The following is a 56,591-nucleotide window of genomic DNA, read 5'->3' as shown; positions in this document are numbered from 1 at the left end:
AGGTGTGAGTCAGAGCGTCGGCGGCATGTCGTGGATCGTGCCGGGCTTGCTCAACGCGGCAGCGGGGATTATTGCCGGAGCGGTGGTATTGGCGGGTGTGACAGCGGTGGGCAAAATCTGGCGCGCAGTCAAAGGTTGAGTTCTGGACACTGTCCATAGGCAACGCAGATCAAATAATGAAATGGCTACCCCCGCCGCCCCCTGTGATCGCCCACTAAGCTTTCGCAGGGGGCTCATCGGAGACCGTTGCCATGAACAAAGTAGCTATTGCCGCCATCGATCTGGGAAAACACTCTTTCCATCTACACGCGCAAGATGATCGTGGTCATGAGTTACCGCAAAAAGTTTACTCGTGCGGCGCTCATGCAGCACCTGATGAATCTCGAACCCTGCACCGTTGTGATGGAAGCCTGCGGCGGAGCCCACTTCATGGCGCAGGAGGTCGCGAAGCTGGGACATACGCCCAAGCTCATTGCCCCGCATCTCGTACGCCCTTACGTGAAAAGCAACAAAAACGACTTCGCTGATGCCGAGCGATCTGCGAGGCGGCGACTCGTCCAACAATGCGCTTTGTACACCCCAAAACCCAGGCTCAGCAGCTGCTGGCCATGCTCAACTCGACACGCGATTCGTTCATCAAAGAGCGCACCGCGACCGTCAATCGGATTCACGCAGCGCTTTTGGAGGTCGGCGTCAGTCTGGCCACAGGCTTCAAGCCCATCAAAGAACTGCCCGCTCGGCTTGAAGCGAGTTCAATTCCTGTGCCCATCAAAAAACTTCTGACGAGGTTGCAGGAGCACTTCACCTATCTGGATGGGCAGATCAAGACGCTGGACAAGGAAGTGGAATGCCAGGCCGCCGAAGATGATCTGGCGGCTCGTTTGATGACCATGCCCTGCGTAGGCCCGATCACCTCCAGCGTCCTGGCTGCCGAATTGGGCGATGGCAAGCAGTTCAAATGCGGCCGAGGCTATTCGGCCTCAATCGGGCTGATACCCAAACAGCATTCTACGGGCGGCAAGACCGTCCTGCTGGGCATCAGCAAGCGAGGTGATCGCAACCAGCGGCGCCTGCTTGTCCAATGTGCCCGTGTTTACCTGATGCAACTGGACCGACAGAAAGGCTGGCTGGCGGACTGGGTCCGGCAGCTATTGGCCCACCATCACTCCAACCATGTGGTCTGCGCGCTGGCCAACAAGCTGGCAAGGATCGCCTGGGCGATTGCTGGCCCACCACACTGAATTTGATGCAGGGCCAACCGCGATGAACGCCTGACCCTGCTGTCACCCGAGCACCACCCACCTGGTTTTGCGATGCTGGATAACAGATGACGTGAACGGCTAACCGGCCTGACGACAACCCTGAGCTCCCACACGGCTGAAAGGCCGTTCGAATAATTAGGATCGTTAGGCATCGATTCTCATCGAGGCGCGGGGTTGCCACCCCACACAGACGCCGGATAGATGAAAGCAAGCCAAACACGCATCAAAAACAGTATTGCAGAAAAGGGGGTAACCATAGATGTGGGAGCGAGCCTGCTCGCGATAGCGGTGTAACAGGCAACATCAATGTTGAATGTTATGGCCTCATCGCGAGCAGTCGAGCGTCGACCGGCTGCTCCCACAGGTTTTTGTTGCTGATGAAGTCACTCGGCAATCTGCAACTTGCGCGCTTCGGTGTACACGTAACGCACTTTTTCGTACTCGAACGGCGAGTTCAGCTGGCCGTAGCGGAAGTTGGTCTGATAGCGCTTGTCGATGCTGCGCAGGACCCAGATTTCCGGGTGGTTTGCGCTGACTTTCGAGACGTTCAGGTAGTTGATTGCCGACTCCGCCGTATAGTCGACCGCAAGTCCTGCGGTATCCCGCAGGTTCGAGGGGCCGAGGATTGGCAGTACGAAGTAAGCGCCGCCCGGAACCCCGTAGAAGCCCAGCGTCTGGCCGAAGTCTTCGACCTGGCGCGGCAGGCCCATGGCGGTGGCCGGGTCCCACAGTCCGCCGATGCCGAGGGTCGTGTTGAGCAGCAGTCGTCCGGTGATGTCCAGCGAACGCTGACCCTTGAACTGCAGCAGGCTGTTCACCAGATTGGGCACGTCACCCAGGTTGTTGAAGAAGTTGCTGACGCCCGTGCGCAGGAAGCTTGGGGTGATGTAGCGATAACCGTCGACCACCGGCAGGAACACCCATTGGTCGAAGCGGTAGTTGAAGTGATAGACCCGACGGTTCCACGACTCCAGCGGATCATAGACATTCAGCGCATTCAGGGTCGAGCGTTCGAATTCACGCTGGTCCAGCCCCGGGTTGAACTTGAGTTTGGTCATGGGCTCGGTGAAGCCGTCCTGATCAACCACGGTTGTGGAGTTGGCCTTGCTGTTGTCGGCATGGGCATAGCCGACTGCGCCAAGCAGTGCAGCGAGCAGAAGGAGGTGTTTAGCCACGGAAGAACTCCAGCATGGCGTCGGCGTTGACGCGGTAGTTGAGGTTGCCGCAATGGCCGCCGTGAGGGTAAACCGTCAGGCGATCGCCGAAGGTTTTACGCAAGAAGCCGAGGTCGCCCGGGCCGAGGATCACATCGTCGGCATTGTGCATCACGGCGATTTTCGGGCTGTCGTGCAGGTAATCCTTGAGCGCGTAGAGGCTGACCTGGTCAATCAACTGCAAGATGCTGCCGCCGTCGGTCCGGGCGCGCCACATCGGGATCACCTGCTCGGTGAGGTAGCAGTCGAAATCACATTGCAGTGCACGCTTGAGGAATGGCGTGAGGCTGGTGCCTTCGGTGATCGGAAACTTGGGCGGGATGATCAGGCCGCGTCGGTTGATCAGGTCCGAGGTGAAGGTGATGTCGGCAGCGGAAAAGCGGAACGAGGTGCCGATCAGCATGGCCATCTGTTCGTTGCTCAGGTGCTGTTTCGATTGCTGGAAGTCGTAGACCAGCGCGTCGTTGAGGTCGATGTAGCCTTTCTGCTGGAAGTAGCGCGTCAGCTTGTTGAGCATCAGTTCATAGAACGTGGTGCTGTTGGTGATGCCCTTGACCTCGGTTTGCACCAGTTTGTCGAGGTTGGTGACAGAGGTGTAGAGGTTGACCGGAGGATTGAGCAGCAAGACTTTCTTGAAGTTGAAGCTGCGTCGGGTTTCATCCAGTTTGCTGACAAACGCCGCGTCCAGTCCGCCCAGGCTATAGCCGGTGAGGTAGTAGTCGGTGATCGGCAGCTTCGGGTTTTGCGCGCGGACCGCTTGCATCACGCGGTACATGTCCTCGGCATCTTCCTTGGACACGCCTGGGGTGGCGAAGCGGGAAGCGGCGCTCATGAAGTCGAAACTGGTCGGTGAGGACAGTTGCACGACGTGATAACCGGCCTTGTAGTAGAGCTTTTTCAGGTATTCGTTAATGCTGCTGTCGAAGCGTGCGCCGGTGCCGGCAATCAGGAAAATCAGCGGTGCGGCGTGATCCTGCGTGGCCATGCGATAGGTGAGCTTTTTCACTGGCCAGAAATTGTCCGGCAGGTCGAACTCGCGTTCCGGACGCAGCTTCAGGGTGTAATCCGATTGATGGATCGCGTCATCGGACGGCAACTCGGGACGCAACTCCGGCGGGGTCGTGGCGATGGTCGCCTCGAACGGGTTGGTCAAGGGGTAGCCATAACTGACGGCGTCGATGTCCGCCGCCAGCGCGGACGCACTCAAAATAAGGCCGCCAAACAAGGCAGCGAAGCGCAGGGAACGGAGCATGACTAAATCCCTTAAAGGAAGGTGCCTGATGAGGTTCGCAGGCTATGACCATCAGTAATGTGCCAAAGTGCCATGCGGCGGCACCAAAGAGGCTGAATTCGGATCAATAGCGGCTGAACGATACACTTTGCAGCGATTGTCTGAACAGATTTCTACGGGTCTCGCTTGCTTACGGCTGGCGGGCGATTAAGCTGGGCGCCGTTTTCGTTTATCGGAGTGCTTCATGTCCCGCCGTCTGCCCGTCATTATTTTGCTTATCGCCTTGCCGCTGTGGCTGGCCGCCAGTTATGGCCTGCGTTATGTCCTGATGGAGGACGCCCAGTGGGTTGGTCTCTGCGTCGATGAAGCAAGCCGTTGGGAATGCCAGGCGCGCTCGACCCTCGGCTTGCTGATTCATTTCAAGGTGATGGGCGGGGCTGCATTGGCGGCTGCGGTCCTGGGCTTTGTGGTGCCGGGCCGGGCGGGCTGGTGGCTGGCGGTGCTGTCGCTGGTGTTCGGGTTTCCGGCATTGGCCTTGTACAACACCGGCATTGCGGTATTTGCCGTGGTGATCGCAGGGTTGCGGTTGGTGCGGGCGTGTGGCGAGGGGGCTTGTCGGAACGCCGCACCGCCCCGTTCGGCTGCGAAGCAGCCGTAAAAAGCTCGTGGTGAATCGGCTGGACTCGGGACTACTCCGTAGTCCAGCGGGGGCAAGCCCCCTCGCCACAAAAGACCGCCGATAATCAATGCAATTTATCAGGTATTGCGCACCCGCAAGCTGCGCCACAGCGCAGCAACCATCAGCAGACAAACCAGCGCCCAGCCCCAGGCTTGCTGGTTGAACAGGCCTTCACGGTACAGCTGCGGGGCAATGCTGGCGCCGATGATGAAGGTCAGTAGTGCGATTTCCCGGCGTGGTGCGCTGACCGGGCGAATCAGATAGACCAGCGCTGGCAGCAGCAGGGCGGCGCTTGGGAAGCTGCGATAGCGCGGTTCGAACACCAGCGCCAGCATCATCACTGCACAAGCGAACCCGGCTGCCGCGAGCAGCCAGCCAGCGCGACGTTCCAGTGCATTGAAGGCGCGTTCACGCCAACCGGTTCTGGCGCTGAGGAACAACGCCGCGTGGGCCAGTACCAAAACGTTCAGGCCGGTCAGTAACGCGGCCCAGATCCACTCATCGGTAAAGCGGCTGGTAACGCGAGCCAGTTCACCCCAGGTGCCAATGGAGCACGCAGCGACCGCACCGAGCAGTGGCAGCGTCAACGCTGCGCGAGTGCTGCGTACGCGGCCGCCCAGCATCAGCGTACCGAGGAAGATCAGGCCGCCGACTGCCAGCCATTGCGGCCAGAACGGCAGGTTGGTGACGGGGCCTGCCAGTACGCCCTTGTCCTGACGGTTTGCGTCGAACAGCCCCCAGTAACCGCCGACCGCTCCTTCACTGGCGCGTTTCCACGGCTGGTCAAAGGCTTCGATCAGGTTGTAGTGCCAGCCTTGTTGCTCGGCCATCGCCACAAAACCACGAATGAACTTGGCTTCATTGACGCGGCTCGGTACAGCGGTTTCCCGTTGACGGCCTTCACTGGGCCAACCGGTTTCACCAATCAGCACGTCCTTGGGGGCGAAGCGACTGCCAAAGATCTGCCGAACCTCGGCAACGTGCTGTAGGGCGGCGTCGATGTTGGACGGATCATCTTCCCAGTACGGCAGCAAGTGGATGGTCAGGAAGTCCACCGCCGGGGCGACTTCAGGGTGTTTGAGCCAGAACTCCCAGACATCGGCGTAGGTCACCGGCTGTTTGACGTGGCTCTTGACGTGGTTGATCAGCTTGGCCAATTGCGCGCCGGTGACTTCCTTGCGCAGCAGGGTTTCGTTGCCTACGATCACTGAGCTGACCACGTCCGGGTTGGCGTTGGCCTCGGCGATCAGCAGTTCGACTTCCTTGGCAGTGTCCACCGGATTGCTGTTGACCCAGGCGCCGATCATCAGCTTCAGGCCATGCTTGCGCGCCAGGTCCGGCAACGCTTCGAGACCGGTCATCGAGTAGGTGCGAATGCACTCGAAGCGGGTTGCCAGCAACGCGAGGTCGGCGTCCATGCGTTCAGGGCGCAGTTTGAACGGCTGATCGAATGGCGATTGGTCCTTGTCGAACGGTGTGTACGAGGCGCACTGCAATTTGTGCGTGGCGCTGGCCACGTCCGGCAGCACCACCGGTTGACCGAGCCCGTACCAGTAACCACCAAGGGCAAACAGGCCGAGCAGGCAGGCAAATAGATAAGCGAAGAAGGGGAAGCGCGAGGTGGCGGGCATGGTCAGGCCGTCTGGGAACAAAGCCGCGCATCTTACCTGCATTTGTCCCGTGCTTGGTGACCTGCATGGTTTTGACATGCAAAGTTCAGGCGGGATTCGCAGGGGCATTTTTGCAGGACGCGGTTGCTGGCGTTCTGATGTCGTTTCTCGATGCCTTGAGGTCGCAGGCAGAGCAGGTCGCCTTGGGCGCGAGGTTGATTATCGACTCATCAGTACTCCGCTGATGTTCGAACGGGTTTGCGGTGAGGCGTGATGGGGGCGCTGGGCACCATAACAATACATTGACGCTGCTCGGCATCCGTCGGGCGCAGCACTTTCGGGGAAGTAACGATGAAGATGCGACTACTCTTGGGCGCAGGTGCGGCTTTGGTGCTGGCGATCAGTTCTACTGTGGCCAGCGCCGAAAGCAAGGCAGTGACGATCGGTTATGTCGATGGCTGGTCGGACAGCGTCGCCACAACCAACGTGGCTGCGGAAGTGATCAAGCAAAAACTCGGCTACGACGTGAAACTGCAAGCCGTGGCCACCGGGATCATGTGGCAGGGTGTCGCCACCGGCAAACTCGATGCAATGCTGTCAGCCTGGCTGCCAGTGACCCATGGCGAATACTGGGCGAAGAACAAGGATCAGGTCGTCGATTACGGCCCGAACTTCAAGGATGCGAAAATCGGTCTGATCGTGCCGGAGTACGTCAAGGCCAAGACCATTGAGGATCTTAAAACCGACGAGAGCTTCAAAGGTCGTATCGTCGGCATCGACGCCGGTTCAGGCGTAATGCTCAAGACCGATCAGGCGATCAAGGATTACGGTCTGAGCAACTACACCCTCAAGGCCAGTTCCGGTGCCGGCATGATTGCCGAGCTGACCCGTGCCGAGAAGAAAAACGAATCCATCGCGGTCACCGGTTGGGTACCTCACTGGATGTTCGCCAAGTGGAAACTGCGCTTCCTGGAAGATCCAAAAGGCGTTTATGGCGCAGCTGAAACCGTAAACAGCATCGGTAGCAAAGAACTGGCAACCAAAGCGCCGGAAGTTGCGAAGTTCCTGAAGAACTTCCAGTGGGCGTCGAAAGACGAAATCGGCGAAGTCATGCTGGCCATCCAGGATGGTGCCAAACCTGAAGTGGCAGCCAAGGATTGGGTGACCAAACACCCGCAACGCGTCGCTGACTGGACTAAATAAACCCGGATAACGCTTCATCCCTGTGGGAGCGAGCCTGCTCGCGATAGCGGTGTAACAGTTGACAGATAGGTTGACTGATACGGCGCCATCGCGAGCAGGCTCGCTCCCACATTTGTTTCAGGTTGATCCCCGCTCCACAGGGTTTGTGGCTGATTCAAAAGCCATTTCCAATTCTTTCGGCTGTTTAGGGGCAGAAAATTGGCGAAATAGTCATGTCGTTCTAATACTAAGGTCGTCTGGAACCTGTTCCGCAGCCGCATAGAGTGGATACGTTCCAATAAAAATCTGTGCTGCGAGGATAAAAACAATGAACGACAGCATTTACCTCTCGATTCAAAACAGCCCGCGCTTCAAGGAGCTGGTTCGTAAACGGGAGCGGTTCGCCTGGATTCTTTCGGCGATCATGCTTGGGCTTTACTCGGGCTTCATCTTATTGATTGCTTATGGACCGCATGTACTGGGGGCGAAGATCAGCCCCGGGTCATCGATTACCTGGGGCATTCCGATTGGGGTCGGGCTGATTGTGTCGGCCTTCGTCCTGACAGCCATTTACGTACGGCGCGCCAATGGCGAATTCGACGACCTGAACAATGCGATTCTCAAGGAGGCTCAGCAATGATCCGGCGTCTATTGGCAGCTTTAGGCATTGCCGCCTTCGCACCGGCCGTTTGGGCGGCCGAGGCGCTTACGGGCGAAGTGCACAAACAACCGCTCAACATATCGGCGATCCTGATGTTTGTGGTGTTCGTCGGCGCAACGCTGTGCATCACCTACTGGGCCTCCAGGCGCACCAAGTCGGCAGCCGACTACTACGCGGCGGGCGGCCGGATTACCGGTTTGCAGAACGGTCTGGCGATTGCCGGTGACTACATGTCGGCGGCGTCCTTCCTGGGGATTTCCGCGCTGGTGTTTGCGTCTGGCTACGATGGTCTGATCTACTCGATCGGCTTCCTGGTGGGCTGGCCGATCATTCTGTTCCTGATCGCCGAGCGCTTGCGTAACCTGGGTAAGTACACGTTTGCCGATGTGGCGTCCTACCGTCTCGGGCAAACCCAGATTCGCACCTTGTCAGCCTGCGGTTCGCTGGTGGTGGTGGCGTTCTACCTGATCGCGCAAATGGTCGGTGCCGGCAAGCTGATCCAGTTGCTGTTCGGGCTCGACTACTATGTCGCGGTGATTCTGGTGGGGATCCTGATGTGCCTCTATGTGTTGTTCGGCGGCATGCTGGCGACCACCTGGGTGCAGATCATCAAGGCCGTGCTGTTGTTGTCCGGTGCGTCGTTCATGGCGCTGATGGTGATGAAGTACGTCCACTTCGACTTCAATATGCTGTTCTCCGAAGCGATCAAGGTTCACCCCAAAGGTGAGGCGATCATGAGTCCGGGCGGTCTGGTGAAGGACCCGATCTCGGCATTTTCCCTTGGCCTGGCGTTGATGTTCGGTACCGCTGGCCTGCCGCATATCCTGATGCGTTTCTTTACCGTGAGTGACGCGAAAGAAGCACGCAAAAGCGTACTGTATGCCACCGGCTTCATTGGCTACTTCTATATCCTGACGTTCATTATCGGCTTCGGCGCAATCCTGCTGGTCAGCACTAACCCGGCCTTCAAGGACGCTGCGGGCGCGCTGGTGGGCGGCAACAACATGGCAGCGGTGCACCTGGCCAATGCAGTGGGCGGCAGTATCTTCCTCGGCTTTATCTCGGCGGTGGCCTTCGCCACCATTCTGGCGGTGGTTGCGGGTCTGACTCTGGCCGGGGCCACGGCGGTGTCTCATGACCTGTACGCCAGTGTGATCAAGAAGGGCAAGGCTAACGAGAAGGATGAAATCCGGGTTTCGAAAATCACCACCATCGCCTTGGGCGTGTTGGCGATTATTCTGGGCATCCTGTTCGAAAGCCAGAACATCGCGTTCATGGTGGGCCTGGCATTCTCGATCGCTGCCAGTTGCAACTTCCCGGTGCTGCTGCTTTCCATGTACTGGAAGAAGCTGACCACGCGCGGTGCGATGGTCGGTGGCTGGATGGGGCTGGTCAGTGCGGTGGGCTTGATGGTGCTGGGTCCGACCATTTGGGTGCAGATCATGGGGCACGAGAAGGCGATCTTCCCGTATGAGTACCCGGCGCTGTTCTCGATGGCCATTGCCTTTGTCGGCATCTGGTTCTTCTCCATCACTGACAAGTCCGCAGCGGCTGACAATGAGCGGGCGCTGTTCTTCCCGCAATTCGTCCGTTCGCAGACCGGGTTGGGGGCGAGTGGGGCGGTGTCGCACTAACGTACAGGCATGTACGAGCTTCTATATATAAGCTGCGTTAAATAGAAATGCCCCGGTCGAGAGATCGGGGCATTTTTGTTGAGCTCTACCCTTAGGGGCGGGGAGAGGCAGGCACAAACAAAAACGGCCTCTGCTCTTCTACAAGAGGCAGAGGCCGTTTCCGGTGCAGCTAAGACGTTATCGCAAGACAGGTCTTACTTGCGGTCTTCAAGCCGGGTGATGTCACGCGACTCGTAGCCGGTGTACAGCTGGCGCGGGCGGCCGATCTTGTACGGGCTGGAGAGCATTTCTTTCCAGTGGGAGATCCAGCCGACGGTCCGCGCCAGGGCGAAGATCACGGTGAACATGCTGGTTGGAATGCCAATTGCCTTGAGGATGATCCCCGAGTAGAAGTCGACGTTCGGGTACAGCGAGCGTTCGATGAAGTACGGGTCGGTCAGGGCGATCTCTTCCAGGCGCATGGCCAGTTCGAGTTGCGGATCGTTCTGGATGCCCAGTTCCTTGAGTACTTCGTCGCAGGTCTTTTTCATGACGGTAGCGCGTGGGTCGCGGTTTTTGTAAACCCGGTGACCGAAGCCCATCAGTTTGAACGGATCGTTCTTGTCCTTGGCCTTGGCGATGAACTTGTCGATGTTCGAGACATCGCCAATTTCATCGAGCATGGTCAGCACGGCTTCGTTGGCGCCGCCGTGAGCCGGGCCCCAGAGTGCGGCGATACCGGCAGCGATACAGGCGAACGGGTTGGCACCCGAGGAGCCTGCCAGACGTACGGTGGAGGTCGATGCGTTCTGCTCGTGGTCGGCGTGGAGGATGAAGATCCGGTCCATGGCCTTGGCGAGTACCGGGCTGATCGGTTTGATCTCGCACGGGGTGTTGAACATCATGTGCAGGAAGTTTTCCGCATACGACAGATCGTTGCGCGGGTACATCATGGGTTGACCCATGGAGTACTTGTAAACCATTGCTGCCAGGGTTGGCATCTTGGCAACCAGACGGATCGCGGAAATTTCGCGATGCTGCGGGTTATTGATGTCCAGGGAGTCGTGGTAGAAGGCCGAAAGGGCGCCGACTACACCGCACATGACGGCCATTGGGTGGGCGTCGCGGCGGAAACCGTTGAAGAAGGTCTTCAGTTGCTCATGAACCATGGTGTGGTTCTTGACGGTGCTGACGAACTGGGCCTTCTGTTCTGCGGTCGGCAACTCGCCGTTGAGCAGCAGGTAGCAGGTTTCCAGATAGTCCGACTTCTCGGCGAGTTGCTCGATCGGGTAGCCGCGGTGCAACAAAATGCCGTTGTCACCGTCGATATAGGTAATCTTCGACTCGCAAGAGGCGGTCGACATGAAACCCGGGTCAAAAGTGAAACGGCCCGTGGCCGTCAGGCCCCGAACGTCGATTACATCGGGACCAACGGTGCCGGTTAAAATGGGCAGCTCGACGGGGGCTGCGCCCTCGATGATCAACTGCGCTTTTTTGTCAGCCATGTGGCCTCCTATTTATGCTTGAAATCATCAGACAGACCCCCCACGCAGGGCCCGCACCACTATAGTGAGATAAATTCGAATGTCAATTTGCCTAAAGTCTTGCTCCAGAAGGCTTTAACCCGACTTTTTCCTTGAAATTGGCTGCCGTTTACGCCTTTTATCCCGCTTGCGCAATGAGCTATTAGGGGAAGGTGAACGCGTTGTCATTAGTAGCCTAACTGTCTATACTCGGCCACCGACCGCCAGGGGCTTTTGGGCCTGCTTTATTGGGGGTCGCATCCCTGGGTGGTGGTTACCTGACCAGTGCACTCCCCAACAACTTTGCCCTGATTGTTAGGGGCTCTTCAGTGTGAAAAAAAGCCGTGAAAAGCCAACGACCTGTAAACCTAGACCTAAGGACCATCAAACTCCCCATCACCGGCGTTACGTCGTTTCTTCACCGTGTTTCCGGCATCATCCTCTTCCTGGGCCTTGGCATCATGCTGTATGCATTGAGCAAATCCCTGGGTTCCGAGGAAGGTTTTGCCGAGGTGAAGGCATGCTTGACCAGTCCTCTGGCCAAGTTCGTAGCATGGGGCCTTCTATCCGCCTTGCTGTATCACATGGTGGCCGGTGTACGCCATCTGATCATGGACATGGGCATCGGTGAGACGCTGGAAGGCGGCAAGCTGGGCTCGAAAATCGTCATCGCCGTTTCCGTGGTGATGATCGTTCTGGCGGGAGTTTGGATATGGTAACCAGCGTTACGAACCTATCGCGTTCGGGCCTCTATGACTGGATGGCACAGCGTGTGTCTGCAGTCGTTCTCGCGGCTTATTTCATTTTTCTGATCGGATACCTTGTTGCGCACCCTGGCCTTGGCTACGCCCAATGGCACTTGCTGTTCGCAAACAACTGGATGCGCATCTTCAGTCTACTGGCCCTGGTTGCCCTTGGCGCTCACGCCTGGGTCGGCATGTGGACCATCGCGACCGACTACCTGACGCCAATGGCGCTGGGCAAGTCCGCGACTGCAGTACGTTTCCTTTTCCAGGCAGTATGCGGCGTTGCGATGTTCGCTTACTTCGTCTGGGGTGTGCAGATTCTCTGGGGTATCTGATTCATGTCTAACTCAGTAAATACACTTTCGTTCGACGCCATCATCATTGGCGGCGGCGGTGCTGGCATGCGCGCTGCGCTGCAACTGGCACAAGGCGGTCACAAGACTGCCGTAGTTACCAAGGTTTTCCCGACTCGTTCGCACACTGTATCCGCCCAGGGTGGCATCACCTGCGCCATCGCGTCCGCTGATCCGAACGATGACTGGCGCTGGCACATGTACGATACCGTCAAGGGTTCCGACTACATCGGTGACCAGGACGCTATCGAATACATGTGTTCCGTAGGTCCGGAAGCGGTCTTCGAGCTCGAGCACATGGGCTTGCCGTTCTCCCGTACCGAGCAGGGTCGCATCTACCAGCGTCCGTTCGGCGGTCAGTCGAAAGACTTCGGTAAAGGTGGCCAGGCTGCCCGTACCTGCGCTGCTGCCGACCGTACCGGTCACGCACTGCTGCACACTCTGTACCAGGCCAACCTGAAGGCCGGCACCGTATTCCTCAACGAATACTACGGCGTCGACCTGGTGAAGAACGAAGACGGTGCCTTTGTCGGCATGATCGTCATCTGCATCGAAACCGGCGAAACCTCCTACGTCCGCGCTAACGCCACCGTTCTGGCGACTGGCGGTGCGGGTCGTATCTACTCGTCCACCACCAACGCCTTGATCAACACCGGTGACGGCGTCGGCATGGCTCTGCGTGCTGGCGTGCCGGTACAAGACATCGAAATGTGGCAGTTCCACCCGACCGGCATCGCCGGCGCCGGTGTACTGGTTACCGAAGGTTGCCGCGGTGAAGGCGGTTACCTGATCAACAAGCACGGCGAGCGTTTCATGGAGCGTTATGCTCCGAACGCCAAAGACCTTGCCGGTCGTGACGTTGTTGCCCGTTCGATGGTGAAAGAAATCATCGCTGGCAACGGTTGCGGCCCGGATGGCGACCACGTGATGCTGAAACTCGATCACCTCGGTGAAGAAGTTCTGCACAGCCGTCTGCCCGGCATCATGGAACTGTCCAAGACCTTCGCTCACGTCGACCCAGCCGTAGCGCCGATCCCGGTTGTTCCGACCTGCCACTATATGATGGGCGGCGTTGCCACCAACATTCATGGCCAGGCAATCACTCAGGACGCCGACGGCGTTGACCAGATCATTCCTGGTCTGTTCGCGGTAGGTGAAGTGGCGTGCGTATCGGTTCACGGTGCCAACCGTCTGGGCGGCAACTCGCTGCTCGACCTGGTGGTATTCGGCCGTGCCGCGGGCCTGTTCCTGGAGCAGACCCTGAAAGAAGGCGTTGACTACACCCGTGCTCGCCAGTCCGACATCGACGCAGCCCTGGCTCGTCTCGATGGCCTGAACTCGCGTACCGAAGGCGAAGACGTCGCTACCCTGCGTAAAGAGCTGCAAAGCTGCATGCAGAACTACTTCGGTGTATTCCGTACCGGCGAATACATGCAGAAGGGTATTGCTCAGCTGGCTGATCTGCGTGGCCGTATCGCCAACGTCAAGATCAACGATAAGAGCCAGGCGTTCAACACTGCTCGTATCGAAGCGCTGGAACTGCAAAACCTGCTGGAAGTGGCCGAAGCTACTGCTATCGCTGCAGAAATCCGCAAAGAGTCCCGCGGTGCTCACGCCCGTGAAGACTACGAAGACCGCGACGACGAAAACTGGCTGTGCCACACCCTGTACTTCCCGGGTGACAAGCGCGTTACCAAGCGTGCCGTGAACTTCTCGCCGAAGACTGTTCCGACTTTTGAACCTAAGATTCGGACTTATTAAGGGTGGCCGCCATGTTGCAAGTCAGTGTTTATCGCTACAACCCTGATCAGGACGCCGCGCCGTTCATGCAGGAATTCCAGGTCGACACCGGTGGTAAAGACCTGATGGTGCTGGACGTGCTGGCCCTGATCAAAGAGCAGGACGAGGGTTTCTCCTATCGTCGCTCTTGCCGTGAAGGTGTTTGCGGTTCCGACGGCATGAACATCAACGGCAAAAACGGTCTGGCCTGCGTCACGCCGCTGTCTGCTGTTGTCAAAGGTAACAAGTTGATCGTTCGTCCTCTGCCAGGTTTGCCGGTTATCCGTGACCTGGTCGTCGATATGAGCATCTTCTACAAGCAATACGAGAAGGTTAAGCCTTTCCTGCAGAACGACACGCCGGCTCCGGCCATCGAGCGTCTGCAGACTCCTGAAGAGCGTGAAAAGCTCGACGGTCTGTACGAGTGCATCCTGTGCGCTTGCTGCTCGACCTCGTGCCCGTCCTTCTGGTGGAACCCGGACAAGTTCCTGGGTCCAGCTGCTCTGCTGCAAGCCTACCGCTTCCTGGCAGACAGCCGTGACACCAAGACTTCCGAGCGTCTGGCTTCGCTGGATGACCCGTTCAGCGTATTCCGCTGCCGCGGGATCATGAACTGCGTCAACGTATGCCCGAAAGGCCTGAACCCGACTAAGGCCATCGGTCACATACGTAACATGCTGCTGCAAAGCGGCGTGTGATTCAGCTGTTGTACCCGTAGGACTGCTGTACCCGTAGAGGCTAGGGCGCGGGCTTCAACCCGCGTCGTAGCTATAACCAGAGTGGCAGCCCACAAGGCTGCGGCTCTTATTTTGAAGAAATGAGACAAGCAGGGGCATCCGGGCTGGTACCCGGACTATCAGCGTGATCCTAAGTGGCTTGTTTTGGTCGCTGCACTCGGACTTCTGCAAGCTTGCTCGGTGTCTTCGCCGATGGTGTTCCCCTAACCGAGGGTGACCAAGCATGCAAGAAAGCGTGATGCAGCGCATGTGGAACAGCGGCTATCTTTCAGGTGGTAACGCTGCCTATGTGGAAGAGCTTTATGAGCTCTACCTGCACGACCCTAACGCTGTGCCAGAAGAGTGGCGCACCAAATTTCAGACGTTGCCCGCTGACGGCAACGCTGCCACCGATGTATCGCACTCGACGATTCGCGATCATTTCGTGCTGCTGGCAAAGAACCAGCGCCGCGCCCAACCGGTTTCCGCCGGCAGCGTGAGCAGTGAGCACGAGAAGAAGCAAGTTGAAGTACTGCGACTGATCCAGGCCTACCGTATGCGTGGCCACCAGGCAGCCCAGCTTGACCCGCTGGGACTGTGGCAGCGTCCTGCACCTGCAGACCTGTCGATCAATCATTACGGCTTGACCAATGCCGATCTTGATACGACCTTCCGTGCCGGCGACCTGTTCATCGGCAAAGAGGAAGCGAGCCTACGCGAAATTCACGAAGCGTTGCAGCAGACATATTGCCGCACCATCGGCGCTGAATTTACCCACATCGTCGATTCCGAGCAGCGCCAGTGGTTCCAGCAGCGTCTGGAAGGCGTGCGTGGTCGTCCGGTGTATTCGGCCGACATCAAGAGCCATCTGCTCGAGCGCGTCACCGCGGGCGAAGGTCTGGAAAAATACCTGGGTACCAAATACCCGGGCACCAAGCGTTTCGGCCTGGAAGGCGGCGAGAGCCTGATTCCGATGCTTGACGAGCTGATCCAGCGCTCCGGTTCCTACGGCACCAAGGAAATCGTTATCGGCATGGCCCACCGTGGCCGTCTGAACGTGCTGGTCAACACCTTCGGCAAGAACCCGCGCGAGCTGTTCGACGAGTTCGAAGGCAAGAAGAAGGTCGAGCTGGGCTCCGGTGACGTTAAATACCACCAGGGCTTCTCCTCCAACGTGATGACCGCAGGCGGCGAAGTCCACCTGGCCATGGCCTTCAACCCGTCCCACCTGGAAATCGTTTCGCCAGTGGTCGAGGGTTCGGTGCGTGCCCGTCAGGATCGTCGTAACGACCCTACCGGTGAAAAGGTCCTGCCGATTTCCATCCACGGTGACGCGGCATTCGCCGGTCAGGGCGTGGTCATGGAAACCTTCCAGATGTCGCAGACCCGCGGCTTCCGGACTGGCGGTACGGTTCACATCGTGATCAACAACCAGGTTGGCTTCACCATCAGCAACCCGGAAGACTCGCGTTCCACCGAGTACGCCACCGACGTTGCGAAAATGATCCAGGCGCCGATCCTCCATGTGAATGGTGATGATCCGGAAGCCGTATTGTTCGTGACCCAGCTGGCCATCGATTACCGCATGCAGTTCAAGCGTGACGTGGTGATCGACCTGGTCTGCTACCGTCGTCGCGGTCACAACGAAGCGGACGAGCCAAGCGGCACCCAGCCTCTGATGTATCAGCAGATCACCAAGCAGCGCACCACGCGTGAGCTGTATGCCGATCGTCTGACCCAGAGCGGTGTGCTTGACGTTGCACGTGTTCAGGCGAAAGTCGACGAATACCGCAACGCGCTGGACAACGGTCTGCACGTAGTGAAAAGCCTGGTCAAGGAGCCGAACAAAGAGCTGTTCGTCGACTGGCGTCCGTACCTGGGCCACGCCTGGACTGCGCGTCACGACACCACGTTCGATCTGAAAACCCTTCAGGAGTTGTCCGCCAAGCTGCTGGAAATTCCGGAAGGCTTCGTGGTTCAGCGCCAGGTTGCGAAGATCTACGAAGACCGTCAGAAAATGCAAGCCGGCGGCCTGCCGATCAACTGGGGTTACGCCGAAACCATGGCGTACGCGACCCTGGCGTTCGAAGGTCATCCGATTCGCATGACCGGCCAGGACATCGGCCGCGGTACGTTCTCGCACCGTCATGCGGTATTGCACAACCAGAAAGACGCGGGCACCTACATCCCGTTGCAACACCTGTATGAAGGCCAGCCACGTTTCGACCTGTACGATTCGTTCCTGTCCGAAGAAGCCGTACTGGCGTTCGAATACGGCTACTCCACCACCACGCCTGACGCGCTGGTGATCTGGGAAGCCCAGTTCGGCGACTTCGCCAACGGTGCCCAGGTGGTTATCGACCAGTTCATCACCAGCGGTGAGCACAAGTGGGGCCGTCTGTGCGGTCTGACCATGTTGCTGCCACACGGTTATGAAGGTCAGGGTCCGGAGCACTCTTCGGCTCGTCTGGAGCGTTACCTGCAGCTGTGTGCCGAGCACAACATTCAGGTGTGCATGCCGACTACGCCGGCCCAGATCTACCACTTGCTGCGTCGCCAGGTGATTCGTCCTCTGCGCAAACCACTGGTAGTCCTGACTCCGAAGTCGCTGCTGCGTCACAAGCTGGCCATCTCGACCCTGGAAGATCTGGCCGAAGGTTCGTTCCAGACCGTTATTCCGGAAATCGATGCGCATGATCCGAAAAAGGTCACTCGTCTCGTGCTGTGTAGCGGCAAGGTCTACTACGACCTGCTGGAAAAACGCCGTGCCGAAGGTCGTGACGACATCGCCATCGTGCGTCTTGAGCAGCTGTACCCATTCCCTGAGGACGACTTGATTGAAGTCCTGGCTCCTTATTCCAACCTCAAACACATCGTTTGGTGTCAGGAAGAGCCGATGAACCAGGGTGCCTGGTACTGCAGCCAGCATCACATGCGCCGCATCGTTGGCGGTCACAACAAGTCTCTCGTACTCGAGTACGCGGGCCGTGACGCTTCTGCTGCACCTGCTTGTGGTTATGCATCGATGCACGCCGAACAGCAGGAAAAACTGCTGCAAGACGCCTTTACTGTTTAACGCCTTCGCGCACCTGAAACCGAATTTAAGGAACCACAGACAATGGCTATCGAGATCAAAGCCCCCACTTTCCCGGAATCGGTTGCCGATGGCACCGTTGCCACCTGGCACAAAAAACCGGGCGACGCGGTCAAGCGCGACGAACTGATCGTCGACATCGAAACCGATAAAGTCGTACTGGAAGTGTTGGCTACCGCTGATGGCGTGCTGGGCGCTATCGTCAAGAACGAAGGCGACACCGTTCTGTCCGACGAAGTCCTGGGCTCCATCGGGGAGGGCGGTGCTGTTGCCGCCGCTCCAGCCGCCGCTGCTGCTGCGCCTGCACAGGCTGCTGCTTTGTCCGTTGTTGGCGAAGATGATCCTGTTGCTGCACCGGCTGCTCGCAAGCTGGCTGAAGAAAGCGGCATCAACATCGCTTCCGTTGCCGGTACTGGCAAAGGCGGTCGTGTGACCAAGGAAGACGTGGTTGCAGCAGTTGCTGCCAAGGCCGCTGCTCCGGCTGCCGCGCCTGCCAAGGCCGCTGCCCCGGCTGCCGCTGCTCCTGTGTTCGCCGCTGGCGACCGCACCGAGAAGCGCGTACCGATGACCCGCGTGCGTGCAACCGTGGCCAAGCGCCTGGTTGAAGCCCAGTCGAACATGGCGATGCTGACGACTTTCAACGAAGTCGACATGACTGAAGTCATGGCGCTGCGTTCGAAGTACAAGGATCTCTTTGAGAAGAGCCATAACGGTGTGCGCCTGGGCTTCATGTCGTTCTTTGTGAAAGCGGCCACCGAAGCGCTGAAACGCTTCCCGGCTGTCAACGCTTCCATCGACGGCGGCGACATCGTGTACCACGGCTACGCTGACGTCGGCGTTGCCGTGTCCAGCGACCGTGGCCTGGTGGTGCCGGTTTTGCGTAACGCCGAACTGATGAGCCTGGCTGAAATCGAAGGCGGCATTGCCAACTTCGGCAAGAAAGCTCGCGACGGCAAGCTGACCATCGACGAAATGACTGGTGGTACGTTCACCATCACCAACGGTGGTACTTTCGGCTCGATGATGTCGACCCCGATCGTCAACCCGCCGCAAGCGGCTATCCTGGGCATGCACAACATTCTGCAGCGCCCGATGGCGATCAACGGTCAGGTTGTTATCCGTCCGATGATGTACCTGGCTCTGTCCTACGATCACCGTTTGATCGACGGCAAAGAAGCTGTGACCTTCCTGGTTACCATCAAGAACCTGCTGGAAGACCCGGCTCGTCTGCTGCTGGATATCTGATTTCGTTGCACGGGCCGCTCAGCGATGAGCGGCCCATCTGTAATGACCAGCTTCGTCCCACGACGGTCCCCTGAAAGGGATCGTCCGGTTTGATTCGAGAAGGAATGACACATGACTCAGAAATTCGACGTGGTAGTGATCGGTGCGGGCCCTGGCGGCTACGTAGCTGCCATTAAAGCGGCGCAACTTGGCCTTTCGACTGCCTGCATCGAGAAATACACCGACAAAGAGGGCAAACTGGCCCTCGGCGGTACTTGCCTGAACGTCGGCTGCATTCCGTCCAAGGCGCTGCTGGACAGCTCCTGGAAGTTTCACGAAGCTCAAGACGGCTTCGCGATCCACGGCATCAACCACGCTGGCGTGACCATGGACGTGCCAGCAATGGTCGGCCGCAAGGCCAACATCGTCAAAGGCCTGACCTCTGGCGTTGCCACCCTGTTCAAAGCCAACGGCGTGACCTCCCTGCAAGGCCACGGCAAACTGCTGGCCGGCAAGAAAGTCGAACTGACCAAGCCTGACGGCAGCGTCGAAATCATCGAAGCCGAGAACGTGATTCTCGCTTCGGGCTCGCGTCCGATCGATATTCCACCGGCACCGGTTGACCAGAAAGTGATCGTCGATTCGACGGGCGCTCTGGAGTTCCAATCGGTTCCAAAACGTCTGGGCGTGATCGGCGCTGGCGTGATCGGTCTGGAACTGGGTTCGGTATGGTCCCGTCTGGGCGCTCAAGTGACTGTCCTGGAAGCCCTGGACACGTTCCTGATGGCTGCTGACACCGCCGTTTCCAAAGAAGCGCTGAAAACCCTGACCAAGCAAGGTCTGGACATCAAGCTGGGCGCGCGCGTTACCGGTTCCAAAGTCAACGGCGAAGAAGTCGTGGTGACCTACACCGACGCCAACGGCGAACAGACCATCACGTTCGACAAGCTGATCGTAGCCGTTGGTCGCCGTCCAGTGACCACCGATCTGCTGGCTGCCGATAGCGGCGTGACCATCGACGAGCGTGGCTTCATCTTCGTTGACGACCAGTGCGCGACCAGCGTTCCAGGCGTTTATGCGATCGGTGACGTGGTTCGCGGCATGATGCTGGCACACAAGGCCTCGGAAGAGGGCATCATGGTTGTCGAGCGCATCAAGGGCCACAAAGCCCAGATGAACTATGACCTGATCCCTTCGGTTATTTATACTCACCCGGAAATTGCATGGGTTGGTAAAACCGAGCAGGCCTTGAAAGCTGAAGGCGTTGAAGTTAACGTCGGCACTTTCCCGTTCGCAGCCTCTGGCCGTGCCATGGCAGCCAACGATACCGGTGGTTTCGTCAAAGTGATCGCCGATGCCAAGACTGACCGCGTATTGGGCGTCCACGTGATTGGCCCGAGCGCAGCAGAACTGGTACAGCAGGGCGCAATCGGCATGGAATTCGGCACTAGCGCCGAAGACCTGGGCATGATGGTTTTCTCCCATCCGACCCTGTCCGAAGCCTTGCACGAAGCAGCTCTGGCAGTGAATGGCGGCGCCATTCACATCGCCAACCGCAAGAAGCGTTAAGACAATAAGAAACCACGGCGGTTTGGCCCGTCGTGAGCCTTGCCTGCAAGACTCACCGCGGAATATCCGCCGGACGCAGTCTTGCGTAGCTCAGCTACGCAAGCAGCAGTCACAGGTGGTGCGGCACTTGAATGAGTGCAGCACCGAATGCGCAGTACCTAACGAAGACGGTAATAAGCATGAATCTTCACGAGTATCAGGGTAAGCAGCTGTTCGCTGAGTACGGCCTGCCAGTATCGACCGGTTACGCGGTAGACACCCCGGAAGCGGCAGCAGAAGCTTGCGACAAAATCGGCGGCAGCGAGTGGGTTGTCAAAGCCCAGGTTCACGCCGGTGGTCGCGGTAAAGCGGGCGGCGTCAAGCTGGTTCGCAGCAAAGAAGACGCTAAAGCATTCGCTCAACAGTGGTTGGGCAAGCGTCTGGTGACTTACCAGACTGATGCCAATGGTCAGCCAGTCACCAAGATCCTGGTTGAATCGTGCACTGATATCGCTAAAGAGCTGTACCTGGGCGCTGTCGTTGACCGTTCGAGCCGTCGCATCGTGTTCATGGCTTCCACCGAAGGTGGCGTGGACATCGAGAAAATCGCTCACGACACCCCTGAGAAAATCCTCAAGGCTACTATCGATCCACTGGTTGGCGCTCAGCCATTCCAGGGTCGCGAGCTGGCATTCCAGTTGGGTCTGGAAGGCAAGCAAGTTGCTCAGTTCGCCAAGATCTTCGTAGGTCTGGCCAAGCTGTTCAAGGATCACGACCTGGCTCTGCTGGAAGTGAACCCGCTGGTGATCAAGGCTGACGGCGATCTGCACTGCCTGGACGCGAAGATCAACATCGACGCCAACGCCATGTACCGTCAGCCTAAGCTGAAGACTTTCCACGATCCGTCGCAAGACGATCCGCGCGAAGCGCACGCTGCCAAGTTCGAACTGAACTACGTAGCGCTGGAAGGCAACATCGGTTGCATGGTCAACGGTGCTGGCCTGGCCATGGGTACCATGGACATCGTCAACCTGCATGGCGGCAAACCAGCCAACTTCCTCGACGTGGGCGGCGGTGCAACCAAAGAACGCGTTACCGAAGCGTTCAAGATCATCCTGTCCGACACTAACGTCGCTGCAGTATTGGTCAACATCTTCGGCGGCATCGTTCGCTGCGACATGATTGCCGAAGGCATCATCGGCGCTGTGAAAGAAGTCGGCGTGAAAATCCCGGTTGTTGTTCGCCTTGAAGGCAACAACGCTGAGCTGGGCGCTAAAGTACTGGCAGAAAGCGGTTTGAACATCATCGCTGCTACCAGCCTGACCGACGCTGCTCAACAAGTCGTTAAAGCTGCGGAGGGCAAATAATGAGCGTCCTGATCAATAAAGACACCAAAGTTATCTGCCAGGGTATTACCGGTTCGCAAGGTAGTTTCCACACCCAGCAAGCCATCGAATACGGCACCAAGATGGTGGGTGGCGTAACTCCGGGCAAAGGCGGCACCGAGCACCTGGGTCTGCCAGTGTTCAACACCGTGAAAGACGCTGTCGCAGCCACTGGCGCCACCGCCAGCGTGATCTACGTTCCAGCTCCTTTCTGCAAGGACTCGATCCTGGAAGCAGCCTTCGGCGGCATCAAGCTGATCGTTTGCATCACTGAAGGCATTCCTACCCTGGACATGCTGGATGCCAAGGTCAAGTGCGACGAACTGGGCGTGATCCTGATCGGCCCTAACTGCCCAGGCGTGATCACTCCAGGCGAATGCAAGATCGGCATCATGCCAGGTCACATTCACTTGCCAGGCAAGGTCGGTATCGTTTCGCGTTCCGGCACCCTGACCTACGAAGCTGTTAAGCAAACTACTGACGCCGGTTTCGGTCAGTCGACTTGCGTCGGCATCGGTGGTGACCCGATCCCGGGTTCGAACTTCATCGACATCCTGAAACTGTTCCAGGAAGACCCGAAGACCGAAGCGATCGTCATGATCGGTGAGATCGGCGGTTCGGCTGAAGAAGAAGCGGCTGCCTACATCAAGGCACACGTGACCAAGCCGGTTGTTTCCTACATCGCTGGTGTGACTGCCCCTGCGGGCAAGCGCATGGGCCATGCTGGCGCAATCATCTCTGGCGGCAAAGGCACTGCAGACGAGAAATTCGCTGCTCTGCAAGACGCAGGCGTTAAAACCGTGCGTTCGCTGGCAGACATCGGCAAGGCCCTGGCCGAGCTGACTGGCTGGGCTGTCAAGTAAGCCTCGCGCTTAGCTGACGCTCCACCAAACAAAGGCCACCTTCGGGTGGCCTTTGTCGTGTGCGCCCAGCATGGGCGCAATCTTGCGGGTGAAAGTCCCGCCGTAAGCTGACCACAGCGAACGAAGTGAAGCGCAACTGCATGAGGGTGACCGAGTGTGGGGAGGAAGCGTGGATCGAAGCCGCGAGCCGATGTACAAGAATCGGATACAAGGCGGAGTCGACTAGGGCGAGCTGGCACGAAACCGCGAAGCTCTTGTGGTCAAAGGTCAGGCTACGTAAATCCGGCGGTTGTGCGGTGAAGGATTGCGTTCTTACCTGGGGAGATCTCGCCTTGTGCCTGAAAGGGCGACGGTGCAGGCCGGAGCGAGAAGTCAGCAGAGGCCGTAGTAGTCTTTTTTTTTGACGAAGGGCCGAACGAGAGAAAGCGTTGTAGGCCATGTTGATGCGAAATACCGGAAGTCAGATGCCCGCCAAACGTGGGGCGGATGGAGACTGCGAGCGGTGAAGCCGTGAGAAGCCCCATCAGCGACGAGGTAAATCGCCCGCAAAATGAAACTGAAAGCGCAGGGCAAGGGCTGCTGGAACGGGCCTTTGCGAGAGAAAACCTGAAACGGGCGTGGAAGCGGGTCAAGGCCAACAAAGGTGCAGCGGGAGTCGACGGTCTGGGTATTGAACAGACGGCCGAACACCTGCTGACTCAGTGGGCGGCGATTCGTGAACAGCTTCTTTCAGGCGTCTACCGGCCCAGTCCGGTACGCCGAGTGGTCATTCCCAAGCCCGACGGCGGTCAGCGCGAGTTGGGAATTCCGACGGTCACCGACCGTCTGGTCCAACAAGCGTTGCTGCAGGTCTTGCAGCCAATACTCGATCCGACTTTCAGTGAACACAGCTACGGTTTTCGTCCGGGGCGCAGCGCGCAGGACGCCGTTTTGGCCGCTCAGCGCTACGTATCCTCGGGACGCAAAGTGGTAGTGGATGTGGATCTGGAGAAGTTTTTCGACCGGGTTGATCACGACATTTTGATTGATCGCTTACGCAAACGGATTACGGATCGGGGTGTTATCCGGCTGATCCGAGCTTATCTGGATGCAGGGACGACGATTGATGGTGCGATCGAGAAAAGCCGCTGTGGGACGCCGCAAGGCGGCCCGCTGTCGCCGTTACTGGCGAATGTGCTGCTGGACGAAGTGGATCGGGAGCTTGAACGAAGAGGTCACTGCTTTGTTCGCTATGCCGATGATGCGAACGTTTATGTGCGCAGCCAGAAGGCAGGGCAACGGGTGATGGCTTTGCTGAGGCGGCTTTACGAAAAGCTGCACCTGAGCGTCAACGAGAGCAAAAGTGCGGTGGCAAGTGCGTTTGGCCGTAAGTTTCTGGGTTATGAGCTGTGGTCAGCCCGAGGCGAAGTTAAACGTGCTTCCTCCTATAAAGCGCAGAAGCAGTTCAAGCAGCGGATTCGGTGGTACACCCGACGCTCGTGTGGTCGTAGCTTGCAGCAGGTGGTTGATGAGTTACGGCCCTACATTCTGGGTTGGAAAGCTTACTTTGGATTGTCGCAAACTCCGAAAGTCTGGCGAGAGCTGGACGAATGGATTCGACACCGGCTGCGAGCGATCCAACTCAAGCAGTGGAAGCGTAGTTCGACGATCTATCGTGAGTTGCGAGCACTGGGTGCAAGTGAGCGGGTGGCGCAGAAGGTGGCGGGCAACGCCTGTCGCTGGTGGTGCAACAGTCGTCTGGAGCTGAATCGCGTACTCAATTTTGCGTGGTTCGACAGGCTGGGATTAGTGCGTCTCTCATAACCTCAATCTCTCGAACCGCCCGGTGCGGACCCGCATGCCGGGTGGTGTGGCAGGGGCACGGCCTATGAAGGCCGTCCCCTATGCCGATTTCTGGTGTGTGTTGTCAGGTAGGACGCCATCGCGGGCAAACGGAACGCCGCCCGGCCTCTCCTACGAATTTGTGTCGATCCATAATTGGTGAACGATGCTAGATCCGTAGGAGCAAGGCTTGCCCGCGATGGCGTCCTGACGGAAGACGGAGATTTAGATGCGAAAACACGACATGAGAATGTCGCGCATCGGATAGTTCGCCCTGTAATAGTGCGTTTGTCAGGCAAATTAGGTACGCTAGCCGCCATTTTGCGTTTGCTGCCCACAAGGACGCTGCGCGCTAAACGGGTCAGTCCTATACGGACCGACAGCATTTCCCTCACCCATAAGGGAAATCCCTCTCTAAATTCCGATTCAGTAGTGTGGTATTTCCTTAATGAAAGTGTTGAAAGGCCAGGACATCCTGGCACTCGGCTTTATGACGTTTGCCCTGTTCGTCGGGGCTGGCAACATCATCTTCCCGCCTATCGTCGGTTTGCAGTCCGGGCCTAATGTCTGGATGGCAGCGCTGGGCTTTCTGATCACTGCCGTTGGTCTGCCGGTGATCACCGTTGTCGCGCTGGCAAAGGTCGGTGGTGCCATGGACACCTTGAGCAGCCCAATCGGCAAAATCGCCGGTGGCGTACTGGCCGCCGCGTGCTACCTCGCTGTGGGCCCGCTGTTCGCTACCCCGCGTACTGCGACCGTGTCCTTCGAAGTGGGCCTGGCGCCGCTGACCGGCGAAAGCCCGCTGGCGCTGCTGCTCTACAGCTCGGTTTACTTCCTGTTGGTGTTCTTCATCTCGCTGTACCCGGGCCGTCTGCTGGACACCGTTGGCCGTTTCCTCGCGCCACTGAAGATCATCGCACTGGCCGTGCTCGGCATTGCCGCATTCGCCTTGCCGGCGGGCGACATCGGCACTGCAACGCCTGAGTATGTCGCGGCGCCGTTCTCCCAGGGTTTCATCAATGGTTACCTGACCATGGATACCCTCGGCGCGCTGGTATTCGGCATCGTGATCGTCAACGCGATTCGTTCTCGCGGCGTCGAGTCTCCAGTCCTGATCACGCGTTACGCGATCATCGCCGGGCTGATTGCCGGTGTCGGTCTGGCGCTGGTGTACGTGAGTCTGTTCCGCCTGGGCTCGGGCAGCCATGAAGTCGCCGTCGGCGCTACCAACGGCGCAGCGGTATTGCACGCGTATGTGCAACACACTTTCGGTTCCCTGGGCAGCGGTTTCCTGGCGGTGCTGATTTCGCTGGCCTGCCTGGTAACGGCAGTCGGCCTGACCTGTGCTTGCGCCGAATACTTCAGTCGTGTGCTGCCACTGTCCTACAAGACCCTGGTGATCATCCTGGCAGCGTTCTCGCTGCTGGTGTCCAATCTGGGCCTGACCAAGCTGATCGCGTTCTCGATCCCGGTGCTGACGGCGATCTACCCACCCTGCATCGTTCTGGTGGCGCTGAGCTTCTGCAAGGATTTCTGGCTGGAGCAAAGTCGCATCGTTGGCCCGGTAATGCTGGTGTCGTTCCTGTTCGGCATGATCGACGCGCTCAAGGGCGCGGGTCTGGCAGAGTGGATGCCAACTCAAATGGCACACTTGCCGCTGGCTGAGCAAGGTTTGGCCTGGCTGGTGCCATGCGTCTTTACCCTGGTGGTTGCATTCGCCTGCGACCGTTTGCTGGGCAAGCGCAGTGAAGCCCTGGCTTAATGTTTCAAGGCCTGCCACAAGCGGGTCATGAGCAGCACTCTACAAAAAAATAGAAATGCCCCGTATCAATCGATACGGGGCATTTTTATGGGCGAGCGGCAGTGTCTTTTTCTTTGCGCTAACGTCGAAGCATTACCTGTAGGAGCAAGGCTTGCCCGCGATGGCAGTGTGTCAGTCGACAACTCTGTCGGAGTTATGTCCTCATCGCGGGCAAGCCTTGCTCCTACAGGTTTCAACCTTGTCAACGCCTAACAGGGATATGCATGTCGTTCATCCACACCAATCTGATCCACATTATTGCCGCGCTCTGGTTTGTTATCTGCTGGGGCGGTTATACCCGTTACGCTATCTGGAAGGGTCGCGATACCGCGTGCCTGGCCAGTGTGCTGCATCTTTACCGCGAAGACTGGATGCGCCGCATGCTGCTGCGCGACAACCGCATCGCTGACGCCAGTGTGGTGGGCAACCTGGAGCGTAACGCCTCGTTCTTCGCCTCGAGCACCTTGATCATCCTCGCCGGTATTCTCACGGTGCTGGGCTCCTCCGAGCGGGCGCTGTCGTTGCTGGCAGACATTCCGATGGTTCAACAGGCTTCCCAGGGCATGTCGGAGATCAAGCTGCTGTGCCTGGCGCTGGTGTTCGTCTACGCCTTCTTCACCTTCAGTTGGTGCATGCGCCAATACAACTTCGCGGCGATCCTGATCGGCTCGGCACCGATGATCGGTGAGCGTCACGTTTCCGAGCAGGAGCGCAAGGCCTTCGCTTCGCGCGCTGCGCGGGTGATCTCGATGGCGGCCAACCAGTTCAACTTCGGCCTGCGCTCTTATTACTTCGGCATGACCATGCTCGCCTGGTTCGTCAGCCCTTGGCTGTTCATGTTGATGAGCGCGGGGGTGGTGCTGGTGTTGTATCGTCGGGAGTTTCACTCCGACGTGCTCGACGTAATGGTCTATACCCCTACAGAGGCGCCATTGCCTGAGGCGATCAAAGAGGTGGCCTGATGAGTATCCCGTTCTGGTGTGTGTTTATCGGTGCCTTGCTGATTTTCATCGCCCGAATACCCGTGGCCAAGGCCATGAAAGCGCTGGGTGGTTACAACAATCATCTGCCGCGCATGCAGCAAGCACAGCTCACAGGCTTTGGCGCTCGCGCGCTGTCCGCGCATCAGAACAGTTTCGAGGCCTTCCTGTTGTTTGCGGTCGGGGTGTTGATGGCGCACACCACGCAAACGGCGGGGTGGCTGGTCGACGGGCTGGCAATCATCTTTGTGATTGCCCGGGTGATCTACTTGCTGTGCTACTGGGCAGACCTGGCCTGGCAACGAAGTCTGGTGTGGTTTGTCGGCTTTGTCTGTTCGTTGCTGCTGATGATTAGTCCGACCTTTCGCACCGCGTTGCTCTAACGCTTTAGGGGCGAACACAATAAAGCCCGCACTTGGCGGGCTTTATTTTTGCTGCACTAAAACCGATTAGTTGGTTTTAGGAGCGGCTTCTTCAGCAGCTGTTTTGCTCGTATCTACCTGAGCTTTGGCAGCATCGGCGGCTGCTTTCGCAGCGTCGTTCACTTTATCCTGAGCTTCACTCATTTTTTGCTGGGCTTGTGCAGCCGGTTGGGTGGCTTCTTGAGCTTTGTCCTCGGTTTTTTTACCGCAGGCAGCGATGCCGAGGGAAGCGGTCAACATCAAGGCAATAGCTAAAGTCTTACGCATGGGGTGTTTCTCCTGGTGGAAAGTATCTACTTGCCCTTTCGAACGCACCGCCATGGGTTAAGTTCCATGTTTCCTACAGATATATAAGATTTATCTTGGAGGGAACTTTTTCTTAGTCCCTCTACTGCTATGCAACGACACTAAAAAGAGCCTTTATCGAATGACCAGCAACCCCATTTTCGAGCGTGCAACACGGTTTTTATCGGCGCTCAGGCATTGCCAGGTGCTCGGGTTGCGTGTGCACAGCGCGAGTGATGACGGGCTGACGATCACGTTGCCGTACAGCCCGCAGATCGTCGGTAATCCGCAAACCGGTGTGATTCATGGCGGCGCCATCACCTCGTTGATGGACACCGCATGCGGCATGGCAACGCTCTGTGTTTTACCGGAGTTCGAGGTTTGCCCGACCCTGGATCTGCGTATCGACTACATGCACCCGGCCGAACCACATAAAGAGGTGCACGGTTTTGCCCAGTGCTATCGGGTGACGACTGATGTGATCTTCACGCGCGGGTTTGCTTACCAGGATGATCCGCAAAAGCCGATCGCCCATGTAGTCGGGACCTTCATGCGCATGGGCAAAGCTGTCAAAGGCACCAAAGGTTTTGCTGGCGTCATCGGTGGGGCGACGAAATGACTGATAACTTCAAAGAACAATTGCAGCAGGCCCACGAGCGTGGGGATTACGCCTCGCTGCTGCAATTGATCCCTTACGCCAAGCTGATTGGCGTCGAGTGCTCGCGACTGGGTGACGAACTGCTTTTTCGTTTGCCGGCGAACAAGGACAATATTGGCAACCCTTTGCTGCCGGCGATTCATGGCGGGGTGATAGCCGGGTTCATGGAACTGGCGGCGGCCCTGCATTTGCTGATCTTCACCGGTTCTCCTGGTGTGCCGAAGATCATCGACTTCTCCCTCGACTACCTGCGCGCCGGGCAGTTTCGTGACACCTATGCCAAATGCCAGGTGTGCCGTCAGGGGCGGCGGGTCGCCAACGTTGCGGTAACCGCGTGGCAGAGCACTCAATCCGAGCCGATTGCCACGGCGCGTGCGCATTTCAAGATTGAAGAGACCCCCAGCCCTTGAAATTCCCGTCATAGCCCCCAACTCTGATGACATCCCGCCGCCACCCCCTCTGGGCGCGGCCATTGCCATCCAATCGGAGTTTGATGACCATGAGCGTGGAAACTCAAAAGGAAACCCTGGGCTTCCAGACCGAGGTGAAGCAACTGCTGCACCTGATGATCCATTCGTTGTATTCCAACAAGGAAATTTTCCTTCGCGAACTGATCTCCAACGCCTCCGACGCTGTCGACAAACTACGTTTCGAAGCCCTGTCCAAGCCTGAGTGGCTGGAAGGTGGCGCCGAACTGAAAATCCGTGTGAGCTTCGACAAGGACGCGAAAACCGTCACCCTTGAAGACAACGGTATCGGCATGAGCCGTGACGATGTCGTGACCCACCTGGGTACCATCGCCAAATCCGGTACTGCCGATTTCATGAAACACCTGTCCGGCGATCAGAAGAAAGATTCGCACCTGATCGGTCAGTTCGGCGTGGGTTTCTACTCTGCCTTTATCGTTGCCGATAAAGTCGATGTGTTCAGCCGTCGTGCCGGCCTCGCTGCCAGCGAAGGCGTGCACTGGTCGTCCAAGGGCGAGGGCGAATTCGACGTCGCCACCATCGACAAGGAAGACCGCGGTACGCGCATCGTCCTGCACCTGAAGTCCGCTGAAGACGAGTTCGCCGATGGCTGGCGTCTGCGCAATATCATCAAGAAGTACTCCGATCACATCGCTTTGCCGATCGAGCTGCCGAAAGAAGTGACAGCTGCCGAAGGCGAAGAGAAACCAGCCGTTGAATGGGAAACCGTCAACCGCGCCAGCGCTCTGTGGACCCGTCCGCGTACCGAAGTCAAGGATGAGGAATACCAGGAGTTCTACAAACACATCGCTCACGATTTCGAGAACCCGCTGAGCTGGAGCCACAACAAGGTCGAAGGCAAGCTGGAGTACAACTCGCTGCTTTACGTGCCGGCCCGTGCTCCGTTCGACCTGTATCAGCGTGAAGCCCCGCGCGGCCTGAAGCTGTACGTGCAGCGCGTGTTCGTCATGGACCAGGCTGAGTCGTTCCTGCCGCTGTACCTGCGTTTCATCAAAGGCGTGGTCGACTCCAACGACCTGTCGCTGAACGTCTCGCGGGAAATCCTGCAGAAAGACCCGATCATCGATTCGATGAAGTCGGCGCTGACCAAGCGCGTTCTGGACATGCTGGAAAAACTGGCGAAGAACGAGCCTGAGCAATACAAGGGCTTCTGGAAAAACTTCGGTCAGGTCATGAAAGAAGGCCCGGCTGAAGATTTCGCCAACAAAGAGAAAATCGCCGGTCTGCTGCGCTTCGCCTCCACCCAGGGTGAAGAGGGCGAGCAAGTGGTCTCGCTGGCCGAATACCTGGCTCGCGCCAAGGAAGGTCAGGACAAGATCTACTACCTGACCGGCGAAACCTACGCGCAGGTCAAGAACAGCCCGCACCTGGAAGTCTTCCGCAAGAAAAGCATCGAAGTGCTGCTGCTGACCGACCGTATCGATGAGTGGCTGATGAGCTACCTCAGCGACTTCGACGGCAAGAGCTTTGTCGACGTGGCGCGCGGTGATCTGGATCTGGGCAACCTGGACTCGGAAGAGGACAAGAAAGCCGCAGAAGAAGTCGCCAAGAGCAAAGAAGGCCTGGTTGAGCGGATCAAGACTGCGTTGGGTGAAACCGTCAGCGAAGTGCGGGTTTCCCACCGTCTGACCGATTCGCCGGCGATTCTGGCCATCGGTGAGCAGGACCTGGGCATGCAAATGCGTCAGATCCTCGAAGCCAGCGGTCAGAAGGTTCCGGATTCCAAGCCGATCTTCGAATTCAACCCGGCTCACCCGCTGATCGAAAAACTCGATGGTGAGCAGAGCGAAGAGCGTTTTGGCGACCTGTCGCACATCCTCTTCGATCAGGCAGCCCTGGCTGCCGGCGACAGCTTGAAAGACCCGGCCGCCTATGTGCGCCGTCTGAACAAGCTGCTGGTTGAACTGTCGGTGTAATCGCGTTAAAGAAAAACCCGCTTCGCAGGCGGCATGAAAACTACTGCGCTCGGCAATACTGCGTTAAAAACAGGCTCGGACTGCTCATTTACAAACACGTAAACTCCGCGTCCTCGCCTGTTTTTGCCTTGTCTTGCCTTCGCTCGTGACGTTTCCATACCACCTGTAAAGCGGGTTTTTTCATTCTGGCGTTTCTTTACGGGAGTGAGTCATGAACCAGGTTACTGTGCGTTCCGTGGTCTATCAGATTGAGGGGCAGTCTTACGAAGGTCGTCTGGCGTTCGACGCCGGCCACACAGGCCCGCGACCGGGCTTGTTGATGGCGCCGAACTGGATGGGTGTCAGCGCCGGGGCCGAGAAGATTGCCCAGGAGGTTGCCGCCAAGGGTTATGCGGTGTTGATTGCCGACCTGTATGGGCAGGCGATTCGTCCACAGAATGGCGACGAGGCGGGCGCGGCGATGATGCCGCTGAAGAATGATCGTGCGTTGTTGCGCAAGCGCATGCAGGCCGCATTCGCTGCCTTGCAGAGCCAGGGTGAAGCGGCGGTCGACACCTCGAAGCTGGCGACATTTGGTTTCTGCTTCGGCGGTTGCTGTGCTCTGGAGCTGGCCCGTACCGGCGCGCCACTGAAGGCAGCGGTGTCGTTCCATGGCACGTTGGACACGCCGAATCCTGCCGATGCGAAAAACATCAAAGGCTCGGTGCTGGTGCTGCACGGTGCATCCGATCCATTGGTTGCGAAAGAGCAGCTACCGGCCTTCGAAGCTGAAATGAACGCTGCGGGCGTGGATTGGCAGTTGCTGAGCTATGGCGGTGCGGTGCATTCCTTTACCGATCCGCACGCCAATGTGCCGGGCATGATGATGTACGACGCCAGGACCGCCAAGCGGGCCTTTGTGTCGATGCATAACTTGCTGGATGAAGTGTTCAGCGGCTGAGTGCTGTTTCTGGTCCTGGCACTGTCGGTGTCAGAGCGGGCCTCATCGCGAGCAGACGGAACGCCGCCCGGCTGCTCCCACATCTATGGTTACCCCCTTTTCTGCAATACTGTTTTTGATGCGTGTTTGGCTTGCTTTCATCTATCCGGCGTCTGTGTGGGGTGGCAACCCCGCGCCTCGATGAGAATCGATGCCTAACGATCCTAATTATTCGAACGGCCTTTCAGCCGTGTGGGAGCTCAGGGTTGTCGTCAGGCCGGTTAGCCGTTCACGTCATCTGTTATCCAGCATCGCAAAACCAGGTGGGTGGTGCTCGGGTGACAGCAGGGTCAGGCGTTCATCGCGGTTGGCCCTGCATCAAATTCAGTGTGGTGGGCAGCAATCGCCCAGGCGATCCTTGCCAGCTTGTTGGCCAGCGCGCAGACCACATGGTTGGAGTGATGGTGGGCCAATAGCTGCCGGACCCAGTCCGCCAGCCAGCCTTTCTGTCGGTCCAGTTGCATCAGGTAAACACGGGCACATTGGACAAGCAGGCGCCGCTGGTTGCGATCACCTCGCTTGCTGATGCCCAGCAGGACGGTCTTGCCGCCCGTAGAATGCTGTTTGGGTATCAGCCCGATTGAGGCCGAATAGCCTCGGCCGCATTTGAACTGCTTGCCATCGCCCAATTCGGCAGCCAGGACGCTGGAGGTGATCGGGCCTACGCAGGGCATGGTCATCAAACGAGCCGCCAGATCATCTTCGGCGGCCTGGCATTCCACTTCCTTGTCCAGCGTCTTGATCTGCCCATCCAGATAGGTGAAGTGCTCCTGCAACCTCGTCAGAAGTTTTTTGATGGGCACAGGAATTGAACTCGCTTCAAGCCGAGCGGGCAGTTCTTTGATGGGCTTGAAGCCTGTGGCCAGACTGACGCCGACCTCCAAAAGCGCTGCGTGAATCCGATTGACGGTCGCGGTGCGCTCTTTGATGAACGAATCGCGTGTCGAGTTGAGCATGGCCAGCAGCTGCTGAGCCTGGGTTTTGGGGTGTACAAAGCGCATTGTTGGACGAGTCGCCGCCTCGCAGATCGCCTCGGCATCAGCGAAGTCGTTTTTGTTGCTTTTCACGTAAGGGCGTACGAGATGCGGGGCAATGAGCTTGGGCGTATGTCCCAGCTTCGCGACCTCCTGCGCCATGAAGTGGGCTCCGCCGCAGGCTTCCATCACAACGGTGCAGGGTTCGAGATTCATCAGGTGCTGCATGAGCGCCGCACGAGTAAACTTTTTGCGGTAAAGCTCATGACCACGATCATCTTGCGCGTGTAGATGGAAAGAGTGTTTTCCCAGATCGATGGCGGCAATAGCTACTTTGTTCATGGCAACGGTCTCCGATGAGCCCCCTGCGAAAGCTTAGTGGGCGATCACAGGGGGCGGCGGGGGTAGCCATTTCATTATTTGACCGAGTCGTACACAGGATTAACGGTCGACGCCATTCCAGTGTGGGAGCGAGCCTGCTCGCGATGGCGATCTAGCTAGCGCCAAAGATCTTAAGGTAACTCGATCCGCTCGCTCTCACCCGGCACGGTCGGCCAATCCCTGGCCGCCCAGCGTCGGCGGGCCTCCTCGATCACCGCTGGATCGCTGGCGACGAAGTTCCAGTTGATCCGGCGCGGTCCGTCCATGGGCGCGCCGCCAAACAGCATGGCGTGGCAATCGCTTTCGGCGAACAGGTCCATTTCTTCCCCGGCAGGCAGCACTACCAGCGAGTGCGGTTCAATCGGCTCGCCATTGAGTTGAGCGTCACCGTCCAGCACGTAAAGGGCGCGTTCTTCATGTTCGGTGGGAATCAGCAAGGTCGTCGCCGTTTTCAGCTCAAGCTCTGCGTACAACGTCGGGGAAAGCACCGGCACCGGTGACTCCAGGCAAAAGCCTTTGCCGGCAATCATCCTGATCTTCACCCCAAGGTTATCGCTGACCGGCAGGCTGGCGGCGGGATGATGGCTGTAATGGCCGGGACCTTGTTCGCGCTCTTTGGGGGAGGCCAGCCAGATTTGCAGGCCGTGCATCTTGAAGTCGGTATCCCACAGCGCTTTCGGTGTGCGCTCCACGTGTGCAATCGCACTGCCTGCGGTCATCCAGCTGACGTCACCCGGTTTCACAATCTGATCAGAGCCCAGACTGTCCTTGTGCTGGAGTTCGCCTTCGAACAGGTAGGTGAGGGTGGACAGGCCGATGTGCGGATGTTGGCGGATGTTCATGCCTTGGCCTGCCGGATAGCGGGTTTCAAGCATGTGATCGAAAAACACGAAAGGCCCGACACTGCGGCATTGAGCCGACGGCAGCGGGCGCAGGATCGGTTGGCCTTCGACATCTTCGGTGCGTGGGCGGATCACGAGCGGACTGATCATGGTGCATTCCAGGCTGTACGAGTGATGCTGCTGAGCATAACCCGCACAGCCTGTGCTTGCCGCTATTGGCTGAAGGCGCCTTCAGACAGGTGGGTTTCGATGGTCACTTCGCTGGTGGTCATCAGCTTGTGAATCGGGCAGCGGTCGGCCACGCGGTGCAGCTCTTCACGCTGGGCGTCGGTGAGTACGCCTTTGAGGGTCAGTTTGACGTGCAGGGCGTATTTGCCTTTCTGCTCCTGGCTATTGTCGTGTTTGACCTCGACCGTGACGCCAGTCAGCGGGATTTCCTTTTTCTGTGCGTAGAGCTTGAGGGTCAGAGCCTTGCAGGCTCCCAGGGCTGCATCGAAGTAATCGTGGGGTTCTGGTGCGGAACCTTCGCCACCGAAGGCTGTGGGCACGTCGGCGAAGAGTTGATGGTCGTCGATCTGGATGCTGTGACGAAAACCTTTGCTGGATTCGGTATTGACGGTAATGGTCATGACAAACCTCATGGGCAGTAAGAAAGAGTGTGCGTCAGAAATAGACCTTGCAGTTATAGAGCATCCAGTGATTCAGGTGTTCCACTCAGGTTGAAATCATGGCAGTGCAATCGCGGGCAAGGGCTGGGCGCCCCCCCCCCCCGCTCCTACGGTCCGTGTGATCTGTAGGAGCAAAGCTTGCTCGCGATGAAGACGACCTGGTCTACCTTTGTAAACGCCCAATAAAAAACGCCCCGAACCAGTCGGGGCGTTTTCATGTGCAGCGAAGCAGCGGGGCTTACTTGCCCTGCCAGCGCTTCAGGACCAGGGTGGCGTTGGTGCCGCCGAAGCCGAAGCTGTTGCTCATCACGGTATTGATGGTGGCGTCTTCGCGAGTCTTGGTCAGGATTGGCATGTCAGCCACTTCCGGGTCCAGTTCTTCGATGTTGGCAGAACCTGCCATGAAGTTGCCTTCCATCATCAGCATGCAGTAGATCGCTTCGTGAACGCCGGCGGCGCCCAGGGAGTGACCCGACAGGCTCTTGGTGGAGCTGATGGCCGGAGCCTTGTCGCCGAAGACTTCACGCACGCCTTTCATTTCCGCGACGTCGCCGACCGGAGTCGAAGTGCCGTGGGTGTTCAGGTAGTCGATCGGCGTGTCGACGGTGGACATGGCCATCTGCATGCAGCGGATGGCGCCTTCGCCGCTTGGCGCGACCATGTCGTAGCCGTCGGAAGTCGCGCCGTAGCCGACGATTTCCGCGTAGATCTTCGCGCCACGGGCCAGAGCGTGTTCCAGCTCTTCGACCACGACCATGCCGCCACCGCCGGCGATGACAAAACCGTCACGCTTGGCGTCGTAGGCACGGGAAGCTTTTTCCGGTGTCTCGTTGTACTGGCTGGACAGTGCGCCCATGGCGTCGAACAGGAACGATTGGCTCCAATGCTCTTCTTCACCACCGCCGGCGAACACGACGTCCTGCTTGCCCATCTGGATCTGTTCCATGGCGTTGCCGATGCAGTGAGCACTGGTGGCGCAGGCAGAAGCGATGGAGTAGTTCAGGCCCTTGATCTTGAATGGCGTGGCCAGGCAAGCGGAAACCGTGCTGCTCATGGTCCGCGTTACGCGGTATGGGCCGACGCGCTTGACGCCTTTTTCGCGCAGGATGTCCAGCGCTTCCATCTGGTTCAGGGTCGATGCGCCACCGGAACCGGCGATCAGGCCGGTGCGCGGGTTGGAAACCTGCTCTTCGGTCAGGCCGGAGTCGGCAATGGCGTCTTTCATGGCCAGGTAGGCGTAAGCCGCCGCGTGGCCGACGAAGCGATAGATCTTGCGATCGATCAACTCTTCGAGTGGCAGGTCAATGGAGCCGGAAACCTGGCTACGCAGACCCATTTCGGCATATTCCGGGTTGAACCGGATGCCAGGGCGGCTTGCACGCAGGTTAGCGGAGACGGTCTCTTTGTCATTGCCCAGGCACGAAACAATGCCCAGACCAGTGATAACGACGCGGCGCATGCGGATAACCCTTAGAAGTTGTCAGTGGATGTGAATACGCCGACCCGAAGGCCTTCGGCGGTGTAGATCTCGCGGCCGTCGACGCTGACCGAACCATCGGCAATGGCCAGGTTCAGCTTGCCTTTCAGGACGCGTTTGATCTGAATGTTATAGGTAACTTTTTTGGCGGTCGGCAGAACCTGGCCAAAGAATTTCACTTCGCCCGAACCCAGGGCGCGACCGCGGCCCGGCAGGCCTTGCCAGCCGAGGAAGAAACCGACCAGCTGCCACATGGCGTCGAGGCCCAGGCAGCCCGGCATCACCGGGTCACCTTCGAAGTGGCAGGCGAAGAACCACAGGTCCGGAGTGATATCCAGCTCGGCGACCAATTCACCTTTGCCGTACTTGCCACCCTCTTCGCTGATATGAGTGATGCGATCCACCATCAGCATGTTCGGGGCGGGCAGTTGCGCGTTACCAGGGCCGAACAGCTCACCGCGACTGCAGCGCAGCAGGTCTTCCCGGGTAAAGGCGTTTTGTTTGGTCATGCGAGCTCCTCAATAGTCCCATGCGGCAGGTGGGGCAAATCTTCCCGGCCGATCGAAGCGTTCATGCTTCGAACCGGCAGCCTACTCATAGACTATTGCGTTGTGGTGAAAGTCACAGCACAAGGGACATGAATGTACACTTGTGCACTGAAATTATTTTTCAAGCCCGATTCCGAGCTGTCAAGGTGCCTAAGACTGCCGCACTTTCGCCTTTCACGCCAGTCGCAGATGGTCGATCACTCTGCGTTACTACACCCAACGTTGCAGAATTTGCTGCAGATCAGCGCGTTTGAAAGGTTTGGCCAGATAATCGTTCATCCCCGCCGACAGGCAGGCCTCGCGGTCACCCTGCAACGCGTTGGCCGTCAGGGCGATGATGGGCAGGTTGGTGCAGCCGGGCAGTTGGCGGATCTGCCGGGTGGCTTCGTAACCATCGATGACCGGCAGCCGGCAATCCATCAAAATCGCCTCGAAAATCAGGCTCTCGGCACTGCGTACCGCCTGCACGCCGTCGGTGGCGACGCTGACAGTAAAGCCCAGACTGCGCAGCATCGCTTCGATGACGGTCTGATTCACCGGATTGTCTTCCACCAGCAGTACGTTGCGTCCCTCGCCGTGGTCGTTGCCGGCAGGCATGCGCGGGGCCAGGGTCGGCAGTGTCTGCCTGGACAGCGCCAGCGGAATTTCCAGGGTGAACACCGAGCCCCGTCCCTCCTCGCTCTGGGCGCGCAGTGTGCCGCCCATCCGCTCGGCCAGCGTGCGCGCAATCGGCAGACCCAGGCCGGTGCCGCCGTAGCGTCGGGAGATCGAGCTGTCGGCCTGCTGGAAGGCGTTGAACATCAGCTCCAGGCTTTGCGCCGAAATGCCAATTCCGCTGTCGCGCACGGAGCAGGTGAACCACAGCAGTTCGTGGTCCAGCGATTGCCATTGCGGTTCAATGGTTACCCGGCCTTTCTCGGTGAACTTCAAGGCATTGCCGATCAGGTTGACCAGGATCTGCCGGATCCGGGTCGGGTCGCCCTGTACCTGCAAGGCCTGCATGTCGTCCGCAATCCGCAGCTCCAGGTTCAGACCGCGTTGCACCGCACTGTGCTGGAAAGCCTGGGCGCAGCTGTTGATCAGCTCGGCGAGGTTGAACGGGATGTGCTCCAGCTCCAGGGCCGAGCGCTCGATGCGCGAGAAGTCGAGAATGTCGTTGATGACCTTGAGCAAGTGCTCGGTGGACTCCGAGGCCAGCGCGGCGTACTCGATCTGCTCCTCGGTCATGTCGGTGGTTTCGAGCAGTTGCAGCATGCCCAGCACGCCATTCATCGGCGTGCGCAACTCATGGCTCATCATCGCCAGGAAATCGGATTTGGCGCTGTTGGCCTTTTCCGCTTCTTCGCGGGTCTGGATCAGTTGCGCCATGGCCTGATGCTGTTCGCGGCTGGCGAGTTCAAGGCCATCGGCGAGGTTGTTGATGTGGCGCGACAGGTCGCCCAGTTCGGCATCGTCGACGATCGGCAGCGGTTTTTTGTAGTCGCCTTGCTGAATCGCCTTCACCGCATTGCCCATGGCGCTGATGGGCTCTGACAGGCTGGCAGCCAGGCGCCGGGCCAGCACAAAGGTAAAGAGCAGGGCGAACAGTGCGAGGATCGCGGCCTTGAGCAGGATCTCCTGTTGTCGCTGGCTGAAGGCATCGTTGGACATGCCGACGACGACTTGCCCCAAATAGTCTTCGGAGGGACCGATAGCGGGTGGCGGCCCCTGCAGGAAATCGTCGCTGAGCCTGATCCGTTGCAAGCGCACCGGTGCTTGAAACACTTCGACCTGTTGCGAGCGCTGGAGGTTTTCCGAGGGCTGCTCGACGTGCACCAACACCTTGTTGACGTTGTCCTGCACCTCGAGAAAACGCACGTGCGGCGTTGTCAGCGAGGCCTTCATCAGGCTTTCGAGCACCTCATTGTTGCCGGAGATCACCCCGTACTCGGTGGCCGGGGCCAGTTGATTGGCGATCAGTTGGCCGGTGTGGTTGAGCTCCTGGCGCAAATCCTGAATTCGTACGACGGTAAAGAAACTGATCAGCAGCAACGTCAGCAGCAGCGCCGGGCCGAGGCTGATGATCTGGGTACGGGTATTGATGCCCCAATGGCGGCGCAGGTTCATGGGCGGTTTTCTCCTTCGGCCAACTGTGTTGCAACAGCCGTGGGGTCGATCTGTTCGATGCCCAAGGAACGAGCGACTTGCGGGTTACTTAACACCTTGAAGCGCTGTGGATAGAGAGTGCGTGGCCAGCTGGCCGGCGGGCGGTCAAGCAAGTTATCGAGAATGGCCAGCCAATCGCTCTGATCGCTGTAGGTGCTGGCCAGGCTGCCAGCCTTGACGAACCCGGCGTTGGGGCCGATCAACGCACGCTGTCGGCCATAGCTGCTGAGCAGCAGATTCTTGGCGGTTTTGGGGTTGTACACGTCGGGGTCGTCGAGCCCCAACAGTACGTCGCTATTTTTCAGCAGCGCCTGCAAAGGTCGGCTGTCACTCGTGTTGTCCCAGCGTTCGGCGACGATTTCCAGTCCCTGCCGGTGTGCGGCGCGGTGCAGTTCCTTGAGCAGAAACTCGCTGTTCATCCCGTACAGCACGCCAACCCGTCGTACTTGCGGCAACAGGGTCTGGATCAGGCGAAGTTGGCGGCTCAGCGGTGGATCACTCCACAGCAGGCTCAGGCGCAGGGGGAGGGTCGTGCCCAAGCGCTGATTGGCTTGCAGGCGGCTGATGCGCAGCACCAGCGTCGCCGGCCCCTGGTTGTCTTGCAGGCGCCAGTCGAGGCTCGGCAGGTCGAGCAGGATCAGTCGGGTCGCGTCGGGTAACCGGGATGGCGCGGGGAGGTCGGCAAGGCGTGCGAAGCGTACCGTGTCTTCGGGGCGCTGCTTGGCGAGGGCGCGGGTAAAGGCCTGCACGCCGGGGCTGTCTTCGGCGCCGGTCAGCAACACGTCGGCAGCGCGCACGGGCAAACTGCCCAGGCAGACAAGCAACAGTCCCCAAACCCAAGGCCGGCGGCTTCGGGGGGAGCGGGTGCGTGTCTGGATGAGGCCCATGTCAGAACTCTAACTCGGCGTTGAAGTAGAGCACATGGCGCGAGTCATAGTTGTTGTCGGCGAAGGTGGTCGGCTGGTTGTCGAGGCGTTGTTGGAGGATGCCGGCCAGTTCGAGGTTGGCCTTGCCCAGCGCAATGCGTTTGGCGACGCGTGTGTCGACACGTTCGAAGCGGTAGCCATTGAGTGCGTCGTCGCCATAGTAGAACAGTGCGCTGTTCCAGCCATTGCCCCAATCACGTAGCCAACCGACAGAACCGCTGTTGCGTGCGCTGAATTGTTCATCCAGAGGGTTACTGGCCGTGGCATCGACATAGGCGTAGGTCAGGCGCAGCCGGTCGGCGGCGCTGACTCGCCAGTCAAGCTGAGTTTCAGTGCCGCTGAAGCGTGAGGTGTTGGCGTTACTGGCAATGAACTGGTTGTTGCGCAGCGGCTCGCTGATCATGTCAGTGATTTCGTCGTAGAACAGTTTCACGTCGACGTTCAACCCGACGTCAGCGAAGAAGCCGTTATACCCCAGTTCGCGCGAGCGCATGTGCTCTTGAGCGAGGTCGCCGGGACCCCGGGTGTTGACGAAGTAACGGGCACTGGACTGACCGTAGGCACCAGGGCTGAGGTTGGTCACCTGATAACTCCAGTTGACGTTGTTCTCGAACATGTCGGGTGAGCGGATGGCCTCCGAATACACCGCACGCAGGCCGTGGCGCGGGTTGATCAGGTAGTTGATTGCCACGCGCGGGGTGAGCGAGTCGCCAATCAATTGGGTCTTTTCATACATCGCACCGCCTTGCAACAGCCAGTGCTCGGTGGCACGCCACTCCAGTTGGCCGAACAACCGCCAGATGGAGTCGTCGTGGGTGCCATTGAAGTACGTTTCGGAGTCGACCCGGTCGTATCGATAGTTCATGCCGCTGACCAGCCGCAGGCTGTCGGAGAGACTCAGGGTGTCCTGCAATTCAAGGTCGTAGCGCGACTCGCGGGCGCTCTGGTCGACGTCACCGCAAACCGTGCGTTTGGCGCCACCTTTCCATTGATCAAGCACCTGGTTGGCCAGTGCCTGCTCGACCGGCGTGCTATTCGGTGCACCGGTGTCGGTATAGCTTTCCATGTGCCGTGCCAGGCGCTCGGTATAGTTGGGGTTGAGCTGCCAGAGTTGGGTGAGTTCCGGGCTGAAGGACACTTCGGCGTCGCAGGCGCGCCAGACCTGCTGACGATCCCAGTGCTGCGCCGAACCCTGGACGTAAAGGCTGTGATCCGGGTTGATCTCCAGGTTCCAGCGCAACGAACCGGCATAATCCCTGGCTCTCACGTCAGCGTTGTCGCCCGCCGAGGTAATCCCGGAAAACACCGGGCGGTAGGTATAAGGTCGTTGGTTGGTGCCGTCTTTGGCATTCAGTTGCCAATCGATGCTTTGCTGCTCGTTGAGCGTCTGGCTGACGGCCAGGTTGACGCGGTTCAAGCGGCGACTGTCGCGGTAGTCCGCTCCCAGTCGGTTCGAGTCGAAACCGTGGTCTTCCTGGCCGGACATCGACAAACGCAGGTCGCCGGTCACCCAGCCGGTGCCCTGGCTGGCGTACCAGTCGTTGATCCCGCGCTCACCGCGGGTGACTTTCAGCCGCGTGCCGTGGCTGTTGGCCGGTGCGCGGGTGATGATGTTGACGACTGCCATCAGCGCGTTGGCGCCATAGCTGACGGTGTTTGGGCCACGGAACACCTCGATGCGCTCGATGTCCTCCATGGCCACCGGAATGTCGCTCCAGTCCACGGTCGCCAGACCGGCGCGGTACACCGAGCGGCCGTCGATCAACACTTGCATGCGTCGCGCTTCGCTGGCGTTGGTGCCGTGATAGTTCACCGCTGCCTGGTTGCCGCTGACGTTCCCGACCATCATCCCCGGCACCAGCCGCAGTAATTGGCTGATGTCGCGGGCACCGCTGGCCTTGATCAGTTCGCTGTCGATTACCGTCATGCTTCCGGGCACGGCGGCCGGCGACTGTTTCAATCGGGTGGCAGTCAATACCTGGGGGAGCTCGGCATTATCGAGAAACAGATCATCGGCCAACAGCGGGTCGCAGAGCATCAGCGCCAGAACCAGCGAGGAGCGAAGGTGGGGAGGGCCAACGGACACGGTACGGCCTTGATCGCAGTTAATTGCTGCGCATGTTAACCGAGCCGTTCGAGTTTTCCAGTCACGATGCCGGCATTTTCCAAGGTTTTGCATGTCTGCTTACTACAAGTGCCGCTAATTGATCGAGGGGCTGGCCGACGCTGGACCGCTCCGTATAATGCGGCTATCGCCACTGGTATGGATTAACGGATTGCATATGACTGAACAGCGCCCGATTGCGGTCCTGGGAGGCGGAAGTTTTGGTACCGCCGTGGCTAATTTGCTGGCCGAAAACGGTCATCAGGTCCGGCAGTGGATGCGCGACCCTGAACAGGCCGAGGCCATTCGGGTCAACCGCGAGAATCCACGCTACCTCAAGGGCATCAAGGTTCACCCGGCGGTGGAGCCGGTCACCGACTTGCTCGCCACCCTCAATGACTGCGACCTCAGTTTCGTCGCACTGCCTTCCAACGCCCTGCGTTCGGTGCTCGCGCCCTATGCCGAGCGCCTGAGCGGCAAGTTGCTGGTGAGCCTGACCAAAGGCATCGAGGCCCACACCTTCAAGCTGATGAGCGAAATTCTTCAGGAAATCGCTCCGCAAGCGCGCATCGGCGTGCTCTCCGGGCCGAACCTGGCCCGTGAAGTGGCCGAACATGCGTTGACGGCCACAGTGGTCGCCAGTGAAGACGAAGAGCTCTGTCAGCGGGTTCAGGCGGCGTTGCATGGTCGGACGTTTCGCGTGTACGCCAGTGCCGACCGTTATGGCGTGGAACTGGGCGGGGCACTGAAAAACGTCTACGCGATCATCGCCGGCATGGCGGTGGCGTTGGGCATGGGCGAAAACACCAAGAGCATGTTGATCACCCGGGCATTGGCGGAAATGACCCGCTTTGCGGTGAATCAGGGCGCCAACCCGATGACGTTTCTGGGGCTGGCCGGGGTGGGCGACCTGATCGTCACCTGTTCGTCACCGAAAAGCCGCAACTATCAGGTTGGTTTTGCCCTTGGCCAGGGCATGAGCCTGGAAGAGGCGGTGACGAGTCTTGGTGAGGTCGCCGAAGGCGTCAACACCCTCAAGGTACTCAAGGCCAAGGCCCAGGAAGTCGGGGTTTACATGCCGTTGGTCGCCGGTTTGCATGCGATCCTGTTTGAAGGACGCACGCTCAATCAGGTTATTGAACTGTTGATGCGCGGCGAGCCGAAAACCGATGTCGATTTTATCTCCACCAGCGGTTTCAACTGAGTACCCCATTGACAGGGGCAGGGAGCGAGACATGAACGATCCAAAAGTAGCAGCCAAGTACGAATCCATCCTGCTGCGCGTGCTGTGGATGCTGGTGTACGTGCTGGTCTGGCAAGTTGCGCAATTTATCCTTGGCGCCGTGGTGCTGGTGCAGCTCATCTATCGGTTGATCTACGGGGCACCGAACGCCGGCCTGATGAACTTCGGTGACAGCCTCAGCCAGTTCCTGGCGCAGATCGGCCGCTTCGGCAGTTTTCACAGCGACCAGAAACCGTGGCCATTCGCCGATTGGCCAACCCCGCGTACTCCGGAAGGCGAGGCTCCGCACGCCGTACCGCCAGCGCCGCATCCGGCCCGTGATGAGGAGCCGAAACTATGAAAGTCTGGGTGTTGCGTCATGGTGAAGCCGAGTCTCACGCCCGTAGCGATGCTGAGCGGGAGTTGACTGCACATGGCCGCGAAGAAGTGCTGCGCAGTGCCGCGCAACTGATCGGCCAGCCGATTCAGGCGATCATCGCCAGCCCGTATGTGCGGGCGCAGCAAACCGCACAGTTGGTGCGTGAGGTGCTGGGTTTTGAGCCGGAGATCCGCACCGAGGCATGGCTGCGGCCAGACAGTAATCCGTTGACTGTCGTCGATCAGCTCGACTCGGCGGATAACGTCCTGCTGGTCAGCCATAACCCGCTGGTGGGGAGCTTGATCGGCTTGTTGCAGCATGGCCATTTGCGTGCTCCGCAGCCGATGAGCACTGCCAGCCTGGCTGAGCTTGAAGCTGATTTGCCGCTGGCCGGGGGCATGACGCTCAATAGCGTCAAGAACCCCTAGCACACAATCTATGTGGTGATAATGCTTGATGTGGCGAGGGAGCTTGCTCCCGCCGGCCGGTCCGCGCTCGGGCGAAGCAGTCGTAAATCAACCTGACAAACCGAGGTGCCGGTTTTAGGGACGCTGCGCGACCCAGCGGGAGCAAGCTCCCTCGCCACAGAGCGACCGTGTTGTTCTCTTGATTTTTTGTATGAAATAGCCAACCAAGCAACTGCTTGGTTGGCTACGCTTGCCGCCACATCGAACAAAAAGGAGCGCATCGCATGTCCGCCGCTTTTCGTTTGCCGCTGCAAGTGTTCTACGAGCGTGAAGCTCGCCATCCCCGCCAGCGCTTTCTGGTCCAGCCGATGGGCGGTGGCCAGGTCGAGACGCTGACCTGGGCCGACGTCGGCCATCAGGCGCGGTGTGCCGCTCATTGGCTACGCGCCCGGGAACTGCCTCAAGGCAGCCACATTGCACTGATCTCGAAAAACTGCGCGCACTGGATCATTGCCGACCTGGCGATCTGGATGGCCGGGCATGTCTGCGTCCCGTTGTACCCCAACCTTACCGCCGATTCGGTGGCCCAGGTGCTCGAACACTCGGAAGCCGCGTTGGTGTTCATCGGCAAACTGGACGATTGGCCGGGCATGTCCAGGGGCATCAGCGCCGGTCTGCCGACCATCAGTCTACCGTTGTGTCCAGCGGGTGACTTCGATTTCAGTTGGGCCGACCTGCAACGCAGTTCACCGATTCAGGACGACCCAGCGCCCGACGCCGACCAGTTGGCGACGATTATCTACACTTCCGGCACCACCGGTTTGCCCAAAGGCGTGATGCACAGCTTCGGCAACCTGGGCTTCGCCACGACTCACGGCACGCAGTTGTTTGGTCTGAATGAGTCGGATCGGTTGTTGTCGTACCTGCCGCTGTGCCACGTCGCCGAGCGGATGTTTGTCGAGCTGGCGTCGATCTACACCGGGCAAACGGTTTTTTTTGCTGAAAGCCTCGACACGTTTCTCACCGATTTGCAGCGCGCGCGACCCACGGCGCTGTTCGGCGTGCCGCGCATCTGGAGCAAATTCCAGATGGGCGTGTACAGCAGGATTGCGGCAAAGCGCCTGGATTTTCTCCTTGGCTTGCCGATCATCGGCAGGCGGGTCGGGCACAAGGTGCTTGCAGGTCTGGGGCTGGATGCCTTGCGCATTGCCTTGTCGGGCGCCGCGCCGGTGCCGCCAGCGTTGCTGCATTGGTATCAGCGCCTTGGACTGGAGGTGCTTGAGGTTTACGGCATGACCGAAAATTGCGGCTATTCCCATATTTGCCGGCGGGGCCAGAATAAACCTGGCTGGATCGGCCAGCCGTGCCCGGAGGTAGAGGTGCGGATCGAGGATTCGGGTGAGGTGCTGGTGCGCAGTGGCGCGACCATGCTCGGCTATTTCAAGGAGCCGCAGAAAACCGCCGAGACGATCACCGAGGACGGCTTTCTGCGCACCGGTGACAAGGGCGAGCAAGACGCCGAAGGCAACTTGCGCCTGACCGGGCGGCTCAAGGAAATCTTCAAGACCAGCAAGGGTAAGTACGTCGCACCGGCGCCGATTGAAAACCGTCTGGCAGTACATTCACGCATCGAGCAGGTGTGTGTGGTTGGCGACGGCCTGAGTGCGCCACTGGGGCTGTGCGTGCTCTCGGCAGTGGGTTTGCAGGACGCCGCCAGCGTGGCGCGCAATGCCTTGCAATCGAGCCTGGAAAGCTTGCTCGACGAGGTCAACGGTGCCCTTGATAAACACGAACGCCTGCGTCAGCTGGTGGTGGTCAAAGACAGCTGGGCGGTGGAAAACGGTTTTCTCACGCCGACCTTGAAGATCAAGCGCAACGTGATCGAGGCCGTGTATGGCGCGCAGTTTGAAGAATGGAGTGCACGCAGCGAAGCCGTGCTGTGGCAGGATTGACCCGAAATAAAACCAACGAAGGATGCAGCGATGACTCTGTGGCGTACCGCTCCCAACATTGAACAGTTGAACGCGATTCAGAAAAACACCATCGGCGAAGTGCTGGATATACGCTTCGAGGCGTTTGATGACCAGTCTCTGACCGCCAGCATGGTCATCGACCATCGCACCCACCAGCCCTACGGTTTGCTGCATGGCGGCGCCTCGGTGGTACTGGCTGAAACCGTCGGTTCCATGGCCAGCTTCCTGTGCATCGACGCCAGCAAATTTTATTGCGTGGGGCTGGAAATCAACGCCAACCACTTGCGCGGTCTGCGCAGCGGTCGGGTAACGGCGGTGGCCAGGCCGATCCACATCGGCCGCACCACGCACGTCTGGGATATTCGCTTGAGCAGCGATGAAGGCAAGGCCAGCTGCGTGTCACGGTTGACCATGGCGGTGGTGCCGCTGGGTGAAACACCGCCGGCTCGTTGATTTTTTACCGGGTAAGACTCGGTGACGAGAGGGTTTACTGTGGCGAGGGAGCTTGCTCCCGCTCGGTGGCGCAGCCGCCGTAAACCTGATTGACGTGGAGTGTCTGTCGATATGCGAGCACAGGTTTTGGGGGCGCTGCGCACCCCAGCGGGAGCAAGCTCCCTCGCCACAACAGCTCGCACGGGGCTGAATTGCCCCTGGCCTTGGCCTGACTGTCATCATTCCTGGCAGTTACGGTCATTGCTGTGAGGTTGCGTCTTACGGACAATCAACACTTGATTTCGTTTATGGACGCGCCGTTATGCCGCAGCAGATCTTTTTCGCCCATGCCAATGGCTTTCCTTCAGGCACCTACGGCAAGTTGTTTGCCGCGCTGGCGCCGGAGTACCAGGTTGTGCATCTGCAGCAGCACGCCCATGACCCGCGGTTTCCAGCTGACGATAACTGGCACAACCTGGTGGACGAGCTGATCCATCACCTGAAACAGCAACCCGAGCCGGTGTGGGGCGTTGGCCATTCCTTTGGTGGCGTCTTGCACCTGCACGCGGCCCTGCGTTGCCCGGAGCTGTATCGCGGCGTGGTGATGCTGGATTCGCCGGTACTGACCCGCCCAGATCAATGGGTTATTCGCGCGGCCAAGCGTTTTGGCTTTATCGACCGCTTGACCCCAGCCGGCCGCACGTTGGGGCGTCGCGAGGAGTTCGCCGACCTGGAATCGGCGCGCAGCTATTTTGCGGGTAAAACCCTGTTTCGCGGTTTCGATCCGGACTGCCTCGATGCGTACTTGCAACACGGCCTGCACAAGGTAGGTGATCGCCTGCGCCTGCGCTTTGATCCGGCCACCGAGATCAGCATCTACCGCGGCGTTCCGCACACAAGTCCAGGTCGTCCTCGCCAGTTGAAAGTACCGCTGGCGGTGGTTCGTGGCCGGCAGAGCCGGGTGGTCATGCGCCATCACGCAAGCTTCGTGGGTCGTATGCCGCAAGGCGAGTCACTGACGATGCCCGGTGGCCACATGTTTCCCCTTGAGCGCCCGCAAGACACCGCAACCTTGCTGAAAAACCTGTTCAGCCGTTGGCAAGGGCGCAGTGAGCGGAGTTGCGCATGAGCAGCGTCGAAGAAGTCCGCCTGAGCCTGCCGCACATCGAATTGGCCGCGCACCTGTTCGGCCCGGAAGACGGTCTGCCGGTGATTGCCTTGCACGGTTGGCTCGACAACGCCAACAGCTTTTCGCGCCTGGCGCCGAAGCTTGAAGGGCTGCGCATTGTCGCGCTGGACATGGCCGGCCACGGGCATTCCGGGCATCGGCCATTGGGTGCCGGTTATGCGCTGTGGGATTACGCTCACGATGTGTTGCGAGTCGCTGAACAGTTGGGCTGGAAGCGTTTTGCGCTGCTGGGCCATTCCTTGGGCGCAATCGTTTCGGTGGTACTCGCCGGTGCCTTGCCCGAGCGCGTGACGCACCTGGCGCTGATCGACGGGGTGATTCCACCTACCGCCGCTCACGACAACGCCGCCGAACGCATGGGCATGGCCCTGCAAGCGCAACTCGACCTGCTAGGAAAGCGCAAACCGGTCTACAACACCCTGGATCGAGCCATCGAAGCCCGCATGAAAGGCCTGGTCGCAGTCAGTCGTGAAGCCGCCGAACTACTCGCTCAGCGGGGGTTGATGCCGGTGCCGGGCGGCTACACCTGGCGCACCGACAGTCGCCTGACGCTGGCGTCTCCGCTGCGCCTGACCGATGAACAGGCGATGTCCTTCGTTCAGCGAATCAGTTGTCCTGCGCAACTGGTGGTCGCCGCTGACGGCATGCTCGCCAAACATCCAGAGTTGCTGGAGCGTCTACCCTTTAGCCGTGAACAGCTGCCCGGCGGCCATCATTTGCACCTGAATGACGAGCCCGGCGCCGCCCTTGTTGCAGACTGTTTCAATCGGTTCTTCGCCGTTCCTTGACTTGCAGCGGGCAACTGTCGAGGCTGGGCGGGTTGAAAGGGGAGACAACCATGATAGATCTCTACACCGCTGCGACTCCGAATGGCCACAAGGTCTCTATCGTGCTCGAGGAACTCGGCATGCCCTACACGGTGCATGTCCTGAGTTTCGACAAAAAGGAACAAAAGGCTCCAGCGTTTCTCAAGATCAATCCCAATGGCCGGATTCCGGCGATTGTCGATCGGGACAACGGTGATTTCGCCGTGTTCGAATCCGGCGCGATTCTCATCTACCTGGCTGAACTGAGCGGAAAACTGCTGCCCAAGGACCCGAAAGGGCGTTCGGTGGTGATCCAGTGGCTGATGTTCCAGATGGGGGGCATCGGACCGATGCAGGGGCAGGCCAACGTGTTTTTCCGTTACTTCCCGGAAAAGCTTCAGGGCGCCATCGACCGCTATCAGCATGAAACCCGGCGTTTGTATGAAGTGCTGAACACGCGTCTGGAAACTGTCGAGTACCTGGCCGATGACTACAGCATTGCTGACATCGCCACTTATCCGTGGGTCCGTGGTCATGAATGGTCGGGCGTTTCGGTAGACGGTTTACCCGCCTTGCAACGCTGGATGGCGGCGATGGAAGCTCGCCCGGCGGTGCAGCGTGGTTTGCAGATTCCGCCGCGTAACGACGACGCGAATGTCGTCAAAGGCGCTCAGGCCATGCTGATCCGATGAGAGTACCTTCAAGGTTGAACAGCATGCGCTTGATCTGTTTGTTGGGGCTGGGGTGTTTCAGTTCGCTGGTGTTTGCCGCCGATGTACCGGGAAGTCACGATTTACCGCTGGTGCCGCGTCTGGCCGATGCGCAGATCGTCGACTATCGCCCGGCTGCCGAGCTTGAACGGATCTACCCCATGGGCTCGATCCGCAAAATCAGCGGTCAATTGCGTTTCGATGGCCAGGTCAGTGCCCGCGGAAAAGTGACCTCGGTGACCTACGAGTTGCCGCCGGAGCATTCGTCCACCGAGGCCTTTACCGCCGCTCGCGAAGCCTTGCAGAAGCAGGGCGCCGAACTGTTGTTCTGGTGCCAGGCCCGCGATTGCGGCGAAAGCAGCCTGTGGGCCAATCAAGTGTTCGGCAACGCCAAACTCTATGGCGCCGACGATCAACAGGCTTATCTGCTGCTGCGACTTGCGGCACCGCAGGACAACTCGCTGTTGGCGCTTTACAGCATCACTCGCGGCAATCGAAAAGCCTATCTGCACGTCGAACAGTTCGACGCCAGTACGCCATTGGGCGAGTTGTTGCCGACCTCGGCGACCCTGTTGCGTCAGCTCAAGGACACCGGCGTGCTGGACCTGCCGCGACTGACTGGCGATCCGCAAGCGGTTTGGCTGACTTTGCTGTCGCGCGGCTTGAACCTCGATACGACCTTGCGCGTCAGTGTTTCCGGAGCCAATGCCGAAGCCTGGCGTCAGGCGCTGGTCGGGCAAGGCGTGCGTGCAGCACGGATGGAGCTTGGCAACGTGCAGGCGACGGGTCTGCACATCGAGTTTCTGCGCTAGGCTTTTCCCCTTGGCGAACGTGCCATTGGCCGTTCGCCTAATTTTTGTTGGTTGACTTTGCTCGAGATTTTTCATGCTCAATAACGATCGACTGTTGGTGCAGATCCTGCTCCTGGTGTTGTTCGGTGCCAGTTTCTGGGTGATGGCGCCCTTTTGGTCAGCGCTGTTCTGGGGCGCGGTGCTGGCGTTCGCCAGTTGGCCGCTGATGCGCTTGCTGACCCGCGGGCTCAAGGGGCGCGAATCCCTCGCGGCGGCATTGCTCACGCTGGGCTGGATGGTGCTGGTGGCGGTGCCGTTGGTGTGGCTCGGCTTCAACCTGGCTGATCATGTGCGCGATGCCGTGGCGTTCATCAAGGACGTGCAGGTTGAAGGTTTGCCGGAAGCACCGGTGTGGCTGGCCGGGGTTCCGGTGGTGGGTGAGCGGCTGGTAGGAATATGGAACAGCATTGACCAGCAAGGCGCGGCGCTGATGCTGGCGGTCAAACCCTATATGGGGCAAGTCGGCAACTGGTTGCTGGCGCGCAGTGCGCAGATCGGCGGTGGGATTCTCGAGCTGACGTTGAGCATCGTGTTCGTGTTCTTTTTCTATCGGGACGGCCCACGGTTGGCGATGTTTGCTCACCGTCTGCTGGAACGGCTGATCGGAGAGCGTGCCGGTTATTACATCGAGCTGGTCGCCGGAACGGTGCAGCGGGTGGTCAACGGGGTCATCGGCACCGCCGCTGCCCAGGCGATCCTGGCGCTGATCGGCTTCCTGATTGCCGGTATTCCGGGCGCGCTGGTGCTGGGTATCGTCACGTTCCTGCTCAGCCTGATCCCCATGGGCCCGCCACTGGTGTGGATTCCGGCCACTGCCTGGCTGGCCTGGAAGGGCGAGTACGGCATGGCGGTGTTCCTCGGCATTTGGGGTACGTTCATCATCAGCGGCGTCGACAACGTACTCAAACCCTACCTGATCAGCCGTGGCGGAAACTTGCCGCTGGTGATCGTGCTGCTTGGGGTGTTTGGCGGGTTGATCGCCTTTGGCTTTATCGGGCTGTTCATCGGCCCGACCTTGTTGGCCGTGGCGTACAGCCTGTTGATCGACTGGAGTAACAGTCAGGCGCGGGTTGAAGAAAAACGCTGATCAATTGTGGTGAGGGGGCCTGCCCCCTCACCACAGGTTACGGGATCAATAGCTTCAGGCCGCTGCGCTCAAGTTTGTGCTTGAGCTCTGCGTATTGGTCTGCGAGTACTGCTGGTTCATGCTGACGATCAACTTGCTCAAGGCCTCGGCGACGGCGTTTTGATCGATGGTGCCGGTGGTTTGGCTGCTGCCTGTTTGCAGCGCCGTGAGTAGGGCTGTGCTATTGCTGGTGCTGGTGCTGCTGGTGCTGCTGGTGTCGCAGGTGGACGAACTTCCGGCCAGGGCGCTGTTCAGTTCGCTGGCGCTGATACTGCCATCACCATTCGTGTCGAGCTGACCAAACAACGACTGGCTGGACAGTTGCTGCGACGGCTGTTGTGGTGTGAGGGCGGCAACCAGCTCGTCCTTGCTCACGGTCCCGTCGTTGTTCGTGTCCAGCGCGGCGAACAGGCTCTTGCTGTCGGCAGTGCTGCCGGCTTTTGTCAGGCCCGCGCTCAGCTCGTCGCTGCTGATGCCGCCATTACCGTTGCTGTCCAGCAGACTGAGCATTGCGTCGGCCAGTTCCGTGCTGGGCGGTTGATTGTCGGTGGGGCGTGCCGGCGGTGCCATGGCCGCCATTTCTTCGCTGCTCAGACCACCGCTGTTATCGGCGTCCAGGCTGCTGAATTGCTGGCTCAGGCTGTTCAGTACGCGGCTGTCGCTTTTCTTCGCCAGGGCGGTGTTCAGTTCATCTTTGGAAACGGTTCCGTCGCCATTGGTGTCGAGCTTGGCGAACAGTTCTTTCTGACGCTGCTGGAGGCGGGCGGCATAGGCCGCACTGGTGGCGCTGGTATAGCTGGAGTTACTGCTGACGCTGCCGATCATGGGCTCACTCCCTGCAGATGGATAAAACCGGTGAAGGCACCGGCCCATGCAGCCTCGGGGGTGGACTTGTCGTGGGTATATGGAGTTTGTACGAATCAGTACACAGAGGTTTCAGGTCCGTGGCAGGAATACCACGGCGGTCAGGCCGCCGCCTGGGGTTTCTTCCAGGCTTAACGCGCCGCCAAGCCGTTCGGCGGCTTCGCGTGCGATGGTCATGCCCAGGCCTACGCCGCCGGAGTTGCGGTTGCGTGAGCCTTCAAGGCGATAGAAGGGTTCGAACACCGCTTCGCGTTTGTCGGCGGCGATACCGGGGCCATGGTCGATCACTCGAATGATCAGGTGGTCACGGCTGTCTTCGAGGTTGATCAGTGCCTGGCCGGCGTACCGCAAGGCATTGTCCAGCAAGTTGTTGATGCAGGAGCGCAGGGCCATCGGTTGTACCTGCAGCGGTGCACAGTGCCCGCTGGCCTGCACGTCAGCACCCTGGTCCTGGGCGTTTTCGCAGAGCGATTCGATCAGCGCCTGCACGTCCATCCACTGCAGGGCTTCGCTGGTGCGTTGTTCGTGCAGGTAGCTGAGGGTCGCGTCGAGCATGCGAATCATGTCGTCGAGGTCCTGCCGCATCTGCCCTTGCAGCTTCTCGTCGTCAATCTGCTCCAGGCGCAACTTGAGCCGCGACAGTGGCGTACGCAGGTCATGGGAAACGGCGCCGAGCATCCGCGAGCGCTGCTGCACCTGTTCACGGATACGCTTCTGCATCAGGTTGAAGGTGTGCGCCGCTTGCCGTGCCTCTCGCGGGCCGGATTCATCAAGTGGTGGGCTGTCGAGGTTTTCGCTGAGGCTTTCGGCGGCCGCGCTCAGGCGTTGAATCGGTCGGGACAGCAGCTTCGCGCCGTACCAGGCGGCGATCACCAGTGAGATGAGCTGAAAGGTCAGCGGTACGATCGGGCCACCAAACCACGGCCGTGGCGGTCTGTTTTTGAAGTGCGGCGGTGGTGGTCCGTTGAACTCGGAGGAAAACTCCGGCGGTGGAGGAGGCGGGGGATGGCCGTAATGGTGGAACCAGAAGAACGCCAGCAGGTGCGCCAGGATAATCGCCAGCAACAGCACGCCAAACAGGCGGCCGAACAGCGTATCGAAGCGCGCACGCATCAGCCGATGTCTCGGGCATCGAACAGGTAACCTTCGCCGCGAACGGTTTTGATCAACTGAGGTGATTTGGGATCGTCACCCAACTTCTGCCGCAAGCGCGAGACCAGCAAGTCGATACTGCGATCAAACGCTTCGATCGAGCGTCCACGGGCGGCATCCAGCAATTGTTCACGGCTGAGCACTCGTCGCGGGCGTTCGATGAACACCCAGAGCAAGCGGAATTCGGCGTTCGACAGCGGCACCACCAGGCCATCGGCGGAGATCAACTGGCGCAGCACGCTGTTGAGGCGCCAGTTGTCGAAGCGAATGTTGGAGCGTTGTTCGGTACGGTCATCGCGGACACGGCGCAGGATGGTTTGAATCCGTGCAACCAGTTCCCGTGGCTCGAAGGGCTTGGCCATGTAATCGTCGGCCCCCAGTTCCAGGCCGATGATGCGGTCGGTGGGTTCGCAGCGGGCAGTGAGCATCAGGATCGGGATGTCTGATTCGGCGCGCAGCCAGCGGCACAGCGACAGACCGTCTTCGCCGGGCAGCATCAGGTCCAGCACCACCACGTCGTAATGCTCCGCTTGCAGCGCCAGGCGCATGGCAGCGCCATCGGTAACGCCACTGGCGTGGATGTTGAAACGGGCCAGGTAGTCGATCAGCAGTTCGCGGATCGGAACGTCATCGTCAACGATCAGCGCACGGGTGTTCCAGCGTTTGTCTTCGCCGGTTGCTGGGGCTTTTTGATCGTCATTCAGAGGAGCGGGGCTATTATGCATGCGTACGTTCATCTGCCAGAGAGGCTGCCAACCACAAAAGATGGGCTGCGAGGTTGTGGCTTCAGCATAGGCGTCCGGCCGTGAGGCGGGAAGTGCTGTAGGAGGTCTTGCGGTTCGCGAGGCTAACCTTTGGCGGTGTTGAGGGCGTGTCGTGAGTGTATCGGATTGGACACAATTGCCGGGCGTGCGGGGTTTATCATCCGGCAACCGGTACTGTTGAAGATGATTTACCGATCATCGGGTCCCGGACGGGCTCGTGTTCCGCTACAATGCGCGCCGATTTCGACTTGCCTGAGAGCCCATTCATGTCCGCCTGCCAGACTCCTATCATCGTCGCCCTGGATTTCCCTACCCGTGACGCCGCACTGAAGCTGGCCGACCAGTTGGACCCGAAACTGTGCCGGGTCAAAGTCGGTAAAGAACTGTTCACCAGTTGCGCTTCGGAAATCGTCGGGACCTTGCGTGACAAGGGCTTCGAGGTATTCCTCGACCTTAAATTCCACGACATTCCGAACACCACCGCGATGGCCGTCAAGGCGGCTGCGGAAATGGGCGTGTGGATGGTCAACGTGCATTGCTCCGGCGGCCTGCGCATGATGGCGGCCTGTCGCGAAGTGCTCGACCAGCGCAGCGGCCCAAAACCGCTGTTGATCGGCGTGACCGTGCTGACCAGCATGGAGCGTGAGGATCTGGCCGGGATTGGCCTGGACATCGAACCGCAGGAGCAGGTATTGCGTCTGGCGGCACTGGCGGAAAAAGCCGGGATGGATGGTCTGGTGTGCTCGGCACTGGAGGCCAAGGCACTGAAAACGGCACATCCGTCGCTGCAACTGGTGACCCCGGGGATCCGTCCGGCGGGCAGCGCCCAGGACGATCAGCGTCGCATCCTGACGCCGCGCCAGGCACTGGATGCCGGTTCCGATTATCTGGTGATTGGGCGTCCGATCAGCCAGGCGGCCGATCCGGCCAAGGCCTTGGCCGACGTCGTGGCCGAACTGGCCTGATCAAACACCGAAGATCCAAATGTGGGAGCGAGCCTGCTCGCGATGGGGCCATAACAGTCAGCATTGATGTTGAATGTAAGTCCGGCATCGCGAGCAGGCTCGCTCCCACATCTATGGTTACCCCCTTTTCTGCAATACTGTTTTTGATGCGTGTTTGGCTTGCTTTCATCTATCCGGCGTCTGTGTGGGGTGGCAACCCCGCGCCTCGATGAGAATCGATGCCTAACGATCCTAATTATTCGAACGGCCTTTCAGCCGTGTGGGAGCTCAGGGTTGTCGTCAGGCCGGTTAGCCGTTCACGTCATCTGTTATCCAGCATCGCAAAACCAGGTGGGTGGTGCTCGGGTGACAGCAGGGTCAGGCGTTCATCGCGGTTGGCCCTGCATCAAATTCAGTGTGGTGGGCAGCAATCGCCCAGGCGATCCTTGCCAGCTTGTTGGCCAGCGCGCAGACCACATGGTTGGAGTGATGGTGGGCCAATAGCTGCCGGACCCAGTCCGCCAGCCAGCCTTTCTGTCGGTCCAGTTGCATCAGGTAAACACGGGCACATTGGACAAGCAGGCGCCGCTGGTTGCGATCACCTCGCTTGCTGATGCCCAGCAGGACGGTCTTGCCGCCCGTAGAATGCTGTTTGGGTATCAGCCCGATTGAGGCCGAATAGCCTCGGCCGCATTTGAACTGCTTGCCATCGCCCAATTCGGCAGCCAGGACGCTGGAGGTGATCGGGCCTACGCAGGGCATGGTCATCAAACGAGCCGCCAGATCATCTTCGGCGGCCTGGCATTCCACTTCCTTGTCCAGCGTCTTGATCTGCCCATCCAGATAGGTGAAGTGCTCCTGCAACCTCGTCAGAAGTTTTTTGATGGGCACAGGAATTGAACTCGCTTCAAGCCGAGCGGGCAGTTCTTTGATGGGCTTGAAGCCTGTGGCCAGACTGACGCCGACCTCCAAAAGCGCTGCGTGAATCCGATTGACGGTCGCGGTGCGCTCTTTGATGAACGAATCGCGTGTCGAGTTGAGCATGGCCAGCAGCTGCTGAGCCTGGGTTTTGGGGTGTACAAAGCGCATTGTTGGACGAGTCGCCGCCTCGCAGATCGCCTCGGCATCAGCGAAGTCGTTTTTGTTGCTTTTCACGTAAGGGCGTACGAGATGCGGGGCAATGAGCTTGGGCGTATGTCCCAGCTTCGCGACCTCCTGCGCCATGAAGTGGGCTCCGCCGCAGGCTTCCATCACAACGGTGCAGGGTTCGAGATTCATCAGGTGCTGCATGAGCGCCGCACGAGTAAACTTTTTGCGGTAAAGCTCATGACCACGATCATCTTGCGCGTGTAGATGGAAAGAGTGTTTTCCCAGATCGATGGCGGCAATAGCTACTTTGTTCATGGCAACGGTCTCCGATGAGCCCCCTGCGAAAGCTTAGTGGGCGATCACAGGGGGCGGCGGGGGTAGCCATTTCATTATTGGTTTGCGTTAAACCTTCAACACCAACTTGCCAAAGTTCTCCCCGCTGAACAGTTTCATCAGCGTTTCCGGGAATGTCTCCAGTCCTTCGACGATGTCTTCCTTGCTCTTGAGCTGCCCCTTGGCCATCCACCCGGCCATTTCCTGCCCGGCAGCGGCGAACTGCGCGGCGTAATCCATTATCACAAAGCC

At 59.1% G+C, this 56,591-nt stretch carries 51 protein-coding genes and 1 pseudogene (2 of these 52 cut by a window edge); 34 read left to right on the top strand and 18 right to left on the bottom strand.

Features of this window, described 5'->3' with window-relative positions:
- Together HK44_RS19090 and HK44_RS19085 are read left to right on the top strand one after the other, a co-directional pair.
- A protein-coding gene (locus tag HK44_RS19090) for a DUF808 domain-containing protein (RefSeq protein ID WP_019692334.1) crosses the window boundary here: on the top strand, positions 1-139 show its final stretch. The gene continues 776 nt to the left of window position 1, outside the view; 139 of the gene's 915 nt are visible here — the last part of the coding sequence; its start codon lies beyond the left edge, outside the window; its stop codon occupies positions 137-139.
- Between the two features lie 112 nt (positions 140-251).
- Positions 252-1,275: pseudogene (locus HK44_RS19085) on the top strand (IS110 family transposase).
- A 370-nt stretch (positions 1,276-1,645) separates the two neighbouring features.
- Here HK44_RS19085 and HK44_RS19080 read toward each other — a convergent pair.
- Both HK44_RS19080 and HK44_RS19075 read right to left on the bottom strand, forming a co-directional pair.
- Positions 1,646-2,437, bottom strand: coding sequence for an MlaA family lipoprotein (locus tag HK44_RS19080; RefSeq protein WP_019692333.1), 792 nt, complete (start codon positions 2,435-2,437; stop codon positions 1,646-1,648).
- Positions 2,430-3,728 carry a serine protein kinase PrkA gene (locus HK44_RS19075; RefSeq protein ID WP_019692332.1) on the bottom strand — a complete coding sequence of 433 codons (1,299 nt, stop codon included), beginning with the start codon at positions 3,726-3,728 and terminating at the stop codon, positions 2,430-2,432. Before HK44_RS19075 ends, HK44_RS19080 begins: the two co-directional genes overlap by 8 nt.
- A gap of 223 nt (positions 3,729-3,951) precedes the next feature.
- Between HK44_RS19075 and HK44_RS19070 the strand changes: the two genes are divergently transcribed.
- On the top strand, positions 3,952-4,365 hold the full coding sequence (locus tag HK44_RS19070) for a hypothetical protein (RefSeq protein ID WP_019692331.1): 414 nt from the start codon (positions 3,952-3,954) through the stop codon (positions 4,363-4,365).
- Positions 4,366-4,463: 98 nt separating this feature from the next.
- Here HK44_RS19070 and HK44_RS19065 read toward each other — a convergent pair whose 3' ends face one another.
- Positions 4,464-6,059: a beta-1,6-glucan synthase gene (locus tag HK44_RS19065; RefSeq protein WP_024265079.1), complete on the bottom strand. Its 1,596-nt coding sequence runs from the start codon at positions 6,057-6,059 to the stop codon at positions 4,464-4,466.
- A gap of 288 nt (positions 6,060-6,347) precedes the next feature.
- On the opposite strand from HK44_RS19065, the gene HK44_RS19060 reads away from it, so the two are divergent.
- The 3 genes from HK44_RS19060 to HK44_RS19050 all read left to right on the top strand — a co-directional run bounded on the left by HK44_RS19060 (position 6,348) and on the right by HK44_RS19050 (position 9,473).
- On the top strand, positions 6,348-7,199 hold the full coding sequence (locus HK44_RS19060; RefSeq protein ID WP_019692328.1) for a glycine betaine ABC transporter substrate-binding protein: 852 nt from the start codon (positions 6,348-6,350) through the stop codon (positions 7,197-7,199).
- A gap of 307 nt (positions 7,200-7,506) precedes the next feature.
- Positions 7,507-7,818, top strand: a complete 312-nt coding sequence (locus HK44_RS19055) for a DUF485 domain-containing protein (RefSeq protein WP_019692327.1) — start codon at positions 7,507-7,509, stop codon at positions 7,816-7,818.
- Positions 7,815-9,473 (top strand): cation acetate symporter, encoded by a 1,659-nt coding sequence (locus tag HK44_RS19050; RefSeq protein WP_019692326.1) that lies wholly within the window; start codon positions 7,815-7,817, stop codon positions 9,471-9,473. Before HK44_RS19055 ends, HK44_RS19050 begins: the two co-directional genes overlap by 4 nt.
- 194 nt (positions 9,474-9,667) lie before the next feature.
- On the opposite strand, the gene gltA is transcribed toward HK44_RS19050, so the two are convergent.
- On the bottom strand, positions 9,668-10,957 hold the full coding sequence (gene gltA, locus HK44_RS19045; protein WP_019692325.1) for a citrate synthase: 1,290 nt from the start codon (positions 10,955-10,957) through the stop codon (positions 9,668-9,670).
- 362 nt (positions 10,958-11,319) lie between these two features.
- Here gltA and sdhC point away from each other — a divergent pair, with 362 nt between their 5' ends.
- The 13 genes from sdhC to HK44_RS18980 all read left to right on the top strand — a co-directional run bounded on the left by sdhC (position 11,320) and on the right by HK44_RS18980 (position 27,668).
- Positions 11,320-11,694 (top strand): succinate dehydrogenase, cytochrome b556 subunit, encoded by a 375-nt coding sequence (gene sdhC, locus HK44_RS19040; RefSeq protein WP_019692324.1) that lies wholly within the window; start codon positions 11,320-11,322, stop codon positions 11,692-11,694.
- Positions 11,688-12,056: a succinate dehydrogenase, hydrophobic membrane anchor protein gene (sdhD, locus tag HK44_RS19035; protein WP_019692323.1), complete on the top strand. Its 369-nt coding sequence runs from the start codon at positions 11,688-11,690 to the stop codon at positions 12,054-12,056. Before sdhC ends, sdhD begins: the two co-directional genes overlap by 7 nt.
- Before the next feature lie 3 nt (positions 12,057-12,059).
- Positions 12,060-13,835 carry a succinate dehydrogenase flavoprotein subunit gene (gene sdhA, locus HK44_RS19030; protein ID WP_019692322.1) on the top strand — a complete coding sequence of 592 codons (1,776 nt, stop codon included), beginning with the start codon at positions 12,060-12,062 and terminating at the stop codon, positions 13,833-13,835.
- An 11-nt stretch (positions 13,836-13,846) separates the two neighbouring features.
- Positions 13,847-14,551: a succinate dehydrogenase iron-sulfur subunit gene (locus HK44_RS19025; protein ID WP_019692321.1), complete on the top strand. Its 705-nt coding sequence runs from the start codon at positions 13,847-13,849 to the stop codon at positions 14,549-14,551.
- A gap of 262 nt (positions 14,552-14,813) precedes the next feature.
- Complete coding sequence (locus tag HK44_RS19020; protein ID WP_019692320.1) at positions 14,814-17,645, top strand: 2-oxoglutarate dehydrogenase E1 component; 2,832 nt, start codon at positions 14,814-14,816, stop codon at positions 17,643-17,645.
- 42 nt (positions 17,646-17,687) lie between these two features.
- Positions 17,688-18,908, top strand: coding sequence for a 2-oxoglutarate dehydrogenase complex dihydrolipoyllysine-residue succinyltransferase (gene odhB, locus HK44_RS19015; protein WP_019692319.1), 1,221 nt, complete (start codon positions 17,688-17,690; stop codon positions 18,906-18,908).
- Positions 18,909-19,019: 111 nt separating this feature from the next.
- Positions 19,020-20,456, top strand: a complete 1,437-nt coding sequence (gene lpdA, locus HK44_RS19010; RefSeq protein WP_019692318.1) for a dihydrolipoyl dehydrogenase — start codon at positions 19,020-19,022, stop codon at positions 20,454-20,456.
- A gap of 179 nt (positions 20,457-20,635) precedes the next feature.
- Entirely contained in the window at positions 20,636-21,802 is a 1,167-nt protein-coding gene (sucC, locus tag HK44_RS19005) for an ADP-forming succinate--CoA ligase subunit beta (RefSeq protein ID WP_007919879.1), read from the top strand.
- Positions 21,802-22,683, top strand: a complete 882-nt coding sequence (gene sucD, locus HK44_RS19000; RefSeq protein WP_019692317.1) for a succinate--CoA ligase subunit alpha — start codon at positions 21,802-21,804, stop codon at positions 22,681-22,683. Before sucC ends, sucD begins: the two co-directional genes overlap by 1 nt.
- 486 nt (positions 22,684-23,169) lie before the next feature.
- Positions 23,170-24,486: a group II intron reverse transcriptase/maturase gene (gene ltrA, locus HK44_RS18995; RefSeq protein WP_019692316.1), complete on the top strand. Its 1,317-nt coding sequence runs from the start codon at positions 23,170-23,172 to the stop codon at positions 24,484-24,486.
- 466 nt (positions 24,487-24,952) lie between these two features.
- Complete coding sequence (gene brnQ, locus HK44_RS18990; RefSeq protein WP_019692315.1) at positions 24,953-26,266, top strand: branched-chain amino acid transport system II carrier protein; 1,314 nt, start codon at positions 24,953-24,955, stop codon at positions 26,264-26,266.
- A 263-nt stretch (positions 26,267-26,529) separates the two neighbouring features.
- On the top strand, positions 26,530-27,267 hold the full coding sequence (locus HK44_RS18985; protein WP_019692314.1) for a DUF599 domain-containing protein: 738 nt from the start codon (positions 26,530-26,532) through the stop codon (positions 27,265-27,267).
- The gene (locus HK44_RS18980) at positions 27,267-27,668 is read left to right on the top strand and encodes an MAPEG family protein (RefSeq protein ID WP_019692313.1); all 402 of its coding nucleotides are present in this window, start codon (positions 27,267-27,269) and stop codon (positions 27,666-27,668) included. The genes HK44_RS18985 and HK44_RS18980 overlap by 1 nt, the downstream gene beginning before the upstream one ends.
- 66 nt (positions 27,669-27,734) lie before the next feature.
- Here HK44_RS18980 and HK44_RS18975 read toward each other — a convergent pair whose 3' ends face one another.
- Complete coding sequence (locus tag HK44_RS18975) at positions 27,735-27,974, bottom strand: hypothetical protein (RefSeq protein ID WP_019692312.1); 240 nt, start codon at positions 27,972-27,974, stop codon at positions 27,735-27,737.
- A gap of 160 nt (positions 27,975-28,134) precedes the next feature.
- On the opposite strand from HK44_RS18975, the gene HK44_RS18970 reads away from it, so the two are divergent.
- The 4 genes from HK44_RS18970 to HK44_RS18955 all read left to right on the top strand — a co-directional run bounded on the left by HK44_RS18970 (position 28,135) and on the right by HK44_RS18955 (position 31,994).
- A complete protein-coding gene (locus tag HK44_RS18970; protein ID WP_019692311.1) occupies positions 28,135-28,611 on the top strand; it encodes a PaaI family thioesterase in 477 nt (158 codons plus the stop codon).
- Positions 28,608-29,060, top strand: a complete 453-nt coding sequence (locus HK44_RS18965; protein WP_019692310.1) for a PaaI family thioesterase — start codon at positions 28,608-28,610, stop codon at positions 29,058-29,060. The genes HK44_RS18970 and HK44_RS18965 overlap by 4 nt, the downstream gene beginning before the upstream one ends.
- A gap of 89 nt (positions 29,061-29,149) precedes the next feature.
- Entirely contained in the window at positions 29,150-31,054 is a 1,905-nt protein-coding gene (gene htpG, locus HK44_RS18960) for a molecular chaperone HtpG (protein ID WP_024265078.1), read from the top strand.
- Positions 31,055-31,265: 211 nt separating this feature from the next.
- A complete protein-coding gene (locus tag HK44_RS18955; RefSeq protein ID WP_019692308.1) occupies positions 31,266-31,994 on the top strand; it encodes a dienelactone hydrolase family protein in 729 nt (242 codons plus the stop codon).
- A gap of 329 nt (positions 31,995-32,323) precedes the next feature.
- Here HK44_RS18955 and HK44_RS18950 read toward each other — a convergent pair whose 3' ends face one another.
- The 8 genes from HK44_RS18950 to HK44_RS18915 all read right to left on the bottom strand — a co-directional run bounded on the left by HK44_RS18950 (position 32,324) and on the right by HK44_RS18915 (position 42,080).
- Entirely contained in the window at positions 32,324-33,349 is a 1,026-nt protein-coding gene (locus HK44_RS18950; protein WP_024264761.1) for an IS110 family transposase, read from the bottom strand.
- Between the two features lie 170 nt (positions 33,350-33,519).
- Positions 33,520-34,380 (bottom strand): pirin family protein, encoded by an 861-nt coding sequence (locus tag HK44_RS18945; protein WP_019692307.1) that lies wholly within the window; start codon positions 34,378-34,380, stop codon positions 33,520-33,522.
- Positions 34,381-34,442: 62 nt separating this feature from the next.
- Positions 34,443-34,859, bottom strand: a complete 417-nt coding sequence (locus tag HK44_RS18940) for an OsmC family protein (protein ID WP_019692306.1) — start codon at positions 34,857-34,859, stop codon at positions 34,443-34,445.
- A 277-nt stretch (positions 34,860-35,136) separates the two neighbouring features.
- Positions 35,137-36,357 (bottom strand): beta-ketoacyl-ACP synthase I, encoded by a 1,221-nt coding sequence (gene fabB, locus HK44_RS18935; protein ID WP_019692305.1) that lies wholly within the window; start codon positions 36,355-36,357, stop codon positions 35,137-35,139.
- Between the two features lie 11 nt (positions 36,358-36,368).
- A complete protein-coding gene (fabA, locus tag HK44_RS18930) occupies positions 36,369-36,884 on the bottom strand; it encodes a 3-hydroxyacyl-[acyl-carrier-protein] dehydratase FabA (RefSeq protein WP_010211704.1) in 516 nt (171 codons plus the stop codon).
- 249 nt (positions 36,885-37,133) lie between these two features.
- Positions 37,134-39,029 (bottom strand): ATP-binding protein, encoded by a 1,896-nt coding sequence (locus HK44_RS18925; RefSeq protein ID WP_019692304.1) that lies wholly within the window; start codon positions 39,027-39,029, stop codon positions 37,134-37,136.
- Complete coding sequence (locus HK44_RS18920) at positions 39,026-39,955, bottom strand: ABC transporter substrate-binding protein (protein WP_019692303.1); 930 nt, start codon at positions 39,953-39,955, stop codon at positions 39,026-39,028. The genes HK44_RS18925 and HK44_RS18920 overlap by 4 nt, the downstream gene beginning before the upstream one ends.
- Position 39,956: 1 nt before the next feature.
- Entirely contained in the window at positions 39,957-42,080 is a 2,124-nt protein-coding gene (locus HK44_RS18915; protein ID WP_019692302.1) for a TonB-dependent receptor plug domain-containing protein, read from the bottom strand.
- Between the two features lie 196 nt (positions 42,081-42,276).
- Here HK44_RS18915 and HK44_RS18910 point away from each other — a divergent pair, with 196 nt between their 5' ends.
- The 10 genes from HK44_RS18910 (at position 42,277) to HK44_RS18865 (ending at position 51,154) form a co-directional block, all read left to right on the top strand.
- Positions 42,277-43,302: an NAD(P)H-dependent glycerol-3-phosphate dehydrogenase gene (locus HK44_RS18910; protein ID WP_019692301.1), complete on the top strand. Its 1,026-nt coding sequence runs from the start codon at positions 42,277-42,279 to the stop codon at positions 43,300-43,302.
- Between the two features lie 31 nt (positions 43,303-43,333).
- Positions 43,334-43,681 (top strand): DUF4389 domain-containing protein, encoded by a 348-nt coding sequence (locus HK44_RS18905; protein WP_019692300.1) that lies wholly within the window; start codon positions 43,334-43,336, stop codon positions 43,679-43,681.
- Positions 43,678-44,127 (top strand): phosphohistidine phosphatase SixA, encoded by a 450-nt coding sequence (sixA, locus tag HK44_RS18900; RefSeq protein ID WP_019692299.1) that lies wholly within the window; start codon positions 43,678-43,680, stop codon positions 44,125-44,127. Before HK44_RS18905 ends, sixA begins: the two co-directional genes overlap by 4 nt.
- 263 nt (positions 44,128-44,390) lie before the next feature.
- On the top strand, positions 44,391-46,058 hold the full coding sequence (locus tag HK44_RS18895; RefSeq protein ID WP_019692298.1) for an AMP-binding protein: 1,668 nt from the start codon (positions 44,391-44,393) through the stop codon (positions 46,056-46,058).
- Between the two features lie 30 nt (positions 46,059-46,088).
- Entirely contained in the window at positions 46,089-46,532 is a 444-nt protein-coding gene (locus HK44_RS18890) for a hotdog fold thioesterase (protein ID WP_019692297.1), read from the top strand.
- 301 nt (positions 46,533-46,833) lie between these two features.
- Positions 46,834-47,640, top strand: coding sequence for an alpha/beta fold hydrolase (locus HK44_RS18885; protein ID WP_019692296.1), 807 nt, complete (start codon positions 46,834-46,836; stop codon positions 47,638-47,640).
- A complete protein-coding gene (locus tag HK44_RS18880) occupies positions 47,637-48,488 on the top strand; it encodes an alpha/beta hydrolase (RefSeq protein ID WP_019692295.1) in 852 nt (283 codons plus the stop codon). Before HK44_RS18885 ends, HK44_RS18880 begins: the two co-directional genes overlap by 4 nt.
- A gap of 50 nt (positions 48,489-48,538) precedes the next feature.
- Complete coding sequence (locus HK44_RS18875) at positions 48,539-49,198, top strand: glutathione S-transferase family protein (RefSeq protein ID WP_019692294.1); 660 nt, start codon at positions 48,539-48,541, stop codon at positions 49,196-49,198.
- A gap of 23 nt (positions 49,199-49,221) precedes the next feature.
- Positions 49,222-50,028 carry a DUF4892 domain-containing protein gene (locus HK44_RS18870; RefSeq protein ID WP_019692293.1) on the top strand — a complete coding sequence of 269 codons (807 nt, stop codon included), beginning with the start codon at positions 49,222-49,224 and terminating at the stop codon, positions 50,026-50,028.
- A 73-nt stretch (positions 50,029-50,101) separates the two neighbouring features.
- Positions 50,102-51,154: an AI-2E family transporter gene (locus tag HK44_RS18865; RefSeq protein WP_019692292.1), complete on the top strand. Its 1,053-nt coding sequence runs from the start codon at positions 50,102-50,104 to the stop codon at positions 51,152-51,154.
- Between the two features lie 54 nt (positions 51,155-51,208).
- On the opposite strand, the gene xopAW is transcribed toward HK44_RS18865, so the two are convergent.
- The 3 genes from xopAW to HK44_RS18850 form a co-directional block, all read right to left on the bottom strand.
- The gene (gene xopAW, locus HK44_RS18860; protein WP_019692291.1) at positions 51,209-52,018 is read right to left on the bottom strand and encodes an EF-hand domain-containing protein; all 810 of its coding nucleotides are present in this window, start codon (positions 52,016-52,018) and stop codon (positions 51,209-51,211) included.
- Between the two features lie 111 nt (positions 52,019-52,129).
- A complete protein-coding gene (locus tag HK44_RS18855; RefSeq protein WP_019692290.1) occupies positions 52,130-53,170 on the bottom strand; it encodes a sensor histidine kinase in 1,041 nt (346 codons plus the stop codon).
- Positions 53,170-53,934, bottom strand: coding sequence for a response regulator (locus tag HK44_RS18850; RefSeq protein ID WP_019692289.1), 765 nt, complete (start codon positions 53,932-53,934; stop codon positions 53,170-53,172). The genes HK44_RS18855 and HK44_RS18850 overlap by 1 nt, the downstream gene beginning before the upstream one ends.
- A gap of 305 nt (positions 53,935-54,239) precedes the next feature.
- Between HK44_RS18850 and pyrF the strand changes: the two genes are divergently transcribed.
- A complete protein-coding gene (pyrF, locus tag HK44_RS18845; RefSeq protein WP_024265077.1) occupies positions 54,240-54,938 on the top strand; it encodes an orotidine-5'-phosphate decarboxylase in 699 nt (232 codons plus the stop codon).
- Positions 54,939-55,295: 357 nt separating this feature from the next.
- On the opposite strand, the gene HK44_RS18840 is transcribed toward pyrF, so the two are convergent.
- On the bottom strand, positions 55,296-56,321 hold the full coding sequence (locus HK44_RS18840; protein ID WP_024264761.1) for an IS110 family transposase: 1,026 nt from the start codon (positions 56,319-56,321) through the stop codon (positions 55,296-55,298).
- A gap of 87 nt (positions 56,322-56,408) precedes the next feature.
- A protein-coding gene (locus tag HK44_RS18835) for an NADP-dependent oxidoreductase (RefSeq protein ID WP_019692287.1) crosses the window boundary here: on the bottom strand, positions 56,409-56,591 show its 3' end. The gene runs 822 nt beyond the window's last position; the window shows 183 of its 1,005 coding nt (coding positions 823-1,005); its start codon lies off the right edge, out of view — the gene reads right to left on this strand; the stop codon is at positions 56,409-56,411.

Source organism: Pseudomonas fluorescens HK44, assembly GCF_000217955.3.
Taxonomy (GTDB): domain Bacteria; phylum Pseudomonadota; class Gammaproteobacteria; order Pseudomonadales; family Pseudomonadaceae; genus Aquipseudomonas; species Aquipseudomonas fluorescens_AQ.
Note: the sequence above shows the minus strand (reverse complement) of the source record. Positions and strands in the feature narration are given on the sequence as shown.

Excerpts from the sequence above, each read along its gene's own strand:
- HK44_RS18870 (WP_019692293.1), top strand. The coding sequence starts at position 49,222 with ATGCGCTTGATCTGTTTGTTGGGGCTGGGGTGTTTCAGTTCGCTGGTG.
- HK44_RS18925 (WP_019692304.1), bottom strand. The coding sequence starts at position 39,029 with ATGAACCTGCGCCGCCATTGGGGCATCAATACCCGTACCCAGATCATC.
- pyrF (WP_024265077.1), top strand. The coding sequence starts at position 54,240 with ATGTCCGCCTGCCAGACTCCTATCATCGTCGCCCTGGATTTCCCTACC.
- fabB (WP_019692305.1), bottom strand. The coding sequence starts at position 36,357 with ATGCGCCGCGTCGTTATCACTGGTCTGGGCATTGTTTCGTGCCTGGGC.
- HK44_RS18975 (WP_019692312.1), bottom strand. The coding sequence starts at position 27,974 with ATGCGTAAGACTTTAGCTATTGCCTTGATGTTGACCGCTTCCCTCGGC.
- HK44_RS18840 (WP_024264761.1), bottom strand. The coding sequence starts at position 56,321 with ATGAACAAAGTAGCTATTGCCGCCATCGATCTGGGAAAACACTCTTTC.
- HK44_RS18965 (WP_019692310.1), top strand. The coding sequence starts at position 28,608 with ATGACTGATAACTTCAAAGAACAATTGCAGCAGGCCCACGAGCGTGGG.
- HK44_RS18890 (WP_019692297.1), top strand. The coding sequence starts at position 46,089 with ATGACTCTGTGGCGTACCGCTCCCAACATTGAACAGTTGAACGCGATT.
- HK44_RS18985 (WP_019692314.1), top strand. The coding sequence starts at position 26,530 with ATGTCGTTCATCCACACCAATCTGATCCACATTATTGCCGCGCTCTGG.
- HK44_RS19020 (WP_019692320.1), top strand. The coding sequence starts at position 14,814 with ATGCAAGAAAGCGTGATGCAGCGCATGTGGAACAGCGGCTATCTTTCA.
- HK44_RS18920 (WP_019692303.1), bottom strand. The coding sequence starts at position 39,955 with ATGGGCCTCATCCAGACACGCACCCGCTCCCCCCGAAGCCGCCGGCCT.
- sixA (WP_019692299.1), top strand. The coding sequence starts at position 43,678 with ATGAAAGTCTGGGTGTTGCGTCATGGTGAAGCCGAGTCTCACGCCCGT.
- xopAW (WP_019692291.1), bottom strand. The coding sequence starts at position 52,018 with ATGATCGGCAGCGTCAGCAGTAACTCCAGCTATACCAGCGCCACCAGT.
- HK44_RS18880 (WP_019692295.1), top strand. The coding sequence starts at position 47,637 with ATGAGCAGCGTCGAAGAAGTCCGCCTGAGCCTGCCGCACATCGAATTG.
- HK44_RS18910 (WP_019692301.1), top strand. The coding sequence starts at position 42,277 with ATGACTGAACAGCGCCCGATTGCGGTCCTGGGAGGCGGAAGTTTTGGT.
- sdhA (WP_019692322.1), top strand. The coding sequence starts at position 12,060 with ATGTCTAACTCAGTAAATACACTTTCGTTCGACGCCATCATCATTGGC.
- gltA (WP_019692325.1), bottom strand. The coding sequence starts at position 10,957 with ATGGCTGACAAAAAAGCGCAGTTGATCATCGAGGGCGCAGCCCCCGTC.
- sucD (WP_019692317.1), top strand. The coding sequence starts at position 21,802 with ATGAGCGTCCTGATCAATAAAGACACCAAAGTTATCTGCCAGGGTATT.
- sucC (WP_007919879.1), top strand. The coding sequence starts at position 20,636 with ATGAATCTTCACGAGTATCAGGGTAAGCAGCTGTTCGCTGAGTACGGC.
- HK44_RS18855 (WP_019692290.1), bottom strand. The coding sequence starts at position 53,170 with ATGCGTGCGCGCTTCGATACGCTGTTCGGCCGCCTGTTTGGCGTGCTG.
- HK44_RS18970 (WP_019692311.1), top strand. The coding sequence starts at position 28,135 with ATGACCAGCAACCCCATTTTCGAGCGTGCAACACGGTTTTTATCGGCG.
- HK44_RS18945 (WP_019692307.1), bottom strand. The coding sequence starts at position 34,380 with ATGATCAGTCCGCTCGTGATCCGCCCACGCACCGAAGATGTCGAAGGC.
- HK44_RS19025 (WP_019692321.1), top strand. The coding sequence starts at position 13,847 with ATGTTGCAAGTCAGTGTTTATCGCTACAACCCTGATCAGGACGCCGCG.
- HK44_RS18950 (WP_024264761.1), bottom strand. The coding sequence starts at position 33,349 with ATGAACAAAGTAGCTATTGCCGCCATCGATCTGGGAAAACACTCTTTC.
- HK44_RS19070 (WP_019692331.1), top strand. The coding sequence starts at position 3,952 with ATGTCCCGCCGTCTGCCCGTCATTATTTTGCTTATCGCCTTGCCGCTG.
- HK44_RS18875 (WP_019692294.1), top strand. The coding sequence starts at position 48,539 with ATGATAGATCTCTACACCGCTGCGACTCCGAATGGCCACAAGGTCTCT.
- odhB (WP_019692319.1), top strand. The coding sequence starts at position 17,688 with ATGGCTATCGAGATCAAAGCCCCCACTTTCCCGGAATCGGTTGCCGAT.
- HK44_RS19075 (WP_019692332.1), bottom strand. The coding sequence starts at position 3,728 with ATGCTCCGTTCCCTGCGCTTCGCTGCCTTGTTTGGCGGCCTTATTTTG.
- HK44_RS18940 (WP_019692306.1), bottom strand. The coding sequence starts at position 34,859 with ATGACCATTACCGTCAATACCGAATCCAGCAAAGGTTTTCGTCACAGC.
- HK44_RS18885 (WP_019692296.1), top strand. The coding sequence starts at position 46,834 with ATGCCGCAGCAGATCTTTTTCGCCCATGCCAATGGCTTTCCTTCAGGC.
- HK44_RS18905 (WP_019692300.1), top strand. The coding sequence starts at position 43,334 with ATGAACGATCCAAAAGTAGCAGCCAAGTACGAATCCATCCTGCTGCGC.
- brnQ (WP_019692315.1), top strand. The coding sequence starts at position 24,953 with ATGAAAGTGTTGAAAGGCCAGGACATCCTGGCACTCGGCTTTATGACG.
- sdhD (WP_019692323.1), top strand. The coding sequence starts at position 11,688 with ATGGTAACCAGCGTTACGAACCTATCGCGTTCGGGCCTCTATGACTGG.
- fabA (WP_010211704.1), bottom strand. The coding sequence starts at position 36,884 with ATGACCAAACAAAACGCCTTTACCCGGGAAGACCTGCTGCGCTGCAGT.
- HK44_RS19060 (WP_019692328.1), top strand. The coding sequence starts at position 6,348 with ATGAAGATGCGACTACTCTTGGGCGCAGGTGCGGCTTTGGTGCTGGCG.
- HK44_RS19050 (WP_019692326.1), top strand. The coding sequence starts at position 7,815 with ATGATCCGGCGTCTATTGGCAGCTTTAGGCATTGCCGCCTTCGCACCG.
- lpdA (WP_019692318.1), top strand. The coding sequence starts at position 19,020 with ATGACTCAGAAATTCGACGTGGTAGTGATCGGTGCGGGCCCTGGCGGC.
- HK44_RS18850 (WP_019692289.1), bottom strand. The coding sequence starts at position 53,934 with ATGCATAATAGCCCCGCTCCTCTGAATGACGATCAAAAAGCCCCAGCA.
- HK44_RS18955 (WP_019692308.1), top strand. The coding sequence starts at position 31,266 with ATGAACCAGGTTACTGTGCGTTCCGTGGTCTATCAGATTGAGGGGCAG.
- HK44_RS19065 (WP_024265079.1), bottom strand. The coding sequence starts at position 6,059 with ATGCAGGTAAGATGCGCGGCTTTGTTCCCAGACGGCCTGACCATGCCC.
- ltrA (WP_019692316.1), top strand. The coding sequence starts at position 23,170 with ATGGAGACTGCGAGCGGTGAAGCCGTGAGAAGCCCCATCAGCGACGAG.
- HK44_RS18865 (WP_019692292.1), top strand. The coding sequence starts at position 50,102 with ATGCTCAATAACGATCGACTGTTGGTGCAGATCCTGCTCCTGGTGTTG.
- HK44_RS19055 (WP_019692327.1), top strand. The coding sequence starts at position 7,507 with ATGAACGACAGCATTTACCTCTCGATTCAAAACAGCCCGCGCTTCAAG.
- HK44_RS18895 (WP_019692298.1), top strand. The coding sequence starts at position 44,391 with ATGTCCGCCGCTTTTCGTTTGCCGCTGCAAGTGTTCTACGAGCGTGAA.
- HK44_RS18980 (WP_019692313.1), top strand. The coding sequence starts at position 27,267 with ATGAGTATCCCGTTCTGGTGTGTGTTTATCGGTGCCTTGCTGATTTTC.
- htpG (WP_024265078.1), top strand. The coding sequence starts at position 29,150 with ATGAGCGTGGAAACTCAAAAGGAAACCCTGGGCTTCCAGACCGAGGTG.